The organism is Pseudomonas sp. ADAK2 TE3594 (assembly GCF_053628675.1).
Map to the genome: position 1 here is coordinate 1 of NZ_JBRJGV010000001.1, position 57,671 is coordinate 57,671.

Annotated in this window: 36 protein-coding genes, 2 tRNA genes, 3 rRNA genes and 2 pseudogenes; 26 read left to right on the forward strand and 17 right to left on the reverse strand. The window is 57.0% G+C overall.

Features of this window, described 5'->3' with window-relative positions; translation table 11 throughout:
* Positions 1 to 260: 260 nt before the first annotated feature.
* From AB7M22_RS00005 to AB7M22_RS00055, 11 genes are all read left to right on the forward strand, one after another.
* Positions 261 to 1,799 (forward strand): 16S ribosomal RNA (locus AB7M22_RS00005).
* Between the two features lie 123 nt (positions 1,800 to 1,922).
* Positions 1,923 to 1,999, forward strand: a tRNA-Ile gene (locus tag AB7M22_RS00010).
* Between the two features lie 9 nt (positions 2,000 to 2,008).
* Positions 2,009 to 2,084 (forward strand) — tRNA-Ala (locus AB7M22_RS00015).
* 229 nt (positions 2,085 to 2,313) lie between these two features.
* Positions 2,314 to 5,205: ribosomal RNA gene (locus tag AB7M22_RS00020) — 23S ribosomal RNA — on the forward strand.
* Between the two features lie 154 nt (positions 5,206 to 5,359).
* Positions 5,360 to 5,475 (forward strand): 5S ribosomal RNA (gene rrf, locus AB7M22_RS00025).
* The 16S, 23S and 5S rRNA genes sit together here with 2 tRNA genes alongside, the layout of an rRNA operon.
* A 155-nt stretch (positions 5,476 to 5,630) precedes the next feature.
* Positions 5,631 to 9,083 (forward strand): exodeoxyribonuclease V subunit gamma, encoded by a 3,453-nt coding sequence (gene recC / locus AB7M22_RS00030; protein WP_454184826.1) that lies wholly within the window; start codon positions 5,631 to 5,633, stop codon positions 9,081 to 9,083.
* Positions 9,080 to 12,769 (forward strand): exodeoxyribonuclease V subunit beta, encoded by a 3,690-nt coding sequence (recB, locus tag AB7M22_RS00035; protein ID WP_454184827.1) that lies wholly within the window; start codon positions 9,080 to 9,082, stop codon positions 12,767 to 12,769. Before recC ends, recB begins: the two co-directional genes overlap by 4 nt.
* On the forward strand, positions 12,766 to 14,874 hold the full coding sequence (recD, locus tag AB7M22_RS00040; protein ID WP_454184828.1) for an exodeoxyribonuclease V subunit alpha: 2,109 nt from the start codon (positions 12,766 to 12,768) through the stop codon (positions 14,872 to 14,874). The genes recB and recD overlap by 4 nt, the downstream gene beginning before the upstream one ends.
* Before the next feature lie 118 nt (positions 14,875 to 14,992).
* Entirely contained in the window at positions 14,993 to 15,568 is a 576-nt protein-coding gene (locus tag AB7M22_RS00045; RefSeq protein ID WP_454184829.1) for a YfiR family protein, read from the forward strand.
* The gene (locus AB7M22_RS00050; protein WP_454184830.1) at positions 15,565 to 16,833 is read left to right on the forward strand and encodes a diguanylate cyclase domain-containing protein; all 1,269 of its coding nucleotides are present in this window, start codon (positions 15,565 to 15,567) and stop codon (positions 16,831 to 16,833) included. The genes AB7M22_RS00045 and AB7M22_RS00050 overlap by 4 nt, the downstream gene beginning before the upstream one ends.
* Positions 16,834 to 16,838: 5 nt before the next feature.
* Positions 16,839 to 17,342 carry an OmpA family protein gene (locus tag AB7M22_RS00055; RefSeq protein ID WP_454188739.1) on the forward strand — a complete coding sequence of 168 codons (504 nt, stop codon included), beginning with the start codon at positions 16,839 to 16,841 and terminating at the stop codon, positions 17,340 to 17,342.
* Here AB7M22_RS00055 and AB7M22_RS00060 read toward each other — a convergent pair.
* Positions 17,339 to 18,286: a LysR family transcriptional regulator gene (locus AB7M22_RS00060; RefSeq protein ID WP_008005554.1), complete on the reverse strand. Its 948-nt coding sequence runs from the start codon at positions 18,284 to 18,286 to the stop codon at positions 17,339 to 17,341. The two genes, AB7M22_RS00055 and AB7M22_RS00060, sit on opposite strands and share 4 nt — an antisense overlap.
* A 162-nt stretch (positions 18,287 to 18,448) precedes the next feature.
* On the opposite strand from AB7M22_RS00060, the gene AB7M22_RS00065 reads away from it, so the two are divergent.
* Positions 18,449 to 19,966, forward strand: coding sequence for a CoA-acylating methylmalonate-semialdehyde dehydrogenase (locus tag AB7M22_RS00065; RefSeq protein WP_008005553.1), 1,518 nt, complete (start codon positions 18,449 to 18,451; stop codon positions 19,964 to 19,966).
* Between the two features lie 10 nt (positions 19,967 to 19,976).
* Positions 19,977 to 20,864 carry a 3-hydroxyisobutyrate dehydrogenase gene (mmsB, locus tag AB7M22_RS00070; protein ID WP_454184831.1) on the forward strand — a complete coding sequence of 296 codons (888 nt, stop codon included), beginning with the start codon at positions 19,977 to 19,979 and terminating at the stop codon, positions 20,862 to 20,864.
* Positions 20,865 to 21,118: 254 nt separating this feature from the next.
* On the opposite strand, the gene AB7M22_RS00075 is transcribed toward mmsB, so the two are convergent.
* The 4 genes from AB7M22_RS00075 to AB7M22_RS00090 form a co-directional block, all read right to left on the reverse strand.
* On the reverse strand, positions 21,119 to 21,463 hold the full coding sequence (locus AB7M22_RS00075; protein ID WP_007900627.1) for a cupin domain-containing protein: 345 nt from the start codon (positions 21,461 to 21,463) through the stop codon (positions 21,119 to 21,121).
* A gap of 107 nt (positions 21,464 to 21,570) precedes the next feature.
* Positions 21,571 to 21,942: a MerR family transcriptional regulator gene (locus AB7M22_RS00080; protein ID WP_008005551.1), complete on the reverse strand. Its 372-nt coding sequence runs from the start codon at positions 21,940 to 21,942 to the stop codon at positions 21,571 to 21,573.
* 48 nt (positions 21,943 to 21,990) lie between these two features.
* Positions 21,991 to 22,566 (reverse strand): NAD(P)H-dependent oxidoreductase, encoded by a 576-nt coding sequence (locus AB7M22_RS00085; RefSeq protein WP_454184832.1) that lies wholly within the window; start codon positions 22,564 to 22,566, stop codon positions 21,991 to 21,993.
* Positions 22,567 to 22,611: 45 nt separating this feature from the next.
* Entirely contained in the window at positions 22,612 to 23,496 is an 885-nt protein-coding gene (locus AB7M22_RS00090; RefSeq protein WP_454184833.1) for a LysR substrate-binding domain-containing protein, read from the reverse strand.
* Between the two features lie 216 nt (positions 23,497 to 23,712).
* Between AB7M22_RS00090 and AB7M22_RS00095 the strand changes: the two genes are divergently transcribed.
* Positions 23,713 to 24,477, forward strand: coding sequence for a sulfite exporter TauE/SafE family protein (locus AB7M22_RS00095; protein WP_454184834.1), 765 nt, complete (start codon positions 23,713 to 23,715; stop codon positions 24,475 to 24,477).
* On the opposite strand, the gene AB7M22_RS00100 is transcribed toward AB7M22_RS00095, so the two are convergent.
* Positions 24,467 to 24,781, reverse strand: a complete 315-nt coding sequence (locus AB7M22_RS00100; RefSeq protein ID WP_454184835.1) for a putative quinol monooxygenase — start codon at positions 24,779 to 24,781, stop codon at positions 24,467 to 24,469. The genes AB7M22_RS00095 and AB7M22_RS00100 overlap by 11 nt on opposite strands.
* Positions 24,782 to 24,943: 162 nt before the next feature.
* Here AB7M22_RS00100 and AB7M22_RS00105 point away from each other — a divergent pair, with 162 nt between their 5' ends.
* The 8 genes from AB7M22_RS00105 (at position 24,944) to AB7M22_RS00140 (ending at position 33,649) form a co-directional block, all read left to right on the forward strand.
* Positions 24,944 to 25,534: an NAD(P)H-dependent oxidoreductase gene (locus tag AB7M22_RS00105; RefSeq protein WP_008005541.1), complete on the forward strand. Its 591-nt coding sequence runs from the start codon at positions 24,944 to 24,946 to the stop codon at positions 25,532 to 25,534.
* A gap of 242 nt (positions 25,535 to 25,776) precedes the next feature.
* A complete protein-coding gene (locus AB7M22_RS00110) occupies positions 25,777 to 26,688 on the forward strand; it encodes a LysR substrate-binding domain-containing protein (protein WP_454184836.1) in 912 nt (303 codons plus the stop codon).
* 204 nt (positions 26,689 to 26,892) lie between these two features.
* On the forward strand, positions 26,893 to 28,338 hold the full coding sequence (locus AB7M22_RS00115; RefSeq protein WP_454184837.1) for a SulP family inorganic anion transporter: 1,446 nt from the start codon (positions 26,893 to 26,895) through the stop codon (positions 28,336 to 28,338).
* A 137-nt stretch (positions 28,339 to 28,475) separates the two neighbouring features.
* Positions 28,476 to 29,210, forward strand: coding sequence for a hypothetical protein (locus tag AB7M22_RS00120; RefSeq protein WP_454184838.1), 735 nt, complete (start codon positions 28,476 to 28,478; stop codon positions 29,208 to 29,210).
* Positions 29,211 to 29,427: 217 nt separating this feature from the next.
* Positions 29,428 to 30,777: a GntT/GntP/DsdX family permease gene (locus AB7M22_RS00125; protein WP_454184839.1), complete on the forward strand. Its 1,350-nt coding sequence runs from the start codon at positions 29,428 to 29,430 to the stop codon at positions 30,775 to 30,777.
* A gap of 15 nt (positions 30,778 to 30,792) precedes the next feature.
* Positions 30,793 to 31,653, forward strand: a complete 861-nt coding sequence (locus AB7M22_RS00130; RefSeq protein WP_454184840.1) for a MurR/RpiR family transcriptional regulator — start codon at positions 30,793 to 30,795, stop codon at positions 31,651 to 31,653.
* A 1-nt stretch (position 31,654) separates the two neighbouring features.
* Positions 31,655 to 33,112, forward strand: coding sequence for an N-acyl-D-amino-acid deacylase family protein (locus tag AB7M22_RS00135; RefSeq protein WP_454184841.1), 1,458 nt, complete (start codon positions 31,655 to 31,657; stop codon positions 33,110 to 33,112).
* Positions 33,113 to 33,280: 168 nt separating this feature from the next.
* Complete coding sequence (locus tag AB7M22_RS00140) at positions 33,281 to 33,649, forward strand: glyoxalase superfamily protein (RefSeq protein ID WP_454184842.1); 369 nt, start codon at positions 33,281 to 33,283, stop codon at positions 33,647 to 33,649.
* Positions 33,650 to 33,691: 42 nt separating this feature from the next.
* On the opposite strand, the gene AB7M22_RS00145 is transcribed toward AB7M22_RS00140, so the two are convergent.
* The 6 genes and pseudogenes from AB7M22_RS00145 to AB7M22_RS00170 all read right to left on the reverse strand — a co-directional run.
* Positions 33,692 to 36,460, reverse strand: a complete 2,769-nt coding sequence (locus AB7M22_RS00145) for an RHS repeat-associated core domain-containing protein (protein ID WP_454184843.1) — start codon at positions 36,458 to 36,460, stop codon at positions 33,692 to 33,694.
* Positions 36,457 to 40,958: pseudogene (locus tag AB7M22_RS00150) on the reverse strand (SpvB/TcaC N-terminal domain-containing protein). Before AB7M22_RS00150 ends, AB7M22_RS00145 begins: the two are co-directional and overlap by 4 nt.
* Positions 40,955 to 44,998, reverse strand: coding sequence for a Tc toxin subunit A-related protein (locus tag AB7M22_RS00155; RefSeq protein ID WP_454184844.1), 4,044 nt, complete (start codon positions 44,996 to 44,998; stop codon positions 40,955 to 40,957). The pseudogene AB7M22_RS00150 and the gene AB7M22_RS00155 overlap by 4 nt, the downstream one beginning before the upstream one ends.
* A 28-nt stretch (positions 44,999 to 45,026) precedes the next feature.
* Positions 45,027 to 47,594 carry a Tc toxin subunit A gene (locus tag AB7M22_RS00160; protein WP_454184845.1) on the reverse strand — a complete coding sequence of 856 codons (2,568 nt, stop codon included), beginning with the start codon at positions 47,592 to 47,594 and terminating at the stop codon, positions 45,027 to 45,029.
* A gap of 249 nt (positions 47,595 to 47,843) precedes the next feature.
* Positions 47,844 to 48,707, reverse strand: coding sequence for a methyl-accepting chemotaxis protein (locus AB7M22_RS00165; RefSeq protein WP_454188740.1), 864 nt, complete (start codon positions 48,705 to 48,707; stop codon positions 47,844 to 47,846).
* A gap of 42 nt (positions 48,708 to 48,749) precedes the next feature.
* Positions 48,750 to 49,763 (reverse strand): annotated as a pseudogene (locus AB7M22_RS00170) (methyl-accepting chemotaxis protein); the annotation flags it as partial.
* A gap of 239 nt (positions 49,764 to 50,002) precedes the next feature.
* On the opposite strand from AB7M22_RS00170, the gene pmrG reads away from it, so the two are divergent.
* Together pmrG and AB7M22_RS00180 are read left to right on the forward strand one after the other, a co-directional pair.
* Complete coding sequence (gene pmrG, locus AB7M22_RS00175; protein WP_454184846.1) at positions 50,003 to 50,674, forward strand: lipopolysaccharide core heptose(II)-phosphate phosphatase PmrG; 672 nt, start codon at positions 50,003 to 50,005, stop codon at positions 50,672 to 50,674.
* 34 nt (positions 50,675 to 50,708) lie between these two features.
* On the forward strand, positions 50,709 to 51,572 hold the full coding sequence (locus tag AB7M22_RS00180; RefSeq protein ID WP_454184847.1) for a phosphatase PAP2 family protein: 864 nt from the start codon (positions 50,709 to 50,711) through the stop codon (positions 51,570 to 51,572).
* Here the strand turns inward: AB7M22_RS00180 and AB7M22_RS00185 are convergent.
* The gene (locus AB7M22_RS00185; RefSeq protein WP_454184848.1) at positions 51,523 to 52,962 is read right to left on the reverse strand and encodes an ArnT family glycosyltransferase; all 1,440 of its coding nucleotides are present in this window, start codon (positions 52,960 to 52,962) and stop codon (positions 51,523 to 51,525) included. The two genes, AB7M22_RS00180 and AB7M22_RS00185, sit on opposite strands and share 50 nt — an antisense overlap.
* Before the next feature lie 384 nt (positions 52,963 to 53,346).
* On the opposite strand from AB7M22_RS00185, the gene abiEi reads away from it, so the two are divergent.
* Positions 53,347 to 53,916, forward strand: a complete 570-nt coding sequence (gene abiEi / locus AB7M22_RS00190; protein ID WP_454184849.1) for a type IV toxin-antitoxin system AbiEi family antitoxin — start codon at positions 53,347 to 53,349, stop codon at positions 53,914 to 53,916.
* Complete coding sequence (locus tag AB7M22_RS00195; protein ID WP_454184850.1) at positions 53,903 to 54,805, forward strand: nucleotidyl transferase AbiEii/AbiGii toxin family protein; 903 nt, start codon at positions 53,903 to 53,905, stop codon at positions 54,803 to 54,805. The genes abiEi and AB7M22_RS00195 overlap by 14 nt, the downstream gene beginning before the upstream one ends.
* Positions 54,806 to 54,913: 108 nt before the next feature.
* Here the strand turns inward: AB7M22_RS00195 and AB7M22_RS00200 are convergent, their stop codons facing one another.
* The 4 genes from AB7M22_RS00200 to AB7M22_RS00215 form a co-directional block, all read right to left on the reverse strand.
* Positions 54,914 to 55,282 carry a DUF6124 family protein gene (locus AB7M22_RS00200; protein ID WP_454184851.1) on the reverse strand — a complete coding sequence of 123 codons (369 nt, stop codon included), beginning with the start codon at positions 55,280 to 55,282 and terminating at the stop codon, positions 54,914 to 54,916.
* A gap of 240 nt (positions 55,283 to 55,522) precedes the next feature.
* A complete protein-coding gene (locus AB7M22_RS00205; RefSeq protein WP_454188741.1) occupies positions 55,523 to 56,563 on the reverse strand; it encodes an EamA family transporter in 1,041 nt (346 codons plus the stop codon).
* A 235-nt stretch (positions 56,564 to 56,798) separates the two neighbouring features.
* Positions 56,799 to 57,056: a hypothetical protein gene (locus tag AB7M22_RS00210; protein ID WP_454184852.1), complete on the reverse strand. Its 258-nt coding sequence runs from the start codon at positions 57,054 to 57,056 to the stop codon at positions 56,799 to 56,801.
* A gap of 35 nt (positions 57,057 to 57,091) precedes the next feature.
* Positions 57,092 to 57,466 carry a DUF6124 family protein gene (locus AB7M22_RS00215; RefSeq protein WP_454184853.1) on the reverse strand — a complete coding sequence of 125 codons (375 nt, stop codon included), beginning with the start codon at positions 57,464 to 57,466 and terminating at the stop codon, positions 57,092 to 57,094.
* Positions 57,467 to 57,671 lie beyond the last annotated feature (205 nt).

Consider the following 57,671-nt stretch of genomic DNA (forward strand, 5'->3'; position numbering starts at 1 on the left):
CAAGCGAAACTTTGAAAACTTCTGAAAATAACCGCTTGACAGCAACAGAGGCTGCTGTAGAATGCGCGCCTCGGTTGAGACGAAAGATCTTAACCAACCGCTCTTTAACAACTGAATCAAGCAATTCGTGTGGGTGCTTGTGGAGTCAGACTGATAGTCAACAAGATTATCAGCATCACAAGTTACTCCGCGAGAAATCAAAGATGTAACCAACGATTGCTGAGCCAAGTTTAGGGTTTCTTAAAAACCCAAAGATGTTTGAACTGAAGAGTTTGATCATGGCTCAGATTGAACGCTGGCGGCAGGCCTAACACATGCAAGTCGAGCGGCAGCACGGGTACTTGTACCTGGTGGCGAGCGGCGGACGGGTGAGTAATGCCTAGGAATCTGCCTGGTAGTGGGGGATAACGCTCGGAAACGGACGCTAATACCGCATACGTCCTACGGGAGAAAGCAGGGGACCTTCGGGCCTTGCGCTATCAGATGAGCCTAGGTCGGATTAGCTAGTTGGTGAGGTAATGGCTCACCAAGGCGACGATCCGTAACTGGTCTGAGAGGATGATCAGTCACACTGGAACTGAGACACGGTCCAGACTCCTACGGGAGGCAGCAGTGGGGAATATTGGACAATGGGCGAAAGCCTGATCCAGCCATGCCGCGTGTGTGAAGAAGGTCTTCGGATTGTAAAGCACTTTAAGTTGGGAGGAAGGGCAGTTACCTAATACGTAATTGTTTTGACGTTACCGACAGAATAAGCACCGGCTAACTCTGTGCCAGCAGCCGCGGTAATACAGAGGGTGCAAGCGTTAATCGGAATTACTGGGCGTAAAGCGCGCGTAGGTGGTTCGTTAAGTTGGATGTGAAATCCCCGGGCTCAACCTGGGAACTGCATTCAAAACTGACGAGCTAGAGTATGGTAGAGGGTGGTGGAATTTCCTGTGTAGCGGTGAAATGCGTAGATATAGGAAGGAACACCAGTGGCGAAGGCGACCACCTGGACTGATACTGACACTGAGGTGCGAAAGCGTGGGGAGCAAACAGGATTAGATACCCTGGTAGTCCACGCCGTAAACGATGTCAACTAGCCGTTGGGAGCCTTGAGCTCTTAGTGGCGCAGCTAACGCATTAAGTTGACCGCCTGGGGAGTACGGCCGCAAGGTTAAAACTCAAATGAATTGACGGGGGCCCGCACAAGCGGTGGAGCATGTGGTTTAATTCGAAGCAACGCGAAGAACCTTACCAGGCCTTGACATCCAATGAACTTTCCAGAGATGGATTGGTGCCTTCGGGAACATTGAGACAGGTGCTGCATGGCTGTCGTCAGCTCGTGTCGTGAGATGTTGGGTTAAGTCCCGTAACGAGCGCAACCCTTGTCCTTAGTTACCAGCACGTCATGGTGGGCACTCTAAGGAGACTGCCGGTGACAAACCGGAGGAAGGTGGGGATGACGTCAAGTCATCATGGCCCTTACGGCCTGGGCTACACACGTGCTACAATGGTCGGTACAGAGGGTTGCCAAGCCGCGAGGTGGAGCTAATCCCATAAAACCGATCGTAGTCCGGATCGCAGTCTGCAACTCGACTGCGTGAAGTCGGAATCGCTAGTAATCGCGAATCAGAATGTCGCGGTGAATACGTTCCCGGGCCTTGTACACACCGCCCGTCACACCATGGGAGTGGGTTGCACCAGAAGTAGCTAGTCTAACCTTCGGGAGGACGGTTACCACGGTGTGATTCATGACTGGGGTGAAGTCGTAACAAGGTAGCCGTAGGGGAACCTGCGGCTGGATCACCTCCTTAATCGACGACATCAGCTGCTCCATAAGTTCCCACACGAATTGCTTGATTCATTGAAGAAGACGATAGAAGCAGCTTTAAGCTCCAAGCTGATAGCTCAACGCTAACAGTTACGCGCTCGAAATTGGGTCTGTAGCTCAGTTGGTTAGAGCGCACCCCTGATAAGGGTGAGGTCGGCAGTTCGAATCTGCCCAGACCCACCAATTTTGTATGGGGCCATAGCTCAGCTGGGAGAGCGCCTGCCTTGCACGCAGGAGGTCAACGGTTCGATCCCGTTTGGCTCCACCATTAACTGCTTCGAAACGTTTGAGAGTTTAGAAATGAATATTCTGGTGTGAATATTGATTTCTAGTCTTTTGATTAGATCGTTCTTTAAAAATTTGGGTATGTGATAGAAAGATAGACTGGATGGCACTTTCACTGGTGTTGTTCAGGCTAAGGTAAAATTTGTGAGTTTAATCGCGAATTTTCGGCGAATGTCGTCTTCACAGTATAACCAGATTGCTTGGGGTTATATGGTCAAGTGAAGAAGCGCATACGGTGGATGCCTTGGCAGTCAGAGGCGATGAAAGACGTGGTAGCCTGCGAAAAGCTTCGGGGAGTCGGCAAACAGACTTTGATCCGGAGATGTCTGAATGGGGGAACCCACCTAACATAAGTTAGGTATCTTAAGCTGAATACATAGGCTTAAGAAGCGAACCAGGGGAACTGAAACATCTAAGTACCCTGAGGAAAAGAAATCAACCGAGATTCCCTTAGTAGTGGCGAGCGAACGGGGACTAGCCCTTAAGTGGCTTTGAGATTAGCGGAACGCTCTGGAAAGTGCGGCCATAGTGGGTGATAGCCCTGTACGCGAAAATCTCTTGGTCATGAAATCGAGTAGGACGGAGCACGAGAAACTTTGTCTGAATATGGGGGGACCATCCTCCAAGGCTAAATACTACTGACTGACCGATAGTGAACTAGTACCGTGAGGGAAAGGCGAAAAGAACCCCGGAGAGGGGAGTGAAATAGATCCTGAAACCGTATGCGTACAAGCAGTGGGAGCCCACTTTGTTGGGTGACTGCGTACCTTTTGTATAATGGGTCAGCGACTTATTTTCAGTGGCGAGCTTAACCGAATAGGGGAGGCGTAGCGAAAGCGAGTCTTAATAGGGCGTCTAGTCGCTGGGAATAGACCCGAAACCGGGCGATCTATCCATGGGCAGGTTGAAGGTTGGGTAACACTAACTGGAGGACCGAACCGACTACCGTTGAAAAGTTAGCGGATGACCTGTGGATCGGAGTGAAAGGCTAATCAAGCTCGGAGATAGCTGGTTCTCCTCGAAAGCTATTTAGGTAGCGCCTCATGTATCACTGTAGGGGGTAGAGCACTGTTTCGGCTAGGGGGTCATCCCGACTTACCAAACCGATGCAAACTCCGAATACCTACAAGTGCCGAGCATGGGAGACACACGGCGGGTGCTAACGTCCGTCGTGAAAAGGGAAACAACCCAGACCGTCAGCTAAGGTCCCAAAGTTATGGTTAAGTGGGAAACGATGTGGGAAGGCTTAGACAGCTAGGAGGTTGGCTTAGAAGCAGCCACCCTTTAAAGAAAGCGTAATAGCTCACTAGTCGAGTCGGCCTGCGCGGAAGATGTAACGGGGCTCAAACCATACACCGAAGCTACGGGTATCACTTAGGTGATGCGGTAGAGGAGCGTTCTGTAAGCCTGTGAAGGTGAGTTGAGAAGCTTGCTGGAGGTATCAGAAGTGCGAATGCTGACATGAGTAACGACAATGGGTGTGAAAAACACCCACGCCGAAAGACCAAGGTTTCCTGCGCAACGTTAATCGACGCAGGGTTAGTCGGTCCCTAAGGCGAGGCTGAAAAGCGTAGTCGATGGAAAACAGGTTAATATTCCTGTACTTCTGGTTATTGCGATGGAGGGACGGAGAAGGCTAGGCCAGCTTGGCGTTGGTTGTCCAAGTTTAAGGTGGTAGGCTGGAATCTTAGGTAAATCCGGGATTCTAAGGCCGAGAGCTGATGACGAGTTACCCTCTGGGTGACGAAGTGGTTGATGCCATGCTTCCAAGAAAAGCTTCTAAGCTTCAGGTAACCAGGAACCGTACCCCAAACCGACACAGGTGGTTGGGTAGAGAATACCAAGGCGCTTGAGAGAACTCGGGTGAAGGAACTAGGCAAAATGGCACCGTAACTTCGGGAGAAGGTGCGCCGGTGAGGGTGAAGCATTTACTGCGTAAGCCCACGCCGGTCGAAGATACCAGGCCGCTGCGACTGTTTATTAAAAACACAGCACTCTGCAAACACGAAAGTGGACGTATAGGGTGTGACGCCTGCCCGGTGCCGGAAGGTTAATTGATGGGGTTAGCTAACGCGAAGCTCTTGATCGAAGCCCCGGTAAACGGCGGCCGTAACTATAACGGTCCTAAGGTAGCGAAATTCCTTGTCGGGTAAGTTCCGACCTGCACGAATGGCGTAACGATGGCGGCGCTGTCTCCACCCGAGACTCAGTGAAATTGAAATCGCTGTGAAGATGCAGTGTATCCGCGGCTAGACGGAAAGACCCCGTGAACCTTTACTATAGCTTTGCACTGGACTTTGAATTTGCTTGTGTAGGATAGGTGGGAGGCTTTGAAGCGTGGACGCCAGTTCGCGTGGAGCCAACCTTGAAATACCACCCTGGCAACTTTGAGGTTCTAACTCAGGTCCGTTATCCGGATCGAGGACAGTGTATGGTGGGTAGTTTGACTGGGGCGGTCTCCTCCTAAAGAGTAACGGAGGAGTACGAAGGTGCGCTCAGACCGGTCGGAAATCGGTCGTAGAGTATAAAGGCAAAAGCGCGCTTGACTGCGAGACAGACACGTCGAGCAGGTACGAAAGTAGGTCTTAGTGATCCGGTGGTTCTGTATGGAAGGGCCATCGCTCAACGGATAAAAGGTACTCCGGGGATAACAGGCTGATACCGCCCAAGAGTTCATATCGACGGCGGTGTTTGGCACCTCGATGTCGGCTCATCACATCCTGGGGCTGAAGCCGGTCCCAAGGGTATGGCTGTTCGCCATTTAAAGTGGTACGCGAGCTGGGTTTAGAACGTCGTGAGACAGTTCGGTCCCTATCTGCCGTGGACGTTTGAGATTTGAGAGGGGCTGCTCCTAGTACGAGAGGACCGGAGTGGACGAACCTCTGGTGTTCCGGTTGTCACGCCAGTGGCATTGCCGGGTAGCTATGTTCGGAATAGATAACCGCTGAAAGCATCTAAGCGGGAAACTAGCCTCAAGATGAGATCTCACTGGGACCTTGAGTCCCCTGAAGGGCCGTCGAAGACTACGACGTTGATAGGTTGGGTGTGTAAGCGCTGTGAGGCGTTGAGCTAACCAATACTAATTGCCCGTGAGGCTTGACCATATAACACCCAAGCAATTTGTGAACTCGAAAGAGGCCAGATTGCGGTGTGTGAAGACGAAACGAACCGAAAGTTCGAGAACAAACACACAAACTATCGCATACCCATTCGCTGGAGCGTGATCTCGCAAGAGAGAACGACCTGGCTACCGAATTTCTTGACGACCATAGAGCATTGGAACCACCTGATCCCATCCCGAACTCAGCAGTGAAACGATGCATCGCCGATGGTAGTGTGGGGTTTCCCCATGTGAGAGTAGGTCATCGTCAAGATTAAATTCCGAAACCCCTATCTGCGTATGCAGGTAGGGGTTTTGTTTTGTCCGCAGGAAAGTTCGTACAGCATTATCGGACCGCTTCCGGCTGTCACAGTCTGATGACAGTGCTAAGGTTCGGCCCTAGCTTTTGTATTTTCCAAGGAAGCCTTTATGCCGGACGCTACGTCCCTCAGTGCTGGTTTTATGGTGGTTCACGGCAACCGCCTGGACGAGTTGCGCAGCCTGGTGGTCAGCTGGATGCGGCGCTACCCGCTAGCTCCCTTGGAAAATGAAATCGCCCTGGTACAGAGCAACGGCATCGCCCAATGGCTGAAGCTGGCACTGGCCGAAGACCCCGAAGATGACGACATGGGCGGTTGCGGAATCGCCGCGGCCATCGACGTGCAGTTACCGGGCAGCTTCATGTGGCAGCTTTATCGCATGGTGCTGGGACGTGACGAGATCCCGGTCAAATCCCTTCTCGATAAAGCTCCGCTGACCTGGCGTCTGATGCGTCTGTTGCCACAGTTGATCAACCAACCGCACTTCGAACCTCTGCAGCGCTTTCTTACACATGACACCGACTTACGTAAACGCTATCAATTGGCAGAGCGACTGGCGGATCTGTTTGACCAATATCAGGTCTACCGTGCCGACTGGCTCGAAGACTGGGCAGAAGGTCGTCATCAGTTACGAAATGGCAGAGGCGAAGCCAAAGCCCTGACCCCGGCCAACTGCTGGCAGGCGGAGCTGTGGCGTGCACTGTTGCTGGATGTCGGTGAACAAGGCATGGCGCAAAGCCGCGCAGGCGTGCACCAACGTTTTATCGAGCGCATCAATTGCCTCGACGTAGCGCCCAGTGGTTTGCCTTCACGGGTGATCGTTTTCGGGATTTCTTCACTGCCTGCTCAAGCCTTGGAAGCGCTTGCCGGGCTTGCTCGATTCAGCCAGGTCTTGTTGTGCGTACACAACCCATGTCGTCACCATTGGGCGGACATCGTCGCTGATAAAGATCTGTTGCGACATCAATACAAGCGCCAGGCTCGCAAGAGCGGCATGCCGGTTGTGCTCGACTCGCAAACGCTCCATCAGCATGCCCATCCGCTACTGGCAGCGTGGGGCAAGCAGGGGCGGGACTATATTAATCTGCTCGACAGCTACGACGATCCTAATAGCTATCGCTCGGCATTTCGCGACGGGCGCATCGATCTTTTCAGCGAAAGCCAGCCACAGAACATGCTCAATCAGTTGCAGGACGACATCCTGGAGTTGCGTCCCCTGAACGAGACTCGCGAGCGTTGGCCTGCTGTCGATCTGAAAAAGGACGAATCGATCCGTTTTCACATCGCCCATAGCGCTCAACGCGAAGTGGAAATACTCCATGATCAGTTGCTCGCACGATTCAGTGCTGACCCAGACCTAAGGCCTCGCGACGTAATCGTGATGGTCCCGGACATCGACAGTTATGCTCCGCACATCCGTGCTGTTTTTGGTCAGCTTGACCGCTTTGATCCGCGCTTCATCCCTTTCACGCTTGCGGATCAAGGCCAGCGCGGCCGGGATCCGCTATTGATCGCTGTCGAGCATTTGCTCAAGCTGCCCGATAGTCGCTTTCCCGTCAGCGAAATCCTCGATCTGTTGGACGTTCCGGCATTACGCGCTCGGTTTGGTGTAGAGGAACGTGACCTGCCGACCTTGCATCGCTGGATTGAAGGAGCAGGTATCCGCTGGGGGATGAACGCCGAGCAGCGCGCGGGACTTGGCCTGCCTGAAGAACTGGAGCAAAACAGTTGGCGTTTTGGTTTGCGACGGATGCTGCTGGGTTATGCCGTGGGCAGCGCCAGTGCCTGCGAGGGGATCGAACCTTACGACGAGATTGGCGGCCTGGATGCCGCACTCATAGGTCCTTTGGTTGCACTGCTGGATGCGCTGGAAATTGCCCACCAGGAACTCACTCAACCTGCAGCGCCCAAACAATGGGGCACGCGGTTGCAAGCGTTGGTGCAGTTATTCTTCCTGGCCAGCAACGAGCATGACGACTATTTGTTGGCCCGACTCGAAGAGCTGAGAGAGACCTGGCTCGAGATCTGCGAGTCCGTAGGTTTGCAGGACGAGTTACCGCTGACCGTAGTCCGGGAAGCCTGGCTGGCGGGTCTCGACCAAGGTCGCCTGTCTCAGCGTTTTCTCGCCGGTGCCGTTAACTTCTGTACCTTGATGCCCATGCGAGCTATCCCCTTCAAACTGGTCTGCCTGCTTGGCATGAATGACGGCGATTACCCTCGCGCGCAGCCGCCGCTGGATTTCGACCTGATGGGCAGTGACTACCGCCCCGGTGATCGTTCCCGACGCGAAGATGATCGCTATCTGTTGCTGGAGGCATTGTTGTCGGCACGCGACCAACTCTATATCAGCTGGGTCGGCCGCAGTATTCGGGACAACAGCGAGCGCCCTGCTTCGGTGTTGATAGGGCAGTTGCGTGACCATCTCGGCAGCGGCTGGCGACTGCACGATGACAATGATGAGCTGCTTGAGTCCATGACTCAGGAACATCCGCTGCAACCTTTCAGCCATCGCTACTTTCATGAGGGCGATGATCTATTCAGCTACGCCAGCGAGTGGCAGGTTCTTCATCAAGCCAGCGATCTGGCGACTGATATCGAAGTGCTTGAGCCCTACGTTCAGGACGAACCGCTGAGCCTGGGTCAGCTGCAGGATTTTCTGCGCAACCCTGTACGACATTTCTTCAGTCAGCGGCTCAAAGTGTTCTTCGAGGCTGCCGAAGTGCCTTTGGCAGATGAAGAGCCGTTCGTACTCGATGCGTTGCAACGCTATAGCCTCAGCGACAGCTTGCTCGAAGCGGCGCTGGGGCAACTGGACCAAACCGATCAGGTACTGGAGGCGCAGGCAAAACGCCTGCAAAACAGCGGACTCTTGCCCATGGCCGGTTTTGGAGAATGTCTTCAGCGAGAGTTGATCGAGCCGCTGCCGGATCTGCTGCTGCGCTATCAGCAACTTCTGGCGTTATGGCCAACCCCGCTCACCAGCGCGTTGCCGGTGAGTCTGGAACTGCACGGGCTGCGTCTGGAAGGTTGGCTCAGTGGACTGCATCAGCGCGCAGATGGCGGATTGTTGTCGGTTACTACGATTCCCAACAGCATCGGTTCGATCAAGGCGCGCAAATGGCATCGCCTGACGCGACCTTGGATCAATCACCTGGTTGCCTGTGCCAGCGGCATGCCGATGACAACCGCGTTGGTGGCCAGCGACGACAGTTTGCTGCTCGGTCCGATGGAGGAGGCGGCAGCATCCCGGGTTCTGGGCGATCTGTTGTTGGCCTGGCAAACGGGCATGCGCCAACCGCTGCCGATAGCAGTAAAAACCGCCTTCGCCTGGCTCGCTCAAACCGACCCGACCAAAGCTGACGCCGTTGCCCGCAAGGCCTATGAAGGCGACGGCCAGACCACTGACGGCGAGCGCCGCGAAAGCCCGGCACTCGCTCGGCAATTCGCCGACTACGATGCTCTGATTGCCGATGAAACCTTCCCCGATTGGTGCAACGCTTTGTATCGGCCTCTGCTTGAAGCCCCTTGGCGTTCATTGACCAGCGAGGAGGCGCGCTCATGACCACGAAAACACCGCTGGCCCTGGCATTCCCCCTGCGTGGCAGCCAACTGATCGAAGCCAGCGCCGGGACCGGCAAGACCTTCACCATTTCTGCACTGTACTTGCGTCTGGTCCTTGGCCACGGCGGTGAGTCGAGTGGTTTTGGCCGTGAATTGCTGCCGCCGCAAATCCTCGTGGTGACCTTCACCGATGCCGCGACCAAAGAGCTGCGCGAACGTATTCGCACACGGCTGGCTGAGGCCGCACGGTTTTTCCGCGATGAGACACCGGCGCCAGATGGCCTCATTGCCGAATTGCGCGAGCAGTACCTCCCCGAACAGTGGTCCGGCTGCGCAAACCGCCTGGACATCGCCGCCCAGTGGATGGACGAAGCAGCCGTTTCGACCATTCACAGCTGGTGCCAGCGCATGTTGCGCGAACATGCGTTCGACAGTGGCAGCCTGTTCACCCAGACCCTGGAAACCGATCACAGCGATTTGCTCGGCGAAGTCCTGCGCGACTACTGGCGACTGTTCTGCTATCCGATGCAAGGCGATGCGTTGAACTGGGTTCGCGGCAATTGGGGTGGCCCGGCGGCGTTGCTGCCGCGAGTGCGTGGCTTGTTCGCCAGCGAGCGTGACAGTGTTGAAGGTAAAGAGCCTGCCGAGTTGATTGACGAGTGCCTGCAGGAACGACGGGCCGCTTTGCTCGAACTCAAGATGCCCTGGCGCCAATGGGCGGATGAGTTGCTTGCCATCTGTCACCAGGGTGTCGCAAGCAAGAGCGTCGATGGCCGCAAGATGCAGCCGCGCTACTTCGAGCCCTGGTTCGAAAAGCTCCGGGCCTGGGCCGAGGATGAGTCTCTCGAGCAACTGGACATTGGCACCGGCTTCACTCGTCTGACTCCCGATGGCATGACTGAAGCCTGGAAGGGTGAGGCCCCCCGTCATCCCGGTCTCGATGCGATGGCCGGTCTCAAGACCAGTCTCGATGGTTTGCCGACCCCCGATGCCGCCGTGCTGCAACACGCCGCTCACTGGGTCGGTGCGCGGTTCGAGGAAGAAAAGCGTCGCCGCGCGGAGATGGGCTTCGATGACATGCTGCTGCGCCTCGATGCGGCTTTGCAGTCCGAAGGCGGTGAGCGCCTGGCAACACTGATCCGCGAGCAATTCCCGGTCGCGTTGATTGACGAATTCCAGGACACCGACCCGGTGCAGTATCGAATCTTCGAGAGCATTTATCGCATCGAAGACAACAATCCTGAAACCGGTCTGTTTCTGATCGGCGACCCGAAGCAGGCGATCTATGCCTTCCGCGGAGCCGACATCTATACCTACCTGCGCGCTCGCCAGGCCACCACTGGTCGCCTGCATACCCTGGGCACCAACTTCCGTTCCAGTCATGGCATGGTCAGTGCGGTGAACCATGTGTTCGAACGCGCCGAATCTCGTGAGCAGGGGCGCGGAGCATTCCTGTTTCGTGAGAAGAACGGCGAGAACCCGGTACCGTTCCTGCCCGTCGAATCCCAGGGGCGCAAAGAAGTCCTGCGGATTGAAGGCCAGGATGTACCGGCCCTGAACATCTGGCACCTGTCCGCCGATCAGCCACTGTCTGGCGCGGTGTATCGACAACAATTGGCCGCCGCCTGCGCCAGTGAAATCACCGCGCTGCTCAATGGTGGCCAGCAAGACCGTGCGGGCTTCATCGAGGACGGTAAGGGTTTCAAAGGTTTACTGCCATCGGATATCGCAATTCTGGTGCGCGACGGCAAAGAGGCCCAGGCCGTGCGTGGCGAACTTTCGGCCCGCGGCGTGCGCAGTGTTTACCTGTCAGACAAGGACTCCGTGTTCGCCGCTCAGGAAGCCCATGACCTGCTGACCTGGCTCAAGGCGTGTGCCGAGCCGGATGTCGAGCGTCCCCTCCGCGCCGCGCTGGCCTGCATCACGCTGAACCTTTCGCTGGCTGAACTGGAACGGCTGAATCAGGACGAACTGGCTTGGGAAACACGGGTCATGCAGTTCCGCGGTTATCGCGAGCTCTGGCGCAAGCAGGGCGTGCTGCCAATGCTGCGACGTTTGCTGCACGACTTCCAACTTCCCCAGGCGTTGATCGCGCGCAACGATGGCGAGCGGGTGCTGACCAACCTGCTGCACCTGTCCGAGTTGCTACAGCAGGCCGCCGCCGAGCTTGATGGCGAGCAAGCCTTGATCCGTCACTTGTCCGAGCATCTGGCATTGTCCGGTCAGGCTGGCGAAGAACAGATCCTGCGCCTGGAAAGCGACGAGCAACTGGTCAAGGTTGTGACCATCCATAAATCCAAAGGGCTTGAATATCCGTTGGTGTTTCTGCCGTTCATTTGCTCGGCAAAACCGGTGGACGGCAGCCGTTTGCCATTGCATTACCACGACGCGACGGGCAAGGCTCAGGTGAGCTTGAAGCCGACGCCCGAGTTGATTGCCCAGGCTGATGATGAGCGCTTGGCCGAGGATCTTCGGCTGCTCTATGTCGCCCTGACCCGGGCACAACATGCTTGCTGGCTCGGCGTGACTGACCTCAAGCGCGGCAATAACAACGGTTCGACGTTGCACCTTTCAGCGTTGGGTTATCTGCTGGGCGGTGGTGCGCCATTGGCCGAGTCGGCGGGGTTGCGGCGTTGGCTGGAAGATCTGCAGCAGGACTGCCCGGCGCTGAACTACGGTGAAATGCCTGAAGCGACCGCCGAGCATTACCATCCGCCGCGCAATGAAGCGACCTTGCTTGCGCCGCTGATACCCAAGCGCAAGGCCAGCGAAAACTGGTGGATCGCCTCCTACAGCGCCTTGCGCATTGGCGACAGTCTGAGCGTGGGCAGTGACGAAGCGCCGGAGAGCCCGCAAGCACAAAAGCTTTTTGACGACGAACGTCTCGATCCGCAAGCGCCGCGAGAAGTGATTGCTGGCGGCGCTGATATCCATCGATTCCCTCGCGGGCCAAACCCCGGCACTTTTCTCCATGGATTGCTCGAGTGGGCCGGTGACGAAGGTTTTGCCGCTGCACCACAAACTGTGGAAGACGCCATCGCCCGCCGCTGCAATCGCCGTGGCTGGGAAGGCTGGATCACGACGTTGAGTGACTGGCTACAGCACTTGCTCAAATCCCCGCTGCACATCGGCGGCGGGCAGGCACCGATGGTGTTCGAGCAACTGACCCAGTACCGGGTCGAGATGGAATTCTGGTTCGCCAGTCACAAAGTCGATGTGCTCAAACTCGATGAACTGGTGCGCCAATACACCCACAACGGCGTGGCCAGGGTGGCTGCCGAACCGGTGCTGCTCAATGGCATGTTCAAAGGCTTCATCGACCTGACGTTCGAGCACGACGGTCGTTATTACGTCGCCGACTACAAATCCAATTGGCTGGGCGTCGATGACGCGGCCTATACCGTGCCGGCCATGGAGCAGTCGATTCTGGATAACCGTTACGACCTGCAATATGTGTTGTACCTGCTCGCCTTGCATCGCCAGCTCAAGGCGCGGCTGGTCGATTACGATTACGACCGGCATGTCGGTGGGGCGTTGTACCTGTTCCTTCGCGGTACTCGCGCGGCCAGCCAGGGCGTGTATTTCGCCCGTCCGCCACGGGAGCTGATCGAGCGTCTGGACCGGTTGTTCCAGGGCAAGCCAGAGCCCAAGGCCGAACCCGCCTGGGAACAGGGAGTACTGCTATGACTCGCACCTTCGCCGATTTGCTGCCCACGCCGTTGGCGGCCGAAAGTCTGGCGGACCTGGCCCCGCTGAGTCGCGCAGATGACTTGTTGCTGCTGCTCACGCGCTGGGTCGAACGCGGTTGGCTACGGGCGCTGGACAAGGCCTTCGTGGCCTTTCTCCACGAGCTCGCCCCCGACGATGATCCGCTGGTGCTGCTGGCCGCGGCGTTGACCAGTCACCAGTTGGGTCACGGCCATGTTTGCCTGGATCTGTTCGAAACGCTGAAAGAGCCGGACTTCGCTCTGTCGCTGCCGCCGGAAGGTGATCTGCAAAGTGGCGCGATGTTGCTGCCGTCGCAATTGCTTGAGGCGCTGGAAGTTGCTCATTGGTGCAAGGTCCTGGCGTCCAGCCGTCTGGTGGCTCTGGCCGTCGACGGGCGTGAAGCCGCGCAGCACCGGCCGTTGGTGCTGTCGGGTAAACGGCTATACCTGCGCCGCTACTGGGCTTACGAGCGGCGGATCGACAACGCCCTGCGTCAGCGCCTGGCGGCACACGAAACAACACCGAGTGATTTACCTCAACGCCTGACTGGCCTGTTTGGTCCAGCCAGGTCTGATGAAATGATCGACTGGCAGAAGCTCGCTTGCGCCCTGGCTACCCGCAGCGCATTCAGCATCGTCACCGGCGGCCCGGGGACCGGCAAGACCACTACGGTCGTGCGCTTGCTCGCATTGCTACAAGCGCCCGCGGTGGAAGCCGGCAAACCGTTGCGTATTCGTCTCGCGGCACCCACTGGCAAGGCTGCCGCACGATTGACCGAGTCCATCAGCCAGCAGGTTCAAACCCTGGAAGTTGCTGAAACAGTGCGGGAGAAGATCCCGTCGGATGTGACCACCGTGCACCGTTTGCTCGGCAGTCGTCCCGGCACCCGGCATTTCAGGCACCACGCTGGCAATCGCTTGCCACTGGATGTATTGGTGGTGGACGAAGCCTCGATGATCGACCTGGAAATGATGGCCAATCTGCTCGACGCATTGCCGGCCCACGCCCGTCTGGTGCTGCTCGGGGACAAGGATCAACTGGCGTCGGTGGAGGCCGGTGCCGTCCTGGGCGATCTGTGCCGCGATGCCGAAGCCGGTTGGTACAGCCCGCAGACCCGCCAGTGGCTGGAGGCGGTCAGCGGTGAAAACCTTGGTGCCAGCGATTTGCACGAAGACGTCCACGGAACGCATCCCCTGGCTCAGCAAGTCGTGATGCTGCGTCACTCACGGCGTTTCGGTGAGGGCAGCGGCATCGGTCAGTTGGCCCGTTGGGTCAACCGGCAGCAACCCGAGGAAGCCCGCAAGTTACTGGCGGCTGGAAGCCATGACGACGTATTTTCCCTGCCTCTGAAGGGTGAGCAGGACCGGGCGTTGGAGCGGTTGTTGCTCGAAGGTCATGGCGAGGGGCCGCAAGGTTATCGGCATTACCTGAGTCTTTTGCGCAGTCAGCGGCCGCCGATCGACAGCCCGCTCGACGATCCACGCTGGACCCATTGGGCTCGTGTGGTGCTGCAAGCCTTCGACGCCTTCCAGCTATTGTGCGCGGTACGCAAAGGGCCTTGGGGTGTGGAAGGCTTGAATCAGCGAGTGACCGACGCGCTGCTCAAGGCTCGGCTGATTGACAGCGACCACCAGTGGTACGAAGGTCGGCCCGTGCTGATGACCCGCAACGACTATGGCCTGGGTTTGATGAATGGCGACATTGGCATTGCCCTCAAGCTACCGGAACGTGAGGGCCCCGATGCTGGGCGGCAAGTGCTGCGTGTGGCCTTCCCGCGCAACGATGGTCAGGGCGGTGTGCGCTTTGTCCTGCCAAGTCGGCTCAACGATGTCGACACCGTGTACGCCATGACCGTACACAAATCCCAAGGCTCGGAATTTGCCCATACGGCGCTGATTCTGCCAGACGCCCTGAACCCTGTGCTCACCAAGGAACTGATCTATACCGGAATAACCCGGGCCAAACACTGGTTCACCCTGATCGAGCCTCGTGCCGGCGTATTCGAAGAGGCCGTGCGGCGTAAGGTCAAGCGCTTGAGCGGGTTGATGCTGGAGCTGGAAGAGGGTATCGAGCCGAGTCACTGAACGGGCGGCGCCAGACGACGGAATCTGTCCGAAGTGCCGTGGTGCGTGGCCTCGCTGGTGTTTCGGTGCTGTGCTATCGTTGCGGCATCATTTCGTTGCGATCGAAGAGAATCCCTGCATGAAGGTGGCTGTCCGGGCGACAGAGCGCGTTGTTGGCTGCAAGCAAGTGCTGCTTGCCGGCCTTCTCTGTTTGTTGGCGGGCGTTACCTTCGCTCAGCCGGAAACCACCGTAAGCAAGGCCGACCAGCGTGCCAGATCAGTCACTCAGGTGGTGCTCGGGATCCTCAGTTATGCCCGGTGGCCTGTTGAGCCTCAACAGTTGCGTCTGTGCGTGGTCGGCCCTACCGAGTACACCGACGATCTGGTCAAAGGCACTACCCAGGCCACTGGTCGGGCTGTCACCGTGCGACGGCTTTTGGCCGATAACCCGGCCATTGCGGGTGAATGCGACGCGGTGTACATCGGCAAGCTGACCAGCGACGAACGCAGTCGATTATTCGCCTCGCTGACAGGGCGCCCGGTGGTGAGCATCAGCGAAGGCGGCGATCAATGCACCGTCGGCAGTCTGTTCTGCCTGCGGGTCGGCGATGAACAGGTATCCTTCGAGGTCAACCTCGACTCGGTCGCCCGCAGCGGTGTGCGCATCCATCCCAGTGTGCTGCAACTGTCGCGTCGCAAGCCGGCGGCACCATGAGTCTATTCAAATCTCGTATACGTCCGACCCTGGGGTCGGTTATCGGCCGTGGGCATTTGATCGTCGCCCTGGTGGGCGTGGCCATGGCCAGTGTTTCGTTGACCCTGCTGGGGGTTCTGGCCTTGCGGGTTTATGCCGATCACAACCTGCATCTGATCGCCCGTTCGATCAATTACACCGTGGAAGCCGCGGTGGTGTTCAACGATAAGGTCGCCGCCACCGAAGCGCTGGCATTGATCGCGTCCACCGAAGAAGTGGCCGATGCACAGGTGATGGACGAGAAAGGCGAGTTACTCGCACGTTGGCAACGGCCGGAAACGGGATTGTTGTCCGATCTTGAAGTGCAGATCGCCCGGGTGATTCTGGAAAAACCCATCAGCATGCCGATCGTCCATCAAGGTCAGGAAATCGGCAGCATTCTGCTCATCGGTCACGGCGGCAGTCTCATGCGCTTTTTGCTCAGCGGCCTGATGGGGATCGTCTTGTGTACCGCCGTCAGTGCCTGGGTTGCGCTCTATCTGGCGCGGCGGCAATTGCGGGGGATCATCGGCCCGATGCGCAGCTTGGCTGCGGTGGCTCACGCCGCTCGCAGCGAGCGAGCCTTCGACCAGCGCGTGCCGCCCGCCGATATTGCCGAACTCGACAACTTGGGCAACGACTTCAATGCCTTGCTCGATGAACTCGAATCCTGGCAGACCCACTTGCAAAGCGAAAACGAAACCCTGGCCCACCAAGCCAGCCATGACAGCCTTACCGGACTGCCGAATCGAGCATTTTTCGAAGGCCGCCTGATGCGAGCCTTACGCAATGCCAGCAAATTGGATGAGCGAGTGGCCGTGCTGTTTCTCGACAGCGACCGGTTCAAGGAGATCAACGATAACTTTGGCCATGCTGCCGGCGATGCGGTGCTGATCGCCGTGGCAACGCGGGTTCGTGCGCAGCTGCGTGAAGAGGACCTGGTCGCGCGTCTGGGCGGCGACGAGTTTGCCGTCCTGCTGACACCGCTGCATAAAACCGAAGACGCCGAACGGATTGCTGACAAAATCATCGCCAGCATGGAAATACCCATCCAGTTGCCGGGCAGTATTCAGGTGTTGACTTCACTCAGTATCGGCATCGCCGTGTACCCCGATCATGGGGGCACACCGGGTGCGTTGCTCGATGCTGCCGACGCCGCGATGTACCAGGCCAAACGCCTTTCCCGAGGCGCGCAGCAAACGGCAGGGGCGGAGTTCCCTGTCGCCCATGTTCAAACCAGGAGCTAATGTCTGTGTTCACCTTCAATCAGCGTTTTCTACGATTTTTCACGATCACCCTGTTCCTGGCCTTGCTGGCATTGACCGGTTGCCAGACAGCACCGCAAAAGGGTCTGACCCCGGCGCAAATCGCTGTGCTCAAGCAGCAAGGTTTCGAAATGACGGATGATGGCTGGGCCTATGGCTTGTCGGACAAGGTGCTGTTCAGCAGTGACGTCGAGAGCCTGAACCCCGCCAGTACCGAGATCGTCGAGCGCATCGGCAAGGCGTTGTTGGGTGTGGGCATCGAGCGGGTGAGGATCGATGGCCACACCGATGCCTCGGGCAAAGAGTCCTATAACGAACAGCTTTCACTGCGTCGCGCAAAAAGCGTCGGCAAGGTTTTGGCCGCTGTCGGCATAAAAGAAGAAAACATCCAACTGCGCGGCCTGGGTAGCAGCAAGCCTGTTGCGTCCAACGACACTGCGGTTGGACGCTCCGAGAACCGTCGGGTGTCGATCGTGGTGAGCGCGGATTAATCGGCGAACAACATCTCCCGACTTTCCCCCATCAACAGTGCTTGATTCTGCTCGGTGACCCCACGGATGTAGTCCCACAGCAACGTGATCCGCTTGAGTTTGCGCAGGTCTTCCCGGCAGTACATCCAGAACTGCCGGGTAATGGTGATCTCTTGCGGCAACACCGGCAGCAATCGCGGATCCTGAGCCGCCAGGAAGCACGGCAGAATCGCCAGTGACCGTCCTTGCTGCGCCGCTACGAACTGCGCGATCACGCTGGTGCTGCGCAGATTGGCACTGGCACCGGGCAACACATTCGCCAGGTACAGCAGCTCCGAGCTGAACGCCAGATCGTCCACATAACTGATGAATTGATGCTTGCCCAAGTCTGCCGGGCGGCGGATCGGTGGGTGCTTGTCCAGATAATCCTGGGTCGCATACAGCTGCAGTCGGTAGTCGCAGAGTTTGCAGCAGACATACGGGCCATGTTCCGGCCGCTCCAGCGCGATGACGATGTCTGCCTCGCGTTTGGACAGGCTGATGAAGTGCGGCAGCGGCAGGATGTCCACCGAGATCGCCGGGTAGGCGTCGACGAAATGGCTCAGCTGCGGGGTGATGAAAAAGCTGCCGAACCCTTCGGTGCAACCCATGCGCACATGCCCGGACAACGCCACGCCGGAGCCCGAAACCTGTTCGCAGGCCATGTGCAGAGTGCTTTCGATCGACTCGGCGTAACCCAGCAGCCGCTGGCCTTCGGCAGTCAGGACGAAACCGCTGGTGCGGGACTTTTCGAACAGCAACGTGCCCAACGAGGCTTCCAGTGAACTGATGCGTCGCGACACAGTGGTGTAGTCCACCGCCAGACGTTTGGCCGCGGTGCTGGCCTTGCGAGTGCGGGCAACCTCGAGGAAAAACTTGAGGTCATCCCAGTTCAACGAGCCTAAAGACGTGATGTTTTTTTGCATGATGGACCGGCTTTTATGTGCGTTCTTATTAGAAGTTTGCACATCTATACTCCAAAAACAGTCCGACAACCAATTCGTGACACACGTCGCATCTCAAGGCGACTTTCTCGCCTTGGCTCCAAAGATAGCTCTCTAAATAAGAACAACGTCCCGGAGACCAACATGAACGCATCGCTAGAAACCACCGTGCAAAAGGTCAAGTTGTTGATCGATGGCGAGTGGGTCGAATCCCAGACCACCGAATGGCACGACATCGTCAACCCGGCGACCCAACAAGTGTTGGCCAAAGTCCCATTCGCGACGGCTGCCGAAGTCGATGCTGCCATCAGCGCAGCCCATCGCGCCTTCCAGACCTGGAAGCTGACACCGATCGGCGCGCGGATGCGCATCATGCTCAAGCTTCAGGCGTTGATTCGTGAACACTCCAAGCGTATTGCCGTGGTACTCAGCAACGAGCAGGGCAAAACCATTGCCGATGCTGAAGGCGACATCTTCCGCGGCCTGGAAGTGGTCGAACACGCTTGCTCCATTGGCAGCCTGCAAATGGGCGAGTTCGCCGAGAACGTCGCTGGCGGTGTCGATACCTACACCCTGCGTCAGCCGATCGGCGTCTGCGCCGGCATTACCCCGTTCAACTTCCCGGCGATGATTCCGCTGTGGATGTTCCCGATGGCCATCGCCTGCGGCAACACCTTCGTGCTCAAGCCGTCCGAACAGGACCCGATGTCGACCATGCTGTTGGTGGAACTGGCCATCGAGGCCGGCATTCCGCCGGGTGTGCTCAACGTCGTTCATGGCGGCAAGGATGTCGTGGATGCGCTTTGCACCCACAAGGACATCAAGGCTGTTTCGTTCGTCGGTTCGACCGCGGTCGGTACTCACGTCTACGACCTGGCCGGCAAACACGGCAAGCGCGTGCAATCGATGATGGGCGCCAAGAACCACGCCGTTGTGCTGCCCGATGCCAACCGCGAGCAAGCCCTCAACGCTCTGGTCGGCGCCGGTTTCGGTGCGGCCGGGCAACGCTGCATGGCCACATCCGTCGTGGTGCTGGTGGGCGCGGCCAAGCAATGGCTGCCTGACCTGAAGGCGCTGGCGCAGAAACTCAAGGTCAATGCCGGCAGCGAGCCGGGCACTGATGTTGGTCCGGTGATTTCCAAGCGAGCCAAGGCGCGGATTCTCGATCTGATCGAGAGCGGCATCAAGGAGGGTGCCAAGCTCGAACTGGACGGTCGCGACATCAGCGTTCCGGGCTACGAGAAGGGTAACTTTGTCGGCCCAACCCTGTTCTCTGGTGTCACTCCCGAGATGCAGATCTACACCCAGGAAATCTTCGGTCCGGTGCTGGTGGTATTGGAAGTCGATACCCTCGATCAGGCCATCGCACTGGTCAACGCCAACCCATTCGGCAACGGCACGGGGTTGTTCACCCAGAGCGGTGCGGCGGCACGTAAATTCCAGACGGAAATCGACGTCGGTCAGGTCGGCATCAACATCCCGATTCCTGTGCCGGTGCCGTTCTTCAGCTTCACCGGTTCCCGTGGGTCGAAGCTCGGCGACCTCGGTCCGTATGGCAAGCAAGTGGTGCAGTTCTACACTCAAACCAAGACCGTCACTGCGCGCTGGTTCGATGACGACAGCGTCAACGACGGTGTGAACACCACCATCCACTTGCGTTAAGGAGCCGGACATGAAAATCGCTTTTATCGGTCTCGGCAACATGGGCGCGCCGATGGCGCGCAACCTGATCAAGGCCGGCCATTCACTGAGCCTGGTCGACCTGAACAAAACTGTGCTGGCAGAGCTCGAGCAACTGGGCGGCAGCATCAGCGCTTCGGCGCGTGAAGCGGCTCAAGGTGCAGAGTTGGTGATCACCATGCTGCCAGCCGCTGTGCATGTGCGCAGCGTCTGGCTGGGTGAAGACGGCGTGTTGGCGGGAATCGCCAAGGGCGTGCCCGCAGTGGATTGCAGCACCATCGATCCGCAGACAGCGCGCGACGTTGCCGCAGCGGCTGCCAAACAAGGCGTGGCCATGGCCGATGCACCGGTCTCTGGCGGTACTGGCGGTGCTGCGGCCGGGACGCTGACCTTCATGGTCGGCGCTACGCCTGAGTTGTTCGCCACCCTGCAACCGGTGCTGGCGCTGATGGGCCGCAATATCGTGCACTGTGGCGAAGTCGGCACCGGGCAAATCGCCAAGATCTGCAACAACCTGCTGCTGGGGATTTCCATGGTCGGCGTCAGCGAAGCCATGGCTTTGGGCGATGCGCTGGGGATCGACACGACGGTGCTGGCGGGGATCATCAACAGTTCCACCGGGCGCTGCTGGAGTTCGGAGATGTACAACCCGTGGCCGGGTATCGTCGAAACGGCGCCGGCCTCGCGCGGGTATACCGGCGGTTTCGGTGCTGAACTGATGCTCAAGGATCTGGGGCTGGCCACTGAGGCGGCACGTCAGGCGCACCAACCGGTGGTGCTCGGCGCGGTGGCGCAGCAGTTGTATCAGGCGATGAGTCAGCGTGGGGAAGGTGGCAAGGACTTCTCGGCGATCATCAACAGCTATCGCAAACCCCAATAAGGGGACGGGATTGCTGGTGGGTTTGCCTATGGTGAGAGGGCTTGCCTGTGGCGAGGGGGCTTGCCCCCGTTGGAGTGCGTAGCGCTCCCCCTGCATTCCTTCATTCATACCGCACATACCGCATCGGCAGGTTTGACGACGGCTTCGCCGCCGAACGGGGGCAAGCCCCCTCGCCACAAAAGCCCCTCGCCACGGGGACTGCGTATTTCAGTATTTCCGAGAGACCACGTCGGGTGGTCTCTCGGTTTTTTGCATCAGGCAAACACGAAATATTTGCGCACGGTCTCAACCACTTCCCACGTGCCTTTCATGCCTGGCTCGATAACGAAAATATCACCGGCGCGAAGATGGATCGGTGCCATGCCTTCCGGGGTGATGATGCAGTAGCCTTCCTGGAAATGGCAGTATTCCCACTTCACATATTCCACATACCACTTGCCCGGCGTGCAGATCCAGGTGCCCATGATCTTGCTTCCGTCTTCGCTGGTGTAGGCGTTGAGGTTGACGGTGTGCGGGTCGCCTTCGAGTTTTTCCCATTTGCAGGCGTCGAGCACGGGCAGTGGATGAGTATCGCGAAGGACGGTAATCGGTGCGGTCATGATGACTCCGGGCAGTGGGTTCAAGAACTGAAGTCGCACCCTATAGCGCCCATACACCGTTCAGTTGTCTGTATTCGACATTGAGCTGTCCAGAAACGCGCAGACTCTCAAAGACTTTCCAGCGGGCAATCGGCTCTGGCCTGTGTGAGGCTGGCTTCGAACTCGACCAATTGCTCGTGTTGATGCCTGAGTGCGGCAATCCTCTGGCTGATTTCGCGTTTCTTGGCATCGATGGCTTGCTGCGCCAATGACCAGGGCATCGCCAGGCCTTGATGTTCGGTAAAGATCGCCTGCAACTCCTTGAGCTTGAAGCCCAGTTGCTGGGCGCACTTGATGAAGATCAGCAGGTCGACGCTGTGCTGATCATAGACACGGTATTTTCCTTGCCGCCGAGCGGCAGGCAGCAAGCCGATCGACTCGTAATGGCGGATACTCTTGATTGTCGTGCCCGAGCGATGCGCGGCTTGGCCGATGTACATGAAAAGTCCTTTTTTGCCGAGGATAAGCCAGCCCCATTATCGGCAGACTCATCGGCTGGCGATAGCCTGGGCTTGCAGCAGCCAGGTTTCGCGCTGACCGGCGCTGGACCCAAGAACCGGCCCGAAGGTGAGCGTGCGCCGAGGTTCGATGCCGCAAAACGCCAGGGTGGTTTTGCGCATCTGATGCAGCCCGGGCATGCGGTAGATCCAACGGTAATACCAAGGTGGCGTGTCCATGGTCACGAGCAGGTGCGCGCTACGGCCATACAACAATTTGTCGGGGAAGGCCTTGCCTTCGCGATACTTGAAGGCGAAGCCGGGAAGCAACACCCGATCAAGAAAACCCTTGAGCAAGGCCGGTATACCGCCCCACCAGATCGGGTAGACCAGGGTCAGGTGTTCAGCCCACAGAATGTCCGCCTGAGCACGGCGCAAGTCGGCTTCCAGCGGCTGCACATGTTGATAGCCTTCGCGTAGGACCGGGTCGAAGTCCATTTTACCCAGCCACAGTTGGCGCACCTCATGCCCGGCACGCAACGCCGATTGTGCGTAGCGTTCGGCAAGTGCGCCGCAGAAACTGTTGCTCGAAGGATGACCGAGGATCACCAGAATTCGCTTGCTCATCGTAACGGTCCCTGAAGATGAAACCTCAAGGGTAAAGTCTGCCCCTCAGGGGAGAGTCAAGGCGTTCAGCAAGGCCTGGGCATAACCGGGCAGCACGGCGAAGTCCCGGGCGCACAGCAACAGTTTGCGTCGTGCCCATGGCTCTTTCAGTGCGATGCTTTTGAACGGTGTTTCAGTCGGCCAGCGTTCGACCGCTGCCAAGGGCACGATCGCCAGCCCGGCACCTCGGGCGACCACGCGCATCACACCATCGAAGCCATCGGCACGGATGCGGATTTGCATCCGTAAGCCGCTGTGCAGGGCTTGTTCTTCCAGGTACACGGCCAAGGCGCTGTTGGCGTTCAGGCCGACGTAATCGTGGTGCAGGGTGGCGTTGAAACTTAACGGTCCGGTGTCGGCCAAGGGGTGATCCCATGGCAGGATCAACACCAGTGGGTCGTCACGGAAATAGCGGGTCTGAAGGCCGTCGGCATCCACGGCGTCGGACACGATGCCCAGGTCCGCCGCACCTTGGCGCAAGGCGTGGGTGATGCGCGCGCTGGGCAACTCTTGGAGGTCGATGTCGAGGTTCGGATGATCGCGCAGAAAGTCTGCCAGCAACTCAGGCAGGTACTCGGTGATTGCTGTGGTATTACACAACAACCGTACTTGGCCTTTGACTCCTTTGGCGTATTCGGCCAGGTCCTGCTGCATGCGCTCGGCCTGTTGCAAAAGGACTCGGGCGTGCTGCGCCAGGGCCCGGCCGGCAGGCGTCGGGCTGACACCGCGGCGACCTCGCTCTAGAAACTCGATGCCCAGTGAAGCCTCCATGGCGCGGATTCGAGCGCTCGCTGCCGCCAGCGACAGATGGCTGCGGGCGGCGCCGGCGGTGATATTGCCGGTGTCGAGGATGTTCAGGTAGAGGCGCAGGTCGGTCAGGTCGAAGTGCATTGTTACAGCCTCGGGAGGTTTGTTGTCTGGGCGGGCGCTTTCGCGGGCAAGCCTCGCTCCTACAGGGACTGTGTGATCGACACATCCTTGTAGGAGCGAGGCTTGCCCGCGAAGACGTCATCAGCCGCAACGAAAACTTTAGCCTCTACCAAATCAAGAGGCAGCCTCAGTATATGGCAGATTTCCAAGGCAACCATCAGGGCTCAGGATAGCCCCATGAATACACTCGCCGCGTTCTACCAACATCTGGGCTTGTCCCTGACCTTGCTGGTCATAGCCACCTTCCTGCTGGCCGGGATGATCAAAGGCGTGATCGGCCTTGGCCTGCCGACCATTGCCATGGGCTTGCTCGGTCTGGCTATGGCACCGTCGCAGGCTGCGGCGTTGCTGATTATTCCCGCGACGTTGACCAACGTCTGGCAACTGGCATTCGGCGGTCATTTGCGCGGGCTGCTGAACCGGTTGTGGCCGATGCTGCTGGCGATTTTCATCGGCACGGGCGCCGGCACGCTCTGGATCGGCATGGCCGGTGGGCATTGGGTCGTGCGAGGGCTGGGGGCGGCGTTGTTGATATACGCCTTGAGCGGATTGTTCCTGCCGACCTTGCGTGTCGGCAGTCGCACCGAGCGTTGGCTCGGTCCGCTGTGCGGTGTGCTGACGGGTGTCATCACTTCGGCCACCGGCGTCTTCGTGATTCCGGCGGTGCCTTATCTGCAAGCGCTGGGCTTGAGCAAGGATGAACTGGTGCAGGCGCTGGGCCTGTCGTTCACCGTCTCAACCCTGGCATTGGCCGCCGGACTGCTATGGCGCGGCGCCCTCGGCGGAGGCGAGTTGAGTGCATCGCTGCTGGCGCTGATTCCGGCGGTGCTCGGCATGCTGTTGGGGCAATGGCTGCGCCAACGGATCAGCGCCGTGTTGTTCAAGCGCGTGTTCTTCATCGGCCTCGGCGTACTCGGCGGCCACCTGTTGATCAGCGGCTAGCGGATGACGCGCTGAGCATCTCGATCGGCCGGATATCGAAATCCCGTTCCAGAAACTCCATGCGCTGGTCGAGGAACTGCTTCATGTGCGGCAGGTTCGAGTGCACGTCCAGATGGGCCTGGGACTGCCAGATCTCGTAGAAGATAAACAGCGTCGGGTCCTGTTTGTCGCGCAGCATGTGGTACTCGATACAGCCGGGTTCGGCGCGACTCGGTTCGACATAAGCACGGAACAACGCTTCGAAGGCCTCGGCTTTTTCCGGGCGGGTCTTGGCGTGCAGGATGAAGCCATGCAGTTCGCTCATCAGGTTCTCCTTGGATGTCAGAATCAGCACAAGCTTATGGCAACAATCGCCTGTTGATTCGTGCGTATTGGTCAAATGAATTTTGCTGATCCTGGGCTTATTCCACGCGAGGTCGATCGCTACTCTGCCGCCATCGAATTTCAACCTTGCGAGATTTCTCCCATGAAAAAAGTCCTGTTGCTCAATGGCGGCAAAAAATTTGCCCACTCCGATGGGCGCTACAACACGACGTTGCACGAAGCGGCGCTGAGCGTGCTGGATCGCGGCGGTGTGGATGTAAAAGCCACGTTCATCGACGAGGGGTACGACGTCGCGGAGGAAGTCGCCAAATTCCTCTGGGCCGATGTGATCATTTATCAGATGCCAGGCTGGTGGATGGGCGCGCCCTGGACCGTCAAGAAGTACGTCGATGAAGTCTTTACCGAAGGTCACGGCAGTCTTTATGCCAGCGATGGCCGCACGCGCTCCGACGCGTCGCAGAAGTACGGCAGCGGCGGTTTGTTGCACGGTAAAAAATACATGTTGTCGCTGACCTGGAACGCGCCGCAGCAAGCCTTCGACGACCCGACCGACTTCTTCGAAGCCAAAGGTGTGGATGCGGTGTACTTCCCGTTCCACAAGGCCAACACCTTCCTTGGCATGACCGGTTTGCCGACCTTCCTGTGCGTCGATGTGATGAAACGCCCGAACGTCGAAGCCGATGTGGCGCGTTATGAGCAGCACTTGAGCGAGGTGTTTGGCCTTAAGGCATAACGCTCAGCTACTATCGATATCTGAAGCAGGCGCTGAATCTGTGGCGAGGGGGCTTGCCCCCGTTGGTGCGCGAAGCGGACCCCAAACCTGCCAACGCGGTGGTTCAGATAGTCCGCAGTTACTTATTTTACGACGGCTTCGCCGCCAAACGGGGGCAAGCCCCCTCGCCACATGGGCCCCTCGCCACAGGCAAGCCCACCCTCCACAGCAGAACGGCGCAGGACTATCGATAAGGGACACACGTGAAAGCCAGATCCGATGAGTTGCAGATTTTCGTCTGCGTGATTGAGTGCGGATCGATTTCGGCTGCGGCCGAACAGGTCGGGCAAACGCCGTCGGCGGTCAGCCGCACGCTGTCGCGTCTGGAGGCCAAGCTCGACACCACGCTGATCAACCGCACCACGCGCCGCATGGACCTGACCGAGGAGGGCAAGTATTTCTTCGAGCACGCCAAGCTGATTCTCGATCAAATGGACGAACTCGAAGAGCGTCTGTCCTCACGGCAGCAAACCCCCTCCGGACGTCTGCGAATCAATGCTGCCTCGCCATTCATGCTGCACGCCATCGTGCCGTACATCGATGAGTTCCGCCGTCTCTACCCAGACATCCAGCTCGAACTCAACAGCGACGACCTGATCATCGATCTCCTCGAACAAAGCACCGACATTGCCATCCGCATCGGCACGCTGGCCGACTCGACCTTGCACGCGCGCTCCCTGGGTTGCAGCCCGCTGCACATCGTCGCCAGCCCGGCGTATCTGGAACAACACGGCATACCGAACGCTGTAGCGGATTTGACCGAGCACAAGCTGCTGGGCTTTACCCACAATGAAGGCCTCAACCAATGGCCGCTACGCTATGTCCATGGTGATCGTTGGCCGATCCAGGCATCGATCAGTGCGTCGAGTGGTGAAACGGTCAGGCACCTCGCGCTGGCCGGCCAAGGCATTGCTTGCCTATCGCACTTCATGACCATCGACGACATCCGCGCCGGGCGCTTGCAGGTACTGCTGGCGGAATTCAACAGCGGATATCGCCAACCGATCAACGCGGTGTACTACCGCAACTCGCAACTTGCCCTACGGATTCAGTGCTTCCTGGACTTCATCCAGGGCAAATTGGCGGCTTACGCGATTGCGGATTTCAAGGGCTGATTCGCAGATTGCGTCATCGTTCATCGCGAGCAGGCTCGCTCCCACAATGGACTTGCGTCGATTCACGATAGTGGGATCGACATAGAGCCCATGTGGGAGCGAGCCTGCTCGCGATTGCGTTTCCGGCGCCCCATTCACTGGTCGGCCCGCCCTCAATTCCGTAACATCCGCCCTCTCTTCTCCCGCCTGTATTTTAGGTAAGCCATGAAACCCAAACGTCTGCGCGCCGATGTCCTGGCCGGACTCACGACCTCTTTCGCCCTGCTGCCCGAATGCATCGCCTTCGCGCTGGTGGCCCACCTCAATCCATTGATGGGGCTTTACGGCGCTTTCATCATCTGCACCCTGACAGCGCTGTTTGGTGGGCGGCCGGGAATGGTGTCTGGCGCCGCCGGGTCGATGGCCGTGGTGATCGTCGCGCTGGTGGTGCAGCACGGTGTGCAGTACTTGCTGGCGACGGTGCTGCTGGGTGGGCTGATCATGCTGGCGTTTGGTCTGTTGAGGCTGGGCAAACTGGTGCGCATGGTGCCGCACCCGGTGATACTCGGTTTCGTCAACGGCCTGGCGATTGTCATTGCCCTGGCCCAGTTAGAGCACTTCAAGAGCGGTGAAGGCTGGTTGAGTGGTGCGCCGCTGTACATGATGATCGGCTTGGTGGCGCTGACGATGGCCATCGTTTACCTGATGCCGCGCCTGACGCGCACCGTGCCGCCGGCGTTGGTGGCGATTCTGGGTGTTGGGCTGGCGGTTTATCTGCTCGGCCTGCCGACCCGTACCCTGGGCGACATGGCGCACATCGCTGGCGGCTTGCCGACGCTTGCGCTGCCAGACATCCCCTGGAGCCTGGAAACCCTGCGCATCATCGCCCCTTACGCGATATTGATGGCGTTGGTCGGCCTGCTGGAAACCCTGCTGACCCTGAACCTGACCGACGAGATCACCGAGAGCCGCGGCTACCCCGACCGTGAGTGCGTGGCATTGGGCGCTGCCAACGTGGTCTCTGGTATGTTCGGCGGCATGGGCGGCTGCGCCATGATCGGGCAAACCGTGATCAACCTCAGCTCCGGCGGTCGTGGTCGGCTGTCCGGTGCGGTGGCTGGGGGGATGATCTTGCTGTTTGTGCTGTTCCTTTCGCCGCTGATCGAGCGCATTCCGCTGGCCGCATTGGTCGGGGTGATGTTCGTGGTGTCGCAGCAGACGTTCGCCTGGGCTTCGTTGCGGGTGCTGAACAAGGTGCCGCTGAACGATGTCCTGGTGATCATCGCGGTCACGGTGATTACGGTGTTCACCGATCTGGCCATCTCCGTGTTGTGCGGGATCATCATTGCGGCGCTCAACTTCGCCTGGCAACAGGCTCGCGAGTTGTATGCCGACAGCTATCAGGAAAGCGACGGCAGCAAACTCTACCGCCTGCACGGCACATTGTTTTTCGCCTCTACCACGCCATTCCTCAACCAGTTCGATCCCGCCAACGACCCGGCCCAGGTGACCCTTGATTGTCGCCACCTGAGCTTCGTCGACTACTCGGCCATCGCTGCGCTGAAGACATTGCGCGAGCGCTACGCCAAGGCTGGCAAGCAGCTGCGCGTTCTGCATTTATCCGAACGCTGCAAGAAACTGCTCAAACGCGCCAGCGAGCATCACGACTGAAATCGATGAGTGATCGTTCCCCGCTCTACGTCACTGGGGGGCGAATTCTGGACAGTCTAGTGGCTACTTAGTAGCATCCGCCGCATACGGATCTTTCTCCTGCTCGTCGATCGACGTGGGTCTAACAAGGAATCGAAATGCACAACTTCACCCATGGCGATAAAACCGTTTGTTTCACTGTCTTGAGCGGTGAAGTGGTGAGCAGCGAAAAGCTCAGCGAGACCCGTGTGACATCCACGGGCGGCGTTCGTGTGAACGGTAACGACGATGATGTGACGCCTGTGCGCATCAGTTCTGTTTCGATCATCAATCATGAGTTCTGGGTCAAAACCCCGGACGGCATCGAGCACGATGTAAAGCTGCGCGGCGTTGATATTCCTTTGCGCACAGGTCAGCAAGTTTCTTTGATCAGTGCCTTGAAAAAGGATGGTTCGCCTCTGCACACCATTTTGCAGAACCACACGGCGTCCAAGCGCTGGGTGCTGCGTGACGCGAAGGTGCTGAATACTGAACTGGAGCTTTCGTCCTTTAAGTGGAGGACCGTGTTGATCGTGCTTGGATTGTGCATCGCCGGTTTTGCCACAGCCGGGCTAGGCTTCCTGGCGGCGGCGGGCTACTTTTTCTACGCGTGGTATCAGGGTTCCCAGCGCAAGAAACGGCTGATTAGCGATTTGAACGCCTACATCGAGAAACTGGAGAATCAGATTACCAACCGCCGTCATGCACCAAGCCCTGTTCAAGTTGAAAGCCCGGCTCCGGCTGAAACCTCTTTCCAGGTCGAAAGTCCTGCACCGGAGCAACCCCCTGCCGAGGCTGAAAGCCCTGCGCTGAACAGTGATAGCGTGCGCAGGGCGCTATCGCGCAATCTCTGATGATTTGATCTCGATTTGATCTCGATTTGAACTCGGCAAGTCGGTGAGGGGATGAAAGTTCCCCCATCCGATTTTCATAACTCACGACCTGCCATACCTCTGCACGACATCCCTTATCCCTCCACGAAAATTACTTTCACTTCGTTTGAAAGTAGCTCGTCGAAATGATTTATGAGTTTCACAACTTATTCGACGTGACCCTTTCGAGGAGTGCCGCATGACGCTTTCCTTCGGCTATTGGCTGCTGGTGTACGCCGCCATCGCCATCATCGCGCTGATCGTCCTGATCGCCCGTTACCGGCTTAATCCCTTCATTGTCATCACCCTGGTGTCCATCGGCCTGGCGCTGCTGGCGGGGATGCCGCCGTCGGGTGTGGTGGGGGCGTATGAGGCCGGGGTGGGCAAGACGCTGGGGCACATTGCGCTGGTGGTGGCGCTGGGGACGATGCTTGGCAAGATGATGGCCGAGTCCGGCGGCGCCGAGCAGGTGGCGCGTACGTTGATCGACCGCTTCGGTGAAAAAAATGCGCATTGGGCGATGGTGTGTATCGCCTTTCTTGTAGGGCTGCCGCTGTTCTTCGAGGTCGGTTTTGTCTTGCTGGTGCCCATCGCATTCACCGTGGCGCGGCGGGTGGGCGTGTCGATTCTGATGGTCGGTTTGCCGATGGTTGCCGGGCTCTCTGTGGTCCACGCATTGGTACCGCCGCACCCGGCGGCGATGCTGGCGGTGCAGGTCTATCAGGCGTCGGTGGGGCAGACATTGCTCTATGCGATTCTGATCGGCATTCCGACCGCGATCATCGCCGGCCCGCTGTATGCCAAATTCATCGTGCCGCGCATTCAGCTGCCGGCGGATAACCCTTTGGAGCGGCAGTTCCTCGAGCGTGAACCGCGCGACAGCCTGCCGGGTTTCGGCGTCACCATGGCGACCATTTTGTTGCCGGTGGTGCTGATGTTGATCGGTGGTTGGGCGAATCTGATTTCCACCCCGGGCAGTGGTTTCAACCAGTTTCTGTTGTTCATCGGCAACTCGGTGATTGCCTTGCTGCTGGCGACTTTGCTGAGTTTTTGGACCCTCGGCCTGGCCCAGGGCTTCAACCGCGAATCGATCCTCAAGTTCACCAACGAATGCCTGGCGCCGACCGCCAGCATCACCTTGCTGGTAGGCGCCGGCGGTGGCTTGAACCGGATTCTGGTGGACGCAGGCGTCACCGATCAGATCGTCAGCCTGGCCGATGAATTCCAGCTGTCGCCGCTGTTGATGGGCTGGCTGTTCGCCGCGTTGATGCGCATCGCCACCGGTTCCGCCACGGTAGCCATGACCACCGCTTCAGGGATTGTTGCGCCGGTGGCCGTTGGTCTGGGTTATCCGCATCCTGAGTTGTTGGTGCTGGCGACGGGGGCGGGGTCGGTTATCTTTTCCCACGTCAACGACGGCGGCTTCTGGTTGATCAAGGAATACTTCAACATGACCGTCACCCAGACCTTCAAGACCTGGACGGTGCTCGAGACCATCATCTCGCTAGTCGCCTTCGGTTTGACCGTAGGTCTTTCTTACCTGCTTTAGTCGGAGCCATCCGCCATGGACATCCTCTATCAGATCCGCGCCCGTCAGGATTCCTTCAGCGCTGGTGAAGGACGCATCGCTCGGTTGATGCTCGACGACGTAGGATTTGCCGCCTCCGCCAGCCTCGATGAGCTGGCGCAGCGGGCGGAAGTCAGCACCGCCACACTGTCGCGTTTTGCACGTACGGTCGGTTGCCGCGACCTGCGCGATTTGCGTCTGCAACTGGCCCAGGCCAGCGGCGTCGGCAGTCGCTTTCTCGACCCGGCGGGTACACCCGAGCAGTCGGCGTTCTACGGACAGATCGTCGGCGATATCGAATCGACCTTGCGTCAGCATCTGTCGGCCTTCGATGAATCACGTTTCGCCGACGCGGTGAAATTGCTGGGCAAAGCGCGGATGATTCACGCCTTCGGCATGGGCGGCTGCTCGACCTTGTGCGGCGGTGAACTGCAAGTGCGGCTGGTGCGCCTCGGCTACCCGATTGCGGTGTGTCATGACCCGGTGATGATGCGCGTCACCGCCGCCAGCCTCGGTGCCGAACACGCGGTCATCGCCTGCTCGCTGACCGGCATCACGCCCGAGCTGCTCGAAGCAGTGGACCTGGCTCGCAGCTACGGCGCCCGAATTCTCGCTATAACCCGGGCTGACTCGCCACTGGCGCAACTGGCCGATGTGCTGTTGCCGCTGCAAAGCGCCGAAACTTCCTTCATCTACAAACCCACGGCGGCGCGCTACGGCATGTTGCTGGCCATCGACGTGCTCGCCACCGAGCTGGCGCTGGCCAATCCTGAAGACAATCAAGAACGTCTGCGGCGGATCAAACTGGCCCTGGACGACTACCGCGGTGGCGACGATCACTTGCCGCTGGGAGACTGACATGCAGTACGACACGTTGATCCGCAACGCGCTGATTATTGATGGCAGCAACGCCCCCGGTTACCACGCCGATGTGGCGATTCTGAACGGTCGCATTGAGCGTATCGGCGACTTGCGCGATGCGAGTGCCAGCGAAGAAATCGACGCGGCCGGAAGGGTGTTGGCTCCAGGTTTCATCGACGTGCACACCCACGACGATACAGTGGTGATCCGCCAGCCACAGATGTTGCCCAAGCTCAGCCAGGGCGTGACCACGGTGATCGTCGGCAACTGCGGAATCAGCGCTTCGCCGGTGAGTTTGCGTGGCGAGCCACCGGACCCGATGAACCTGCTCGGCACGGCGACTGCGTTCGTCTATCCGCGCTTCAGCGACTATCGCGCGGCTGTCGAAGCGGCGAATACCACGCTGAATGTGGCCGCATTGGTGGGCCACACCGCGCTGCGCAGCAATCACCTGGACGACCTGTTTCGCACGGCCACCGCCGCTGAAATCAGTGCGATGCGCGAGCAACTGCGAGAAAGCCTTGAGGCCGGTGCCTTGGGGTTATCCACAGGCCTGGCCTATGCCAACGCCTTCTGCGCCTCGACCGACGAAGTGATGCAATTGACCGAAGAGTTGACGGCATTCGGCGCGGTTTACACCACCCATTTGCGCAGCGAATTCGAACCGGTGCTGGAGGCCATGGACGAAGCATTTCAGATCGGTCGTCATGCGAAAACACCAGTGATCATTTCCCATCTCAAATGCGCTGGCGCCGGTAACTGGGGCCGTAGTCCGCAATTGCTGGCGTCCCTCGAACATGCCGCGAAAACCCATCCGGTGGGCTGCGATTGTTATCCCTATGCGGCGAGCTCTTCGACGCTGGACCTCAAGCAAGTCACCGACGCCCATCGCATCACCATCACCTGGTCCACGCCGCATCCGCAAATGGGTGGCCGGGATTTGATCGATATCGCCGCCGAGTGGGACGTTTCGTTACTCGATGCCGCCAGACGCCTACAACCGGCCGGGGCGGTGTATTACGGCATGGACGAAGCCGACGTACGAAGAATCCTCGCGCATCCGCTGACGATGGTCGGCTCCGACGGCTTGCCAGAAGACCCGTTTCCTCATCCACGCTTATGGGGCGCGTTCCCACGAGTGCTCGGACATTTCAGTCGCGATGTCGGACTGTTTCCGCTGCACACCGCCGTACACAAGATGACCGGGCTGTCGGCAGCGCGATTTGGCTTGAAGGCGCGTGGCGAAATCCGCGAAGGGTATTGGGCGGATCTGGTGTTGTTCGATCCTGCGACGATTCGCGATGTGGCGGACTTCAACGATCCGCAACGGGCGGCGGAAGGCATTGATGGGGTGTGGATAAATGGTGTTTTGAGTTACAGCGAAGGTCAGGTAAACGGGAGAAGGGAAGGACGGTTTCTGGCGCGGGAAGGGGATTTGCGGAAAGGGTTTCTGTGATCGGTGATGCCGGAAAGATCGCAACCCCTGTAGGAGCTGCCGAAGGCTGCGATCTTTTGATCTACGTCTAATGGTGGCACATCGCAATTAAAGAAAGCCGCAAACAAGCCGAAGCGCTGACATCCAGCCCAGCTACACTCTGGGCCTTCTCAATCTGGGAGCAACTCCATGAGCTTCGGCAAAACCACTCCAATCCTGCGGATTTTCGATGAAACCAAGGCATTGGAGTTCTACGTCGACTTCCTGGGGTTCAAGGTCGATTGGCAGCATCGCTTCGAAACAAACTTCCCGCTATACCTGCAGATCTCGCGTGGCGAATGTGTACTGCACCTGTCCGAACACCACGGCGACAGCACGCCGGGCTCGGCGTTGCGGATCGAGACGGATGAGCTAGAGGCTTTCCAGCAGCAATTGTTGGCCAAGGAATATTCTTTCGCTCGCCCACAGATTCAGGCGATGCCGTGGGGCAGCCAGGATATGACCATCAGTGATCCGTTTGGCAATCGGTTGGTGTTTACCAATGCGATCAGTGCTTGAGAGAAACCGGCATTGATATCGTTTTGTACGAATGCGGAGAGGTCAGTAGGACTTACCTTTTCGTCCCGTGACGATGTTAATGAAAGGAGGCAGAATTCCACTGCAGTTGAAGCAGGCAGGGAAGTCCGCGCCTCGATCACGTTTTTGCATACGTGCCGTGTAAATAAAGGCTTGTGACAGTCGTTGATGGTGATGACTGGTACGGGGACCTCCCTGTAGCCAGACATTGGCCGCGACAACTTCGGCATGTAGCCCCGCTATTCCTGCACTTACGGGGATTTTCTGGTGACGCGTCACGTGACGAATGATCCGTTTGGTCAGGAACACGTGGAGCCGCATATCGGCGGCAAAATAAGCTTTTTGAATGCCATGCATAAACCCCGGAATACTTGATACTCGGTAAGTGTCTTCCTTATTCCCAATTGATTCATTCAGGGTGACGCCGGGAAACAGGCTCTTGGGGCTTAAGCTTCCAGGAAGGTTGTGAAATCCAGTGAATGGATGGTCATGGTGTTGATTCGTAATACCTGAGAGCGCGGTATGTTTATCCAGCAAGGCTGATGTATAGACGGGATCTGAAAATCTCACAGGTTCGGGATACTTCCATTCTTTCGATTTCTCCAATGCTCTCAACTGATTGAATGTTTTCTTTTTGTTGGCCTCGGCCTCGCTGATTATTCTGGCCGTTTCCATGGTGAAGCTTTTGTATTGCCTCTTGACGATAGGGGTTCGCCGGAGGGCTACATCAACGAAGTTTTCACGAGACATCCCTTCTTTATATCCCGCTACCATGTCGAGTTTCAGTTCTGCCAGATCGAGATAGTCCAGACGGTCTGATCTGTTCAGGCCTTGCGCATCAGTAAATCTGACGGGGTTGTTCCCAACCATGCAATACAGGTTCAGCCCGTCAACCGCCCCGGCCGGGTCGGGACTGATCCAGCGCTGCAACCACGGTGCGTAATACCTGTGTCCGTAGTAATAGAGGCCACTGGCGTCGCGCTCCTTGCCGGAATACCGAATGGTTTTGTAGTCGGCCTCCACAGCCGAACGGGAGGCCGTCCAGGCAGTCCCGCCATAAGGTAAATAGCTTTCCTGGCTAATCAGCCAAGCCTGATCGTCGAGTTCCAGTGAGCTGGATCCCAGATGGTCGTCGATGCTATAGCGCAACTGGTTTGCCGCGATAACGTATGGTCGGCCTTTGGTCCAGTGCAGGTAACGAACGCTGCAGCGACCGGCTTGCAGGGTGATGACTTCCAGTCGCTCGTTGTTGCGGGTGCGAATTTCGAGGCCTGGCAGGTAGCGGACTTCTCGGGTGTGAGTCACAGACGCCGCATAGGTTGTTTGAATCTTGCGTACGCGTTGCCCGCTGCTGTCGTAGCAATATCGCTCAATGTCATCGCGGCCATCGTCACGCTGGATCAGCATCACGCTTTTGAGTTGATTGTGGGGGTTCCATTCCAGCACCTGGCCCGGGTATAGCGCCTGCTGGTTACCGTTGGCATCGAAATTCGCAGTCGCATCAGCCATTGAGCCGCCCTTGTTCCAGGACAGAAGGCGATTGCTTGCGGCGGCAATATTCAGCGTCCGGGTATAGCCACTACGGTCGCGAACATGACGCAGTCTGGTCAGGTTGCCACCGGCATCGTATTCGTAGTGCTCGGCAAAGTTGAACAGTTGGTTGGCGTCAATCGGTGTTCTACTGGAAGTGGGAAGGTGGGGTTGAGTATTCTGTCCCGCCGCTTCACGGCCTGTCGCGCTGATCAGTTGGTAGAGGCTGTCGTACGTGAATGTGCTGACAGCCTCGACCTTTTGATTACTGCCGAAGTGCACCGGTTGAGCCCTGTCCTCGATTTGCATCACATTGCCCACCGCGTCATAGGTGTAGCGCAAATCCTGCAAGGTGTTGGCCGACACGGATGCACTGAGTGAGGTCAGGCGGCCACTGGCTGGATCGAACACGGCGCGGCTGATAACACCGTTCCCGGCGGTCTGGTATTCAACCTGGCCAAACGCGTTGTAGGCCAGATCCTTCAGGATGATCTGTTCATTAGCCGTTTCCCTGATTAACAAACTGATTGTCTTGAGTTGGCCAGCGACATCAAATGAGAAGCGCTGTTGATGTTGACTGGCATCGATCTGCAGGATGGGTTCTCCCAGCGCATCGTATTGCCAGGTTGTCTCATGGCCACTCCCCTCTTCAAGCAGTCCATCGCGTTTCGTCTCGTCCCTCGGCCAATGTGGTTGCCGGGGATCCAGGAGGAAACGTCGTGTCTGGCCAAGAGGTTTGGTGCAGAGCGCGTACTTGTTGATGAGCAGGGTGCCGGCGCTGTCATCATGACGGGTCAGTGCGCCGCACAGATTGCGCTCCGCAGATTCCGGCGAGCTATCGCCGTAGCTCAAATGCTCGATCACGCGCAAGGTCTGGTCTGTCGCTTGCTCTTGAACGCTGACAGGCCTGAGCTGGTTATCGTAGGTCGTTTGCCAATGACTGCCGCGCTCATCCCAATTGCGCAATATCTGCCCTGCGTCTCCGGGCAGATACAGCCGCCAACCGGCGTCGACACTGTCCACCTTCAGCAACTTGCCGGACAGGCTGTAGATGCTTGTCAGGTTGGCCTTTGCAGCCTCGCCAAACAGTCGAGGGTCCCATTGCGTAACCAGGCGTCCGGCAAGGTCGTGCGCCTGGCGGGTAATCCGCGCGTGCGCAGTTGTGGCAGCGTCACCGCGCCAGTAAGCGACATGCCGAACTGTCAGGCCTCGGCTGTCGACCACGTTGAGCGTCGGTGTCTTGCGATGCAATTGCGCGCTCATGCGACACCTCCGGAAATGGCAGATGCTTTGGGCGTTATCTCCTCGAGCGTATCGTTCTCGTCCTCATCAACGGTGTACCAGGGATGTCGGGTTTGCCGCCGCATGTAGGAAATATCGCCTTGTTTGGCGAGTCGTGTGTGAGTCGGCCGCCCCAGCGCATCGTAAAACTGCAGATCGCAGTGGCCGAACTGTCGCAAGGACACATCGTTGATGTACTGATGCTGATCGGCAAAGTACGGACGGTAAGTCCGGATCACCAATCCCTTGTTGTTGTATTCCACCCGTTCGCTGGTGCGCCAGCGCTTTGCTGACATCTGCTCTATCGGTTTTCCATCCTTAAGGGTCAGCTCTGCTTTTGCGTTGACGATGTAGGCCGATCCCGATTCGACCTGTTGCTTGCTTTGCAGTGTTCGGCCGAAGCCATCGCAGCAGGTGACGGTGCTGCGGATTTGTTTCTGGTTATCATCGGGATAACGATCGGCGACCAGGACCGCGACGTGTACCGGTTCACGGGGTGACCTGTCGATTTCGATCTTCAATTTCTCATCATCGACGGAACGTTTCTCAAGCCTCGCCAGACGCTCTCGGGCTCGGCTGCAAATAAATCCACCGGGCAGCAAATCCCCCTTGGCGACACAACGCGCCAGCCAGTCACTATCCTTCATCGCAGTGTCCGAGAGACGTCCCATCCAGCTGAACGGCGCAAAAAACGTAGCGCTGGCGGCGTTCTGCAACGCTTTTTCTCCGTCTGCTATTGCATCGTTTGGGCTGGTGAGCTTCGGTCGTTGGTAATCAGCGATCGGTTTGAAACCTGTGAGTGTGTTGCCCTCAGTACCGTAAAAACTACTGGTCAGTATCTCGCCAAATCCGTCATAGAGACCTTCTTGAATGTTCCCGTTAGGGTCGCTGATGCGTTGGGGTTGAAGTGTGCGGTAATCATAGGTGGCGTGGGTGACGCAACCATCAGGCAGTTTGAACGCGGTCATGAATTGGCAGTATTTGTCATGGCTGATCTCGATCTCGCCATGACTTTTATTCGGGCATAGTGTCCGTGCCTTGTAAAAGCCTTCCAGTGTGGCGTAGGTAGCGAAACTGCTTTTGATCGACCAGAGTTTTCTTGGGGGCGTTTTTACAGGGAGGAACTCAGTCATGCGGTGATAGCCACTGCGTTCGAGCAACTTTCCTTTTGGGCGAGCCTCCTGCGACAAAAGGTGGAAAGCTTGCAGGGCCGGTTCGTCCAGCTCGGCAGTCTCCAAATGATCGGCCAAGGCTTCGAGGTGAGCGAGACCGTCCTGCAGGGTTTCTGCGGTCGAGGTGTTCTTGTAGCGTTGCACAGACAGGCCAGTCAGAGTGCTTTGGGTCGTCCAGGCTGTTTCCTTGACTAGCGCGATGAGTTTTTCATAAGTCATGTCCTGTGCAGTCAACCCTCCCGTTTCGGGAGCCTTGGGACGTTTCAATGCATTGGTGCGCTGGCGATACGGCAGGCCTAGCCGCCATCCCTGGGACTCCTGAAGATGGATGAACTCGGCACGGGTTTCGTTGAGGTAGTAGAACTGCTGTGCAGGATCATGAGCATCGCGCCACCATTGTTGTTGATCGGCATCGCTGAAGGGCGGGGTATCGCTGTCCGTTTTGCGGCGAGCGTAATGGACGCTCACGCTGTGAGTCAGTGCGCCATACAGGTCATGCTGCAGATTGAAGGTGTGCTGGCATTGCGGATCATCAGCAATCCCTTCGTATTGATAGCTGATGGACTCCAGCAGTAACGGCAACATCCGGGCGTAGCGCCGATTCCCCTCCAGGGCTTGTAGCAAGCGCACGCGATAACGGTGTTCCTGAACCGAATAGAGCGTTTGGGTTCCCTGGCGCTTATCGACACCGAAGATTTCGGTGCGTAGCAAATGACCATTCAGAGCGCGTGCCATTTCCAGGGTCGTCGGCACGTCTGGCCAAGCGATGACTGTGTCACTCTCTGTCTCGCAGTGGTATTGGCAAAACAGCGCTTTGCCCAGTGCCGCCGCTTCTTTGTCCCCACTGTGATAACCGTCACGGGGCAGGTCCACGGCTTGCCCGGTGTGGAACCAGCTCTTTTTCAGGGACGGTGTCGTAAAACCTTGTAGGTCGGCATCGCCGGGGCTGGTTTCGCTGTCAGTTTGCAGCACCAGGCCGAAGCCGCGAAACTCTCGCTCGATGCCATCGTAATAGCCTTGGCGATAGGAAAAATTCTGCGTAAGTCGATTGCCAGTGATCTCGTCGAGCTGGGTCTGATTCGAGACCAGATGCAAGGCAAATGGCACACGACAAGTGGCGGGCTTACCGGGTTTGTAATTTTCCGCTTTCTCATCCAGCCACTCCTGTGCCGAGCTGCGGTAGTTGATGCGGCCTGCGGCCCCCATGTTGTTGTTGGTGCCCGTGAGTAAATACGGCTTTTCACTGACAAAGTCATAGCGCCAATGCCGGGGTGCCATGTGCGGCACGCTCAGAATCAGGCTGGAACAACCGAGCCCCAGCAGGTCGGCGATGCTTACTTGGCAAAAACGGTCGTAGCGCACACCTTGCGGCCAAGGCAGGGCAATCGGAGGGGAAAAGCTGTTGCCGCAGCGGTTCATGAAGATCAGCGCCTGGTCTGCTTCCAGATAAATCAGATCGGCGGCACCGGAGCCGTCCAGATCTGCCAGACGAATACACGACGCGTCGAATGTCTCGTAAGCAAGGTTCGGCGAACCCAGCACGATACCTTTACCGAAACGCCCGTGCCCCAGATTGGGCCAGCACTTCACTTCGTTGTGACGAATGCGCACCAGATGCTGTTGATCGCTGCCCAGAACATCGCTGAAAGCCACCAGTTCGGTGGATGAAGAAGTCAGTACGGGAAGGGGGTCTTCATCTTCTTTGCGAAACACTTCGCGGGCTGCTGAAAATCCCTTTTCCCGTCGATTGGCATACAGGCGCACGCTTCGCGGGCCGATCAGTGCCAGATCGTTGAGACCATCACCCATCAGATCGGCCAACTGCCCTTGTGGGTTACAAAACTCCAACGGGAACGCATCAAACGTAGTGAAGTTTGACCATTTGCCGTCTGAGTTCAGGGAAAAAAAGCCGTTTAACCCCGGCTGAACAATGACCCAGTCCAGTCGACCATCGCCCGTCAGGTCGCTCAATAACTGACGCGTGGAATTGGAAGTATCTGTGTTAGGAATACTGGGCACAGCGCGCCATTCACCGTAAATCACCTCATTGCTTTTGGCTTTTGCTCGCAGAGGCTCGCGGTAATACCAGACCATATCAACTCGATAGAGCAGACCCGGCAGACCTTCGCCGTACAGGTCCACCAATTGATAATGTTGGCGTCATTGAGACCGGGCATGTCCTGAAACTGCTGCCAGAGGTAGGCGTCAGAGGGAAGTTTGAACTCGCTGTAGCTGAACTCAACGGGTGGATGGTTTTCGGCGGTTATCGAGTCGCCATACGCTTGGTCATGGACGGCGGTCAGGTGTTGATAGCCCAGTGGCGTCTGACGGTAATCGAGTAGCAGGCGCCGAACCAGCACGGGATCGCTGCCCAATTCATCGGGGAAGAGGTGGAACATCAGAACCTGGCGGCACAAACGTTCAGTGCGTATTTCAAAGCCGTAAGCGAAGCTGGAAAAGGCATCGTTACGTGCTTGCCAGTGTTGTCCGGTATACGCCGGTTTTTGTTGGTACTCCAGGCTCCGCTCGCCATAGTCGAACACCAGTTCGAAGTGCCACTTCACAGATTTCAGCTGATCCGGCTTCCATAGAAACAGGTGTGCATCGGCCTTGAAGTTGCCGTAGCTCACACTGCTCAGGTAGCGCTGGGTGGTGGCGCCGTTGTGATCATCCTCGGCCTTGTACTGGTAAAGGATATGTTCGCCGTGCGGGTTCAGACTTTCTTCAAGTAGCCATTGGCCAACACGGTTCGCATCCTCAGGGTCAGAGATACGCGATGCCGGTTTTTTTCCAAACAAATGAAGGCTGCCATCAGCCCCGTGTACCAGCCAGAAACCCGGCCTGTCGCTCTCTGAGCACCAGTGTTCAATTCTGTCGAAGGTACTTTCGAGGCGCGGGAAATGGCGTACCACGGTGTAAGTCGTATTGAGTTCCAGGTCGTTGTAGTGAGCGGTGCTGGTTGAGCTGATGACGCCTTGGGAATCTCGCTCGGGCATCCACACAACCCCAGCGGGGCCGACGATCTCGTCATCGTCGGTATAGGCCGGTACACCCTTGCTGACACGTCGCCCCACGGCCGGTAGTGACATTCCCCAGCCGATTCCAAACATACTGTTACCGACCGAACTGGCATAGCTCAGTGACAAGGACGGTGCGAAGCCGCGGCCTGGCGAAATGGGCAAGGCAATCTCATACGAGGCAGCGCCATTGGCGCCGATGGCCCCCCAACCTTTGCCAATGCTTTGAATGGCGCCACCCCCTTTGGGCAGTGCAGGTGCGGTCACAGACATTGCGGCGTGTTCACTCATTGCGAACCTCCGTCCACTCTGGCCGTGTAATTCACATGCACGATAATGTCGGTCAGCGATTCCAGCATGGCTTCCTGAAGTGCGGGGTTCGGGAAGGTCAGACGCCACGTTGAGATTGCACCGGTGTATTCAAAAGGCAGGTAACGATCATCGTTGAAGTTCAGGGTGAACAAGCCGTTGTCGTCGACACCGGTGGAAAGAGCGATTTGCTGATTGGCTCGTTTATTCTCCATGGTCGGTCCTTTGTCACCTGCTGACATGAACACTTTGCTGGAGATTTGAGTCAGCGTTGCCCTGACGTTTTCATAAGGACCCAGCAAGGCTGGCAAAGAGACGCTGATGGTCTTGATGCGTCTGAGGTAATGTTTCTGGTCTTTATAGTCGGCCTCAAACATTGCATGAGTCAGTTCGAAATCACAGACCCCGTTCTTCAGCTCGGTTTGAATCTCTGGCCATGTTTTATTAACTGAGCTGTCCTTGTCCTTTTCCTTGATCTGACGCAGTGACACCGTTTTACGAATTTCCAACTCCCGCTCGTTGTACTGCATGTAGTCGGTCTGCATCTTCAACAGGCTCAGTTTCAACTGCTCGCCCGACCCTAGCCCACGGTAAGTTGTGTTCCACGTTCCGGGTTGAACAAACCGCGTGGTGAAATCGGCACGCTCGTATTGCCAGCAGGCTTCGGCGGTGAGACACAAGGCCAGCGTCGCGTCATAAGCCTGGTAATACAGCGTGGCAAACTGGCTGTTGAGCCATTGGTACAGTTGCACTTTAGTAAAGCGCTTGCCAAGAAAGTCGTAGTTGGCCTTGGCGTGGCTCAATGTTGTTTCAGCCAGGCGCAGTTGCAGGCGGGAGGCCGTTTCTTGCTCGGCGATGTACGCCAATTGTGCATCGATTTGCAGGAGTTCGAGTTGCGCCTGATCACGGGTCAATGTCCACTCTTCCCGGCGACGAGTGAACTGCGCCGTACGGTCGAGATTCGATGCCGAGGTGCGAGCCCCTATCGCGCTGCCTTGAGCGAGCGCAGTGGCGGCGTGCGCCATACCTTCCCAGCGCATGCCGCCGTTGCTGAATCCAAAAATGTTGGGTGCGATCATCAGACCGCCAGCGATGACCTGAGCGGCCGATGCAGCAACTTCGTAGGCACCGCTGCTCAAATATAATTGACTGGCCAGCGTCTCTGTTTCAGTGATGTCTTTTTCCAGCAACTGTTGATAGTGGAAGACTCGGCCCTGGACAATCGCTTTGCTGGCCAGCAGTGCCCGGCGGTTTTGATGATCGATGCGTAGTGCCTGGGTTTGCAGGTCGACGGAGATTTTCGCCAGGCTCCAGGCTTGCTGTTGCTGCATATCCTGTAACTGCGCTTGTTCTTTGCGCTCGATCAGCGACAGCAGCGTGGCACCGAACTGACTGACGCTTTCTACTGCGCTCAGCGCCAGGCTGTGCATGACAGTGAAGCGATAAGGGGGAATTTGCATGTTTGGTAATTGCGAAGTTGTACCGTTCAAGGCACTCGACACATTGGCGCTGAGTAAACCTCGCGGGTCCAAAGGTGCCGCAAACAATGGCAAATGCAGCGGCTTGCCGGCGATGTCGAGGTTGTGCCGCAGGTTGTACAGGCGACTCTCGACGATATCCCAGCGCTTGAGCAGCTCCGGGTTAAACGGCAAATGCAGAGACGGGGTATCGATAGCCGGCAATGACGCTTGTGAATTAATTTCACGGATTTGCAGTGGGCCAGTGGTGCTTGAACGGGACGTTGCATTCTCGAACTCGCGCAGGTTTTCACTGCGTTTTTCGCTCAACGTTTGCAAACTGACAGCGGACCACTGATCGACCCATTGAACAATCGGGCGGGGACCCAGCAGGTCCAATGCTCGTATATACCGCAGCTTGGCTTCACCGAGACTGTCGGGCGTCAGTTCGCGGTATGCGGCATCGCCTCGATTGATCAGTATATCCAGGTACAAAAAATACAGTGCTTTGCGAAAATGAACCGGATAACTAAGGGCGATCTGGTGGGGGTCGTGGGGTGCCTTGTAGGAATAGGAGGGAACGGCGGGCCCGATCAAGGGTTGGGCATTCCAGTAATCGTCTTTCTTATTGCAGGGATCGAAGACATAGCGCATCCAGCGTTCGGCCTCGTCGTATTGGTGTTCACTGTTCAACCGGTGGGCGACCAGCCATGGCAGATAGAGGAACAGCTCCGTAAAGTAACGGCCATAAGCGCCATGAAAATTCATGGTGCTTTCGGAACGGGCGTTCGTTGTTCTTGGTTCTGGCAGACGTTGCGTGTTTAGGCTGAACAGTTCATCAAGGCTGTTTTCGGTTCGACGGATCATTTCGGCAGCAAACACGGTGTTAAGTCTGATTTCCTTGGGCTCGTCAACGGGGTACGAGATTTTTGGTATGGAGAACTTGAGAAACTGCGCTGTACCGTTACGACCAATATAGGGCGTGCGGAAGTCATTACCGATGCAGAGCTTTATGGATGCCAGCCAATAATTTTTTACGCCTTCGCTAGTAGAGTGAACCCCGTAATGAAAGGTTTCGCCATCTTCGTCAAATCCGATAGTGTGATATTTGAATACGGTGGCTTTTGGTAGTGTTTCTGGTTCTAATAAACGCTCCGAGGGGTATTCGGATTTCGGTCGAATGATAATGTAATGGCCAGCTATATTTTTTTTTGGAGTCAGTGTGGTGCTCAAGCTTATGGTGAACTGGTTGGTCTCTTGAATGTAACTTGTCTCGATATTAAGTATGTCGCCCAGTGAATGGCTGTTCGCATACTTTGATTTGTCGAGTCCGGCTATTTTAGCTCTCTCAAGTGCAGCGTCTTTTGCTGCTTTCGAGACTTTTAGTTGTAGTGATCCTTTGTTTAGTGATTTGCTGAAATATTTTGTTAGTGTGTAATGTGGGTGCTCTTGACTGTTTTTCATGTTCTTTTCGAGGGATGATACTCCTGGGGTGTGGATAAGGTTTTTATCAATGTTGGCTGTTCTTAAAAAAACAAATTGGTCAATCGCTTTGTTTCGTTGATTGACAAACAGAGCAATGAACAAATCCTCTGGATTTTCCTGATCTACTATGGCAACCGTACCTGTCATCGACTTGATTGAATCGAGGTCCATGTCGTGCAGTGTTTTATCGTCGCTGTAACCTTGCAGACAGCTTCGAGCTGTACTCCAACTGCCATCGTGTTTGCGGTAACTGAGATTTAGTCGAAACAGGGGATTATTCCGGGTTCCCTGGTTTTGTTGGGAATGGGCAGCGGAATCCTGGTGTAGACATTCGGCCCAGACGACAAACAGGCGATTGTTGAACCAGACGGGACGGATCGAATGTTCAATAGCGTCATCAGAAATGGGGACATCGGCTCTCTCCCAGTCCGACCAGGCATACGGGTCAGGCTGATCCCGTTTGGAGGGACGTTGAGCCATGTTCAGCGAACGCCAGAAATAAGTTTGATCGGAACGGGATTTAGCAATGAAGTAATAGGTGCTGTCAGCGAAATCCGTACCATCAATGTAGCCATTAAGAATGTTCAGGTTGGCGACTTCCTCGAATCGCGTCAGATAAGACAATACGGCGGCCTGAACGGCGTCCGGTTTAATTCGGTTTTGATTGAGTTCGTTTTCCAGTGTTTGAAAGTGGTCGCTCTTGTTGTTCCTCAGATTCGGATGCAGATAAATTGAAGGGAAGTACAGCAGCTTTTGATGGGCCGCCCAAGTAGGGTACTGGTGCAGCTCATTGCGCCAGGTCCGCAGATGCTCAGGCGTCATATTTGCCGAGTCGTAACCGGGCTCCATGTTCATCAAGATACGGTTGATGTATTGCTGCAGGCTAGCAATGCCACATGCAACGGGCGTGGTCGGCACATCCTGGCTGACCAATACATCAAGTAACCAATATTCGTAAAGTTCTCGGGCACTCTTCAGCGTTTTAGTCATGGGGGCGGCGGGCGCGACTTTGTTCAAGTAGAGGGCCAACAAGGCATCGCGCAGGTTTTCATCGAGCTGCTTTTTTATGGCAGTGGTCATACTCAATCCTTTGAGTTTTAAGAAGGCGTCAATGACGGGCAGCGATCAGTGCTTCACCGACAGTTTTCCATTCCGAAGCCATGCTGTCGGATGTCAGGGCGATCGCTTTTAACAAAAGGTCAGCCGACAGGCCTGTGATTTCGCAACAGGCTTGGCAGCGCATGATCCAGTCCACCGCCTCCATTGATTGCGCGCACTTGTGTGGAAGTGACCTGGTCAGACAATTCACTTCATCGATTTTCCAATTCAGTAGATTGGCCAGCAACTGGTTCGCTGAATTGCTCAGGCTTTGCGGAGCGCTCTGGTTGGCCAGATGCAGATAATGCAGGAGGCTTTCTTCCGAATTCTTATGACGGCGGGCGCAATGACTGAAGCGTTCGAGTAAATACAGTGTTTGGGGTGTCAGGGTCCCCGAATTGTCTGGCGCCAGCCATGTTGTATTGTTCATCAATGCCAGCAGCGTGCTGCTGTTCAAATACAGCCGTTGGCACACTTCGACGGCGGCAAGTACCTTCGCCAACGACCGAGGCATCGTTTTCGGATGCAAGTTTTTGATGTCCGCAAAAACCATCGTAGTGGACGTACCGGCCAGTTTCACCACGCAGGGTACGTACTCCGCGGATAAGTCAGCAATATCGTGAAGCAGGCTTTCCACTTGGTGCTGCTGGTCAAAAGGGGGATTTCTGTCTGCCCGGATGGTCTCCAGCCTCTTTTCCAGATTCTGACTCAGCGGTAGGTTGTTCTTTGCATCGAACTGGCAAGCCAATTGTGGCACATCAAAGTTGCTTTGCCTGAGCCAGTCAACGGCCCAATCCATGGCCATCAGTACGTCGAGAATGTCGGTTGTCGGTGCGTTTGGATCGCTCAATGCTCCTGTCACCAGAAGCTCGCTGAACTTGTCCCCTCCCAGTAATCGGGCGAGCCTTGTACTGTCGGCAGGGGAAAGACCAAACATCCGTGCGATACGGGCTTGGCGGTAGAGCGAGGACACTGTGGATAAATCATGTTTTAACGAAGCGTATTGCTCGGTCTGTTGCGCAAGCAGCAACAATGAGTCTTGCGTAAAGGAAAGGCCAAGGCCGGCACTGAGATAGCCGAAGGTTTCGAGGTCCGTAGTGACAAGCGCTGTCGTCTGCTTTTTTTGCAGAGGACTGTCGAGCAATCCTGTGCGATTGAACACTTGGTCAAACAACGGCGTTCGATCACCGCAAGCGGACGTCGGCATGTCATGCAGGAACGAAGCAAACTCCTCCGGCAAGATGCCATAACGCTGATTCAGGTATCGATAGACTCCCAGGGTTCGCAAGGTATTGATGTTGAGCGCAGTGGATGATCCGCCTTCCGAACGCAGGGCATTGACGAGCAAGGTATCCAGTTCGGCAAAGGGAATACCGGTCCAGCGTTGCAGTCGGATCATCTGCTGCAAACGGTGGAAACGTGTTCTTGACCTGTTGATAATCTCCTTTGCATTGTTTTCGGTAATGGCGATCTTCAGAACATCCTTCGATTTCTGGCCGGAAATCAGACCATTAATGTAACTCGCACCATAGTTGGCATGTGTGGAAGATGGGCTGTTGGCTGAAGCGCGAGGGCTGTATTTCCCCTGCGCGAGCACCTGCTGAACCTGCTCTGTTGTGAGTCCGGTACGTTCCTTGAAAAACTCAAGTTCACCTAGGCGTTCAGTATTTTCAGTTCCATAGGCCTTCTTCAGCGTGTCAACGTTGATGCCTGTATCGAGTTGCGTGATTAGCAACTTCTGCTGCTCCGGACTTAGTCCGGACAGGTGTCGCTGAGCGTCGACACGAGATTTCAAAAGATCATCATCAACCCCAGCGTTATGTGAAAAAGGCAGTTTCAGACTGACGCGATAATTCAACTCACCCAGCCCCGGTTTGTCTGTGCCCAATCCAAGCAAGCATTGTTGGTGATGGAGATCATAGGGCAATGAGAAAGGGTAGTACTCGCTGGCCAGTACTTCGTGAACGCTCTTCGAATTGTTGGTGTTGTTCAGGTGGTTCTGGATATGAGTGCTCAAGGTGTCATTGACGATGTTCAACATCGGCCGAGAAACGAAGGCGCTCTGGTGGTCCAGCATCAGTTCCTTGAGGTCCGGGCGCCGTTTGTTCAGGGGGATTTTTTCTGGTTGTCGAGATGAGTTTTCCAGTTGTCCGGCAAACAGATACAACGCTCGCAAATAGGCCACGGGCGAGTCGATTGAAGCAATATCGCCTTCATGGCAAAAATGCTCCCAGTTCTCGTTGAACAACGTTTGATAGGTGGCAGGCACAGATTTCGATTCGAAATCAGCGTTACGCCGGATACGCCGTTTGGCGTCACCGGACGATACCTGATGCTCCAGATACAGACGGCTGATCTGTCGGGCGTAACTCACGGCGTTTTCATAAGCCTGCTGCCCATTGGCGTCGCTGTGCCGGGCCAGGTCACGGGCGAACTGCTCCTGGGTCATATGCGCAATATCGAAAACAGACTCGATCTTCATAGCTTGCATGGCTGTTTTGAAGTCGGTTTTTGTCCCTTCTTCGCAGGCAGGGAAGTCAACGAGTTTGTCTAGCAATGAGTCGTTACTTACGTCCATGTGCTGTGAGTCTCCTGTTCGAACGGGATGTCCTTGGTCAGAAGAAACGTACAGGAGTAGAGAAGAAAGGGAGGTAGGCTGGTTGAGGGGGGATACGTATGAAAAAGCGATTTGGTGTCGGTATTTTGGTCGAGAGGATATAGGAATTCAGGCGTGTGCCATTTTTAAGCGAATTGCCGAGACCTCGATTTGCCTGGTGCCCCGAAACGAGTAGGGCACGCAGGCAAAGAGGGCTCATAGATTCGCGGGTTACACCCGGAAGTGACTCACCATCATCTGCAACTGATTACCCAACCGCGCCAGTTCAACACTGGAAGCAGCGGTTTCGTCGCTGGCGGCGGCGGTCTGTTCGGACACGTCGCGTACGTTGATGATGCTGCGGCTGATCTCTTCGGCCACGGCGCTTTGTTGCTCGGCGGCGGCAGCGATCTGTTGGTTCATCGACTGGATGTTGGACACCGTGCGGGTGATGTTTTCCAGTGATACGCCGGCCTTGCGCGTCAGCGCCACGCTGCTGTCGGTCAGGGCGCGGCTGTTGTTCATGACCGCCGATACTTGTTGAGTGCCGTTCTGCAGACCGGCCACCAGGCCTTCGATTTCCTCGGTGGACTTCTGCGTGCGCTGGGCCAGGCCACGAACTTCGTCGGCCACCACGGCAAAACCACGACCGGCTTCACCGGCACGGGCCGCTTCGATGGCGGCGTTGAGTGCCAGCAGGTTGGTCTGTTCGGCCACGGCCTTGATCACGTCCATGACGCTGCCGATCTTGTCGCTTTCCTGCTGCAGCACGCTCATGGCTTCGGTGGAGCGCGCCACTTCGCTGGCCAGGCGCTCGATCTGGGCGATGGCTTCGTTGACGACTTTATCGCCTTCTCGCGCTTCGCCATCAGCGGCGGCTGCGGCCTGGGACGCTTCTTCAGCGTTACGCGCGACTTCCTGCACTGTGGCAGTCATCTCGTGCATGGCGGTGGCCACTTGATCGGTCTCGATTTTCTGGCTGTTGACCCCGGCGCTGGTTTGCTCGGTCACGGCTGACAGTTCTTCAGCGGCGCTGGCGATCTGGGTGACGCCATCGCGGATACCGCTGATCAAATCGCGCAAGGTCACGCCCATGCGTGCGATGCCTTGCTGCAGCACGCCGAGTTCGTCGCGGCGAGTCACTTTGACGTCCTGGGACAGATCGCCGCTGGCGATGCGCTCGACCACGGCCAGGGTATCGCGCAACGGGCCGGTGATCTGACGGGTGATGATCACGGCGGCAATAACGCCTACCAGCAATGCCAGCAAGGTGCTGATCAGTTGCAGCGTGCGGGCCTGGGCGCTTTCGGCGTCGCGGCGGTTGAGCTGGATCTGATACAGGTGGTCACTCAGGGTCACGATGGTGGTGCCCTGGTCAGTCATTTCCTTGCGCGCCTGCACCGCATCGGTGTTGGCGGCCTTATACGCTTGCAAGGCGCTGCGGTAGTTGCTCAGTGCGGTTTCCAGTTGACGCAGGGCGTCTTGCTGGGTCTCGGCGAAATACACGTTGAGCTGTTTCAGGCTGGCGATGGCTGTGTCCAGTTGGGCGACGGCTTTTTGCTCAGTCTCGGCGTTGGTGCTGGCCGTGTAACCACGCACTTCGTAGCGAGCCAGAATGAACGCTTCCTTGGCCGCGGTGATGGCCTGGAACTGTTCGAAGCGTTGGTCGCTCAGGGGCATTTGCTGCACGCGGGTACTGATCGCTTCGATCAACTTGCTGGCGGTTTCAGCATTGGCGCCCATGGCGTCGCGGGCGCTGTTACCGGTGCGGTAGGCGCTGCGCATTTTGTTCAGGGAGATCTGGTAGGCGCTGATGGTCGCGCTCTGCTCTTTGAGCAACTTGACGTTTTCCGGGCTCTTGAAACTCGACAGCAACGCTTGTTGCTGAGCGACGAAGCCGTCGAGGGTGGTCTGCACATTCTGAGCGGCGGTTTCGTCACCGTTGGTCAGCATGTATTGCAGGCGAACCACACGCAGCTTGGTCAGGCCGGCGTTGAGCTGAGTAATGTCGCTCATCCAGTTGCTGCGGTCAATCAACCCGCCCAGGCTCGTCCAGCCGGTCAGGGCGAGGACGCAGGTCAGTGCCAGGACCAGGCCGAATCCCAGACCCAGTTTCAGGTTCACGCTGATATTACCGAACCAGCTATTCATCAATATTCCTCCAGGAACGTTGTGCTTCTTGATCGTCGGTTGGCTGGAAGATTGTTGTTTTAAGAGCCAGCAAGGGGGGTTAGCAGGTCTGTATCGGCAGCAATCCCGGGAGCTGAAAGGTTTTTGTTGGGCAAAGTTTGTAACAAGGTTTTCACACGGGTTTCACCGGCTACCGACGCGCGCCTCTTTACCCTCGCTGCATTGAATGACAGTGGTGCATGCCGGCGAGGCGGCTTGATGTGGAATTGAGACTGAGTCTGTTCGGGATAAAACGCTCGATCGATCTGAGCCGTTTGGCCCGTTATCGAAACGCCGCCGTCATCGTGGCCTCGACGCTGCTGGTGATACCGCTGACTGTGTGGCTGTTGCGACCCGCTGCCATCCCCGACCTGGCCCATGGCAATGTGGCGGGTGCCCGGGCGTTGGCGACCGGTTGGGCCAAAGGCGACATGATCGTGCTGGTCCGCCACGTCGAGCGCTGCGATCACTCCACGGCTGCCTGCCTGAGCGGCAACGACGGCATCACCGAGCGCTCCCGCAGCGTGGCGGTGAATGTTGGCGCGCAGTTCGAGCGTCTGGGCTTGGGCAAGGCCGACATCTACAACAGCCCGATGATGCGTACGGCGCAAACCGCCGGTTACATGTTCAACAAAGTGGGCGTCGGCGAAGACTGGCTGATCAGTTGCAGGGGCAGCATGTTGCGCGATGCCTTGGCGCACAAAGTGGCCGGGCGCAACCTGATTCTGGTGACCCACAGCGAATGCATGGCGCAACTGGAAAAAGACCTCAAATTGCCGACCGCTACCCTCGGCTATGGCGCCTCCCTGTTTATCTCCGCTGAAAAAAACCAGGCACCGCGTATGCTTGGTTTCATCGAAGCCTCCGACTGGCGTTCGGTGACCACCGAATGAGCTTCACCATCATCTCTCTGGATCAGGACGTACGATGCTGACTTCTTCCCGTTACCGCTTTTACTGGGTGAACTTTGGTATTCCGCTGGCCTGCGCGGTCGTGGTGTTCCTGCTGTTTGACCTGACTAAAATCGACATTGCCTTCAGCGATCTTTTTTATGATCCGGTCACACAGGTGTTTCCGTTGGAGCATGTCCGTCTGTTCGAGCAGATCACCCATAAATGGGCGCGGATCATTCCGAACTGGACGGGTGAAGTTGCGATCATCGGTGCCTTGCTGTCGTTTCTCTGGCCGCGTCTGAAGATTGAAAAGCATTCGAAGATCATTGCGTTCCTGGAAAAAATCAAAGTCGCGCCGGTGCTTCGGTTTGCCAGTAAACACCGTCGGGACTTCCTCTATGTGGTGTTCGCGTTTTCCATCAGCACGGGCGTTATCCACTACCTAAAAGGCCACACCAGTGTGTATTGCCCGGTCGAAACGACTCAGTACGCCGGGAAAATCGAACACAAGGAGTGGTACCAGAATTTCGATTTGCTGAAAGTCGCAGGCGATGGTCGTTGCTGGCCGGGTGGACATGCGTCGGGCGGCTTCACCATGCTCGCGCTGTACTTCGTGGCGCGTCGCTACCGCTGGCGGTATTCCAAAGCGCTGATGTACGGCTCGCTGCTGCTCGGTTTCGTCTACGGCACGACGCGGGTTCTACAGGGTTGGCACTACATGTCCCACACCTTCTGGTCCGGGATCTTTGTGTGGCTGACATGTTTGCTGACGGCGCTGGCGTTCTATGGGCGGGCACGGCTGGAGATGCCTGTACTACAGAAGGCTGCGTCACCTGTTGTTGAGCCGTTTACAGGGTTACAAAGTAGTAAGCCTGACGTCCCACCTTCATGGTCTTGAGCACCTTCAAGGGCGCTGCGGGTTCATGTGACCCGGCCATGAGCGCCACGTTGGAAGGTGAAGCACGCAGAAACTCATGCAGTTGCGCCTCGGTATCCAGGCCCTCGAGCACGCGTTGGGTATAGAACACGCTGGCGCCGCCCACCCGTTCGTTGGCCTGAAACAATGCGACCTGTTGCCCGCTGGCCTGCAACGTCTGAATCTGCTCCGTCAGCGGCAGGAAGGACAGTTTGCGATCGGCGTGAGGCAATGCCCATTGAGCCGCGGCGAGGTAACCGCCGATCACCACGGCAAGTATGCCCATGGCAACACCGCGACGGTGCCGGGCAATGAGTCCCAGCCAGGTCGCAGCTTCGATGTGGGTCTTGAGTCGTTCGAACAGTACGTTCGCATATTCTGCAGCCATCACCGCCGCAGCAGGCGTCATGGACATCAAGTACACCGTGCGCTTGCTCGACGCCAGGGTCAGCATGACGAACTGCGCCAGTAGCCACACCGTGAAGAACAACAGGTAACGATTGGCCATCAGGCTTTTGCGAAAATGCCACAACCCCAGGTACACCAGAATATTCCAGGGCAGGAAGGCCTCCGGCAGCTTGGCCAGGTAGTAGTAGAACGGTTCGTAATGCCCGGCCTCGACGAAGGAACCGCTGAAGCGTCCGACGCTGTTGGTCAGCAATACTTCCCCCACGGCATGCACCCCACCACGCCGATACAGCACCGCGAGCCAAATCATCAGCGGCACCAGCCCCAGCAGCGTCAATAGACCGGGGCGCAGCCAGTGCGAAAGTTTCAGGCGCTTGTCCATCAAGGTTTCGATCAACAGATACGCAAAGATCACCACCCCTGGCATCGCCAGCCCCAGAACGCCCTTGCTCAAGGTCGCGATGGCGATTCCTGAAGCAAACAGTAACGCGTTGCCAACGGACGAACGCCGTTGCCCCTGAAAGAACGCCAACAGGGCCATGGTCACACCAAGGGCCAGCAACGCATCTTCACCGACGCCGCGCACGTTGCTCCAGTAACTGGCCATGGTCGCCAGCAGTATCCCCGCCGTCCACGCAACTGCCTCGGGCCGGCCGAACCGCCGCAGCATCGCGTACAGCAGCATCACGCTGAACATTCCGGCAAACGCCGACGCCAGCCGCACCGCCCAAGGCGTACCGCCAAATGCACGAATCGCCCCGGTATCAAGCCACAAACTCAAGGGCGGCTTTTCAAGAAACGGTTCGCCGAACAAACGAGGCGTCACCCAGTCGTTATCCAGGTGCATCTGCATGGCAATCCCGGCAACCCGGGCCTCCGTAGAACCTTGTAACTGGTGATTACCCAACGCGAAGAAAAACAGCAGAGCGGCAAGCAGAAACAGTGAAGAGGCGGGACGTGACATGAGTTTCTAGCTACCGCGCAGGGGACCGGGAAGCTTGAGCATATGGGGGGAATGCTTAACGAAGGGTGAACGGCCTCGCATTGTTATCGGGCGTGGTGTGCGGAGCAGGATTCGTGTTTGTACCGCTGTAGCACCCGTGCCCGATCATCGCTAACAAAACGGCAGGCAAAAAAAAGCCCGCGGGAGGCGGGCAAACCGTAGTTTCTTGAATGAGCGAGGGGAATGTACAGGTTGGAGAGAGAGGGTGGGGTGAAGAAAAATTCATGTGGATGGAAGGCTTCTCCGTGTTGCTCACTGCCACGAAGAGGCGCAAAAAAATCATTGCTTTGCGATGGGACTCAACAGTAAGTTACACAAAGTGAAACCATCTGTAGAGTCGCAGGTATGCAATCCCACTCAAAATCCACCCAGCCAATGGGGCGCCTCCTCCGCAAACTGACCCAATTGGCCAGTGACGAGCGCTATCTGTTCACCCCGGACGATCTCAGGGCATTGGTGCCCGACATTTCCGAAGGCGCCTATAAAACCTTATTGAGTCGTGCGGCTTCGGAAGGTCATCTGGCTCGAGTGTGCCGAGGGCTTTACCTGTTTGAAGCGACCATGCCGTCCAGCGGACTGGTGCTGTTTCATGCGGCCGCCAGGTTGCGTGCCATGCAGTTCAACTACGTAAGCCTTGAAACAGCATTAAGTGATTGTGGCGTCATCTCACAGATTCCCATCAACTGGATCACGCTGATGTCTTCCGGGCGCAGCAGCACCCTTTCATGTGGACGTTGGGGCACCATCGAATTCGTGCACACCCGCCAGAAACCTCAGGACCTGGTTGCTCAGCTTCACTACGACGCACGTTGCCGCCTATGGCGAGCAACACCGCAACAGGCATTGCGAGACATGAAGGCAGCGAAACGAAATATGGACTTGATCGATTGGAGCGTTGCCAATGAGTTTGTTTGATGAGCTGGTAGATGAGGCACTAAGAAACAAGCAGGATCTGGCGCCATTGCGGGTCGTGGTAGAAAAGGAATTGCTGCACCACGACATCATGCTGGCGCTGAGTTCTGCTGGCATGCTCGCCAAACTGACCTTTATTGGCGGTACCTGTTTACGTGCTTGCTACGGTTCTAACCGTTTGAGTGAGGATCTGGATTTTACCGGTGGTGCAGATTTCAATCGCGAGAGCTTGACCGAGTTGGCCCATGTATTGGTCACCACCCTAAAAACCAAATATGGCCTTGAGGTTGAAGTCGGTGAACCTGTTCGTGAAGAAGGGAATGTCGACACCTGGAAACTGAAGGTTCAAACCAGACCCGGGCGCAAAGACCTGCCGGCACAGCGCATTAACATTGACGTGTGCTCCATCCCTAGCTATCAGCCACAACCAATGCAGTTGCTTAACCCTTATGGTGTCGAAATGGGCACAAGCGGTCTGATCTTGCAGGCTGAAACGCGCGAAGAAATCTATGCGGACAAGATCGTAGCGTTTGCTCTGCGCCCTAACCGAATCAAGAACCGTGATCTCTGGGATATGGTTTGGTTGCGTCAGCAAGGCGTTACACCGCAATTGGATCTGATTGCGAAAAAGCTGGGCGATCATCACTGCGAACAGGACGAGTTCTTGAGACTGTTCCAGGAGCGTTCAACGCTGCTCAGTACCGATCCGAAAGTCGTCATCGAGTTTCGCAAGGAAATGAGTCGGTTCCTGCCGGGAGCGTTGGTAAATCAAACCGTTAATGAACCGTCGTTCTGGACGTTTTTGGTTGGGCATATACGCGACTTGTATGTGACGACAGAGAAAGCGCTGAGCGGCGATGAGGCCATTCAGGGCTTGAGTTTCAAGATGTAGCAACGACAGCATCAGCAAAAATGGGCGACCTCAATGAGGCCGCCCATTTTGCTTTTCTACGCCGAAATCTGCGTCTGCAGCCGTCGCTCAATCAACGAGCGCGATCACTCAGTGAAGGACAGGAGGCTTGTCTACGGCCACCGACGCGTTCGGATCAAGGTTATCCCGCGCTCGGTTGACCAAAAGCTCGGTCAGCATCGTCAACTGCTGAAGCGCCAGCGCCACATCGCGCTGTGGCCCATCGAGTCGGTTGGCAAAGTCCAGAGTCATGACGTTGAGGGACGCCAGGGTTTCGCTGGCATGAACGAGCAGGGTGAGCGTGTCAACGTCGGGGCGGACGCTGAAAATGTTTCTGTTCAGGTTGCGACGGCGGGCGCTGACGGCGCGTTCGGTGGCTTGGGGGCGTTGGGTTGGGTCGAGAGTTTCAGGCTCTGAAGTGGCCGGATTTTCAACTAAATGCAGGGTGATTTTTTTCATAAGGGCGTTCCATGAGGTTAGGGATCCTTACGCTGTTTCGGCTTGTCAAAACCGTCCGCAGGGTTTGCAGCGAAGCGTGAAGACTATCGTCCGGAAACCTTGTTCGCCAGTTCATGGGAGTCGCTACGGGTTGCGGGAAATTTCCCAGGAAGACGTGGCTCTAATCTGTCAGAGAAATCCTTTTTCACTACTTTTGGCCCTGAGCAACCGCCGTGCCGGATATTCCTCCGTCTCAGTCGCTCAGTGTGGGTGCCTGTGATGGATATCAGGAAAGTGCGGATGACTGTGTTGGATGGGAGCGTGGTCGTGTAAATGGCTATGAGGTTGAGTGCCGTCCCACTCAAAGGCATGTTCATGTTGATGGTGCTCATCGTGAACATGCGGATGGTCATGTGTTTGTGGTTCGTGTTGGTGTTCGTGAGAATGGCTCTCGGTAAGGTGTATCCAGACGCCTACCCCCATCAAGCCTGCAGCAACCCAAAACACCCACGTCACTGCTTCGCCTAGAAGCAGGATTGAAATAGCGGCCCCCAAGAACGGTGCAGTAGAGAAGTACGCACCTGTGCGTGCTGTTCCAAGCCCCCGCAAAGCCAAAACGAATAGCACCAGGCTAACGCCGTATCCTAAAAAGCCCACGAGCAGCGTTGGCCCTAGCAGAGACAACTCAGGGAGATGCATGCCAAGAGCAATCCCTAAAACGCAGTTGACGACCCCGGCGGCCAATCCCTTGATGCCGGCGATGAACAATGCATCCGATGCGGAAACCTTCCGGGTAAGGTTGTTATCGATGGCCCAGCAAAAACATGCAATTGCTACTGCGACCGGGCCAACCCAACCATGGGGCCCCGCGGAAGTTTGAGGCCAGCCCAAAAGAATGCCACCTGCAACTATTGCGATCATTCCAACGACGATCCGCCGGTCGGCGTTCTCCTTGAAAACCATCCAGGCAAGCAGAGCGGTTAACACCGCCTCAAGGTTAAGTAACAGCGAAGCAGTGGTGCCTGAGGTGAGGGTAAGGCCGAACATTAGAGACACCGGGCCCAGCACTCCGCCGAACGCGATAGCGCCAATGAGCCATGGCCATTCCGATGCCGTTAAGCCGGCAGACTGCCAACCGCGATCACGTATTAGCCTAGTGACGGTGAGCCCTAAGCCGCTTCCCAGGTAAAGCAAGCCGGCGAGCAAGATGGGTGAGACGTTCAGCCCCAGGACCTTGGCAAGCGGTGTGCTGGCACCAAAGAGAGCAGCAGCACCCAAGGCGTATAAAATGCTTTTGGTCATCATCTGTTCCGTAGCAAGGGCATTGTTGAGAAACACGATACCCGTCACGTACAGATAGCGCACTGAATCGCAACAGGTGCGCTGAAAAAGTGGCGGAGCTCCTGAGAAATACCTGAGCGCGTGGGGGCATTCGCAACATCTCTACCCGCTCCAAATCCACAAAAAAGGCACCTGCGAAATGCTCGTCAGGTGCCTTTTTGCGTTGGGGGCGCGGCAACGATTTCCTATGCCGGATTTAAGACGCTGCAACCTGCATCTGCAACCGCCGCCCCACTACATCCAGCAAATCGCAACCATCGCGCAACGAAGTCACCAACACCCGCGCCAGCTCACTGTGAACGCCTTCGTTCACAGCGAAACTCTCCAGCAATTGAGTCGCCGTGCGGATGCGGTAGGCCGCCGTTTCATGCAGCACGTCCAGCGGTGCTTCGGTGTCGATCAGCAGCGACGCAATGGTGCAGTCGATGCCGGTGACCGGCATGTATCGATCCATGACAAAACCTCCATTCAATCAACGAGCGTAATCACTCAGTGGCAGACGGGCGTGACCGCCGGCAGGGGCGAGTCGAGGTTATCCAGCGCTCGGTTGATCAACATCTCGGCCAGCACGGCCAATTGCTGAATCGCCAATGCCACGTTGCGATGCGAGCCTTCGAGCTGGTCGGCCAGATCGGTGGTCATGACATTCATGGAGGCCAGGGTTTCGCTGGCGTGAGCGAGCAGAGTGGGTGTGTCGACGTCGGGAAGGATGGTGAAAACATGGCTCACGGGATCGGGCTGTTTCGGGTCGCGCAAGCGGGCGCTGACGGCGCGTTGGGTGGCTTTGGAGAGTTGGTCGCGGTCGAGGGTTTCCGACTCAGGAGTGGCTGGGTTTTCAAGTGGGTTGCGGGTGGTTTTTTTCATAAGGGCGTTCCATTGATTTTGGGGTCCTTACGCTATTTCGGCCTGTCAAAACCGTCCGCAGGGTTTCTGCGAAGAGTGAAGATTATCTTCTAAAAACTATGTTCACCAGTTCATGGAAGTCGCTACGGATTGCGGGAAATTTCCTAGGATGACGTCATTCAAATCCGTTCACAGAATTTTTGCTCCGGTCCAAAGACGCAACGTG

What these genes read in the sequence shown, in the direction of transcription:
- AB7M22_RS00185 (WP_454184848.1), bottom strand. Translation starts at nt 52,962, where the DNA reads ATGTCACGTCCCGCCTCTTCACTGTTTCTGCTTGCCGCTCTGCTGTTT.
- AB7M22_RS00215 (WP_454184853.1), bottom strand. Translation starts at nt 57,466, where the DNA reads ATGAAAAAAACCACCCGCAACCCACTTGAAAACCCAGCCACTCCTGAG.
- AB7M22_RS00045 (WP_454184829.1), top strand. Translation starts at nt 14,993, where the DNA reads ATGAAGGTGGCTGTCCGGGCGACAGAGCGCGTTGTTGGCTGCAAGCAA.
- AB7M22_RS00180 (WP_454184847.1), top strand. Translation starts at nt 50,709, where the DNA reads ATGCTGACTTCTTCCCGTTACCGCTTTTACTGGGTGAACTTTGGTATT.
- AB7M22_RS00200 (WP_454184851.1), bottom strand. Translation starts at nt 55,282, where the DNA reads ATGAAAAAAATCACCCTGCATTTAGTTGAAAATCCGGCCACTTCAGAG.
- AB7M22_RS00075 (WP_007900627.1), bottom strand. Translation starts at nt 21,463, where the DNA reads ATGACCGCACCGATTACCGTCCTTCGCGATACTCATCCACTGCCCGTG.
- AB7M22_RS00060 (WP_008005554.1), bottom strand. Translation starts at nt 18,286, where the DNA reads ATGCAAAAAAACATCACGTCTTTAGGCTCGTTGAACTGGGATGACCTC.
- AB7M22_RS00085 (WP_454184832.1), bottom strand. Translation starts at nt 22,566, where the DNA reads ATGAGCAAGCGAATTCTGGTGATCCTCGGTCATCCTTCGAGCAACAGT.
- AB7M22_RS00050 (WP_454184830.1), top strand. Translation starts at nt 15,565, where the DNA reads ATGAGTCTATTCAAATCTCGTATACGTCCGACCCTGGGGTCGGTTATC.
- AB7M22_RS00100 (WP_454184835.1), bottom strand. Translation starts at nt 24,781, where the DNA reads ATGAGCGAACTGCATGGCTTCATCCTGCACGCCAAGACCCGCCCGGAA.
- recC (WP_454184826.1), top strand. Translation starts at nt 5,631, where the DNA reads ATGCCGGACGCTACGTCCCTCAGTGCTGGTTTTATGGTGGTTCACGGC.
- AB7M22_RS00155 (WP_454184844.1), bottom strand. Translation starts at nt 44,998, where the DNA reads ATGACCACTGCCATAAAAAAGCAGCTCGATGAAAACCTGCGCGATGCC.
- AB7M22_RS00115 (WP_454184837.1), top strand. Translation starts at nt 26,893, where the DNA reads ATGAAACCCAAACGTCTGCGCGCCGATGTCCTGGCCGGACTCACGACC.
- AB7M22_RS00205 (WP_454188741.1), bottom strand. Translation starts at nt 56,563, where the DNA reads ATGACCAAAAGCATTTTATACGCCTTGGGTGCTGCTGCTCTCTTTGGT.
- AB7M22_RS00145 (WP_454184843.1), bottom strand. Translation starts at nt 36,460, where the DNA reads ATGAGCGCGCAATTGCATCGCAAGACACCGACGCTCAACGTGGTCGAC.
- AB7M22_RS00080 (WP_008005551.1), bottom strand. Translation starts at nt 21,942, where the DNA reads ATGTACATCGGCCAAGCCGCGCATCGCTCGGGCACGACAATCAAGAGT.
- AB7M22_RS00065 (WP_008005553.1), top strand. Translation starts at nt 18,449, where the DNA reads ATGAACGCATCGCTAGAAACCACCGTGCAAAAGGTCAAGTTGTTGATC.
- recB (WP_454184827.1), top strand. Translation starts at nt 9,080, where the DNA reads ATGACCACGAAAACACCGCTGGCCCTGGCATTCCCCCTGCGTGGCAGC.
- AB7M22_RS00095 (WP_454184834.1), top strand. Translation starts at nt 23,713, where the DNA reads ATGAATACACTCGCCGCGTTCTACCAACATCTGGGCTTGTCCCTGACC.
- AB7M22_RS00135 (WP_454184841.1), top strand. Translation starts at nt 31,655, where the DNA reads ATGCAGTACGACACGTTGATCCGCAACGCGCTGATTATTGATGGCAGC.
- recD (WP_454184828.1), top strand. Translation starts at nt 12,766, where the DNA reads ATGACTCGCACCTTCGCCGATTTGCTGCCCACGCCGTTGGCGGCCGAA.
- AB7M22_RS00125 (WP_454184839.1), top strand. Translation starts at nt 29,428, where the DNA reads ATGACGCTTTCCTTCGGCTATTGGCTGCTGGTGTACGCCGCCATCGCC.
- AB7M22_RS00130 (WP_454184840.1), top strand. Translation starts at nt 30,793, where the DNA reads ATGGACATCCTCTATCAGATCCGCGCCCGTCAGGATTCCTTCAGCGCT.
- AB7M22_RS00210 (WP_454184852.1), bottom strand. Translation starts at nt 57,056, where the DNA reads ATGGATCGATACATGCCGGTCACCGGCATCGACTGCACCATTGCGTCG.
- AB7M22_RS00140 (WP_454184842.1), top strand. Translation starts at nt 33,281, where the DNA reads ATGAGCTTCGGCAAAACCACTCCAATCCTGCGGATTTTCGATGAAACC.
- AB7M22_RS00090 (WP_454184833.1), bottom strand. Translation starts at nt 23,496, where the DNA reads ATGCACTTCGACCTGACCGACCTGCGCCTCTACCTGAACATCCTCGAC.
- mmsB (WP_454184831.1), top strand. Translation starts at nt 19,977, where the DNA reads ATGAAAATCGCTTTTATCGGTCTCGGCAACATGGGCGCGCCGATGGCG.
- AB7M22_RS00105 (WP_008005541.1), top strand. Translation starts at nt 24,944, where the DNA reads ATGAAAAAAGTCCTGTTGCTCAATGGCGGCAAAAAATTTGCCCACTCC.
- abiEi (WP_454184849.1), top strand. Translation starts at nt 53,347, where the DNA reads ATGCAATCCCACTCAAAATCCACCCAGCCAATGGGGCGCCTCCTCCGC.
- AB7M22_RS00160 (WP_454184845.1), bottom strand. Translation starts at nt 47,594, where the DNA reads ATGGACGTAAGTAACGACTCATTGCTAGACAAACTCGTTGACTTCCCT.
- AB7M22_RS00195 (WP_454184850.1), top strand. Translation starts at nt 53,903, where the DNA reads ATGAGTTTGTTTGATGAGCTGGTAGATGAGGCACTAAGAAACAAGCAG.
- AB7M22_RS00120 (WP_454184838.1), top strand. Translation starts at nt 28,476, where the DNA reads ATGCACAACTTCACCCATGGCGATAAAACCGTTTGTTTCACTGTCTTG.
- AB7M22_RS00165 (WP_454188740.1), bottom strand. Translation starts at nt 48,707, where the DNA reads ATGGGCGTGACCTTGCGCGATTTGATCAGCGGTATCCGCGATGGCGTC.